A 57671-nucleotide genomic window follows, 5' to 3' on the forward strand; every position below is an offset into this window, starting at 1 on the left:
GCCACCCACCAAGCCAACAACAAGATCAAAACGACTCCCGAGACGGCGCTGGCGGCATAGGGGTTGACTCAGGAAACTCATGCGCCCACCTCGCTACGCTCGGCGAGCGCTTCGCGCAACGCGCACCTCTCGATGATGAGCTCGCTCCACTCGCTCATGCCTGGACCCCCGTGGCCTGGGCGACCTGCGCCAGTGACTCGCGCACCAGCGAGGTGAGCGGCGCGGGCAGTCGGCCCCAGTTGGCCTCCTCGTTGAGGTCCAGGACCCGGGAGAGCTTCCAGCCCAGGTACTGGCCGAGCGAGGCCAGCGGGGGCAGCTTCTCCACCGGGTGGACGGTCACCGTGTACTCCTCGAACAGCGGGGCGAGGCGCTGTTCCAGCACCTCGGACCAGGAGCCGTCCGGGGTGCCGTCGGTGGTGACCAGGCAGACGATGGTCTTGCCGCGCAGCACCAGCATGTAGTTGAACACCGAGGCGCCGGGCAGGGCCTCGGCCCACAGCGCCTCCTCCAGGTCGTCCTGGCGGATGTTGTTCTGGGCGAGCAGCAGGACGTCCTGGGCCCGGCCGAGGGTGCGCAGGACGGGTAGCCGGATGCCGCAGTCGCACGGGTCGGTCTCGATCCGGACCAGGTCGCCGGTGCGGTAGCGCAGCAGCGGGCGGGAGGGGATGTCCAGGGTGGTGACGATCAGTTCGCCCTGCACCGGCTCGCCGCCCGGGCCGAGCACGGTGGTGCGCTCGCCGTCGTCGATCTCCAGCAGGTAGCTCTGCAACTGGAGGTGCAGCCGGCGGTGTTCGCAGGTGACGGCGAGGGTGCCGGTCTCCGAGGAACCGTACGAGCCGACGTAGGCGGTGCCGCCGGTGAGGCGTTCGAGGTGGCGCAGGAAGCTGGGGCCGGTCTGCTCGGCCATCAGCAGCAGCCGGTCGAAGCGGGGCAGCGGCAGGCCGCTCAGCTGGGAGAACTGGGCCAGCTCCAGCAGCCGGGAGGGCGGTCCGACGTAGACGTTGGCGTTCAGTTCGGAGATCAGCCGCAGCACCCGGGTGTAGTCGCCGGTGATGTTGTCCACCCAGGGGCGGAAGGACATCACCCCGAGGTACTCCAGCACCTTCTCGAACTGGTAGGCGGCGGGCGCGAAGGGGGCGTTGATGAGGATCAGGGCGACGTCGGCGGGTTGCAGCAGCCGGCCCCACGTCTCGCCGATGTTGAGCGTGTTGACCAGCAGGTCGTCCACCGCCTTGGGGGCGGGGGCCGGGTCGCCGGTGGTGCCGGAGGACTCGTAGTAGTGCAGGAATTCCGACAGCGGGCGGGTGAACGCGCCGGCGCCGTGGCCTCCGAACTCCTTCTTGCCGAGGAACGGCAGCGCGGCGAAGGCGTCCAGGGCCTCGGCGGGGGGCAGCGGGGTGTCCGAGCGCAGCCGCTCGGCGAGTTCGCCGGTGAGGGTGCCGGCGTACATCGGGGAGCGCACGGCGGCGGCCAGCGTGGTGGCGAGCTTGGCGCCGTAGCGGTCGGCCGGGTCCTGGCCCTGCCAGGTGCGGTGGATCAGGGCGGTGTGGGAGTCCAGGCGCTCGGCGGCGTCCTGGCGCTGGGCGGGGTCGCGCAGTAGCAGCATCTCTGATTGCTCCTCGGGCTGGGGGAGTCACGGTCGGGACGTGCCGGTGCGGGGGAGCGGCGGGGGCCGCGGGCGGGCCGGTGGGCGGGACCGGCACACGGGCATCGGTGGAGCAGGGGACGGACGGTGCGTGGGGTCAGCGTGCGGCGAAGGGCTCAGGGAGCCCGGCGGCGCGGCGCAGCGAACCGTCCCGGACCAGGCCGGCCACGGCGGTGATGTCGCCGTCCATCCGCCGGTCGCGGTCGGTGAACGGGGCGTGCTCGCGGATCAGGCCGTGCACCTTCTGGAGGGTGGGCGAGGCCTTGCGCAGGCCGCGCAGCTCGACCGCCTGGGCGACGGCGAGCAGGTGGATCGCGGTGACGTCGCGGGCGAGCTCGACGACCGTACGGGCGTCGCGGGCGGCGATCGTGCCCATGCTCACCTTGTCCTGGTTGTGCGCCTCGGTGGACCGGGAGAAGAGCGAGGCGGGGGCGGCGGTCTTGAGCGCCTCGGCGGTGAGCGCGGAGGCGGCGATCTGCATGCCCTTGAAGCCGTGGTGCAGTCCGGCGTGGGCGTCGGTGCCGGTGGCAGGGGCGATCAGGTTGGGCGGCAGACCGCGGCTGTACTTGGGGTCGACCACCAGGGCGAGCTGGCGGTCGAGCAGGTCGGCGGTGTTGGCGACGGCGGTCTTGAGGCTGTCCATGGCCTGGCCGACGTGGCCGGCGTAGAAGTTGCCGCCGTGGTGGAGCACTCCCTCCTCGGTGTCGAACAGCGGATTGTCGGTGGAGGAGTTGACCTCGGTCTCCAGCCAGGGCCGTACCCAGTCCAGGGTGTCCCGCAGCACGCCGGTGACGTGCGGGGCGCAGCGCAGGGAGTAGGGGTCCTGGATGCGGTGTTCGTGGGTGAGGAAGCCGCGGTCGCCCAGGCGCTCCTGGCGGTCGAGGATGCCCTGGTAGTCGGTGGCGAGTTCGGAGCCGTCGAGCAGGGCGCGGACCGCGGCGGCGGAGGTGAGCTGGCCGCCGTGCGGCTTCTGGCGGTGCAGGAACGGGTGGAAGTGCGAGGCGTTGCCGCGCAGTGCCTCCACGGCGAGGGCGGTGGCGATGTCGGCGGCGGTGGCGAGTTCGGCCGCGTCGTGGGCGGCGAGGACGGCGAAGGCGGACGTGAAGGCGGTGCCGTTGATCAGCGCCAGGCCCTCCTTGGCGGAGAGCACGACCGGTTCGATGCCCTCCTCGGCGAGCGCCTCGGCGGCCGGGCGGACCCGGCCGCGGTGTAGCACCTCGCCCTCGCCGAGCAGGGCGTACGCCAGGTAGCAGAGCGGGACGAGGTCGCCGCTGGCGCCGAGCGAGCCCCGTTCGGGGATGAGCGGCAGGATGTCGGCGGCCAGGTGGCGCAGCAGGGTGTCGACCACGGCGGGGCGGATCGCGGAGGGGCCGCGGCCCAGGCAGTTGGCGCGGATCAGCTGGACGGCGCGGGCGACCTCGGGCGCGGCGGTCGGGCCGGTGCCGTTGAGGTGGTAGGTGACCAGGTTCCGCTGGAGCGCGGCGGCCCGGTCGGCGGAGATCTGGTGCGCGACGGAGTCGCCGAAGCCGGTGGTGATGCCGTACAGCGGGATGCCGCGGGCCAGCCAGTCCTCCTTGAGGGCGACGGAGGCGGCCATCTTCTCGGCGGCGGCGGGGGCGAGGACCGGTCTGGCGGCGCCGGGGCGGGCGCGGGCGACGGAGACGATGTCGGTGAGGGTCAGGTCGTGGCCGGTCAGGGCCGAAGGGGGCGTGGTGGGCATGGGTCCTCGTTCCTGGGCGGAGCGGGTGGTCCGGTCGATGTGGGACGGTGTACCGGCTGGCCCCAAGTCTCGGGACCGGCCGGGTGTTCCGTCTTCGGGCGTCGGTACGGACCGGATCCCGTCCCAACGGCCGGGCGGCGGGCGGGAACCCGGCCCAACGGACGGGCCGTCGGGCCGGGTCGCCGGGGCGTGGTGTCGGGCCGGGGGCCGTCACCACTCGACGGGCAGCGCCTTCGGACGCAGCGTCAGCAGGCCCCCGAGCCACTCGACCTGCTCGGCGGGCACCGCGAGCCGCAGCGAGGGCAGCCGGCGGGCCAGGGTGCCGAAGGCGACCTGGAGCTCCATCCGGGCGACGCCCGCGCCGGGGCAGTAGTGGGTGCCGTGGCCGAAGGCGACGTGCTTGGGGTCGGTGCGGGTGAGGTCGAGCCGCTCCGGGTCGTCCACCCGGCGGATGTCGCGGCCGGCCGCGTGCATCACCGGGATGACGCCCTCGCCCCTGGCGACCGGGGTGCCGGCCAGCTCCAGGTCCTCGGTGGCGATCCGCATGAAGCCGATCTCGGACGGCGGGGCGTAGCGCAGCAGTTCCTCGGTCGCGTTCTCCAGCAGGTCGGGGCGCTCGGTGAGCAGCCGCCACTGGTCGGGGTGGCGCAGCAGCTGGTAGAGCGCCCGGGAGACGGCGCTGACGGTGGTGTCGTGGCCGGCCACCAGCAGGTTGATGCCGAGCCAGACCAGTTCGCGCTCGTCGAGGCGGTCCTGGTCGTCGCGGGCCGCGATGAGGGTGGAGAGCAGGTCCTCGCCGGGGTTCGCGCGGCGTTCGGCGACCAGCCCGGCGACGTACGCGGCGGACTCCTGGCGGGCGGCGAGCCGCTCCTCGGGGGTGTGGGCGGTGATGGAGACCAGCCGGTCGGTCCACTGCTGGAGCAGTGGGCGGTCCTCGACCGGGGCGCCGACCATCTCGCAGATCACCCAGACCGGCAGCACGGCCGCGAAGTCGTGGTGCAGGTCGGCCGGACGGGGACCTTCGACCAGGCGGTCGATCAGCTCGTCGGCGATCTCGGCCACCCGGGAGCGCCAGCGCTCGGCCTTGCGCGGGGTGAAGGCGGGGGCGATCAGCCGGCGCAGCCGGGCGTGGTCGGGGCCCTCCTGGTTGAGCAGGTTGTACGGGTTGTCGGAGAAGTCCTCGCCGGAGACGGTGCGCACGGCGCCCGGCTCGCGCAGGGCGGCTCGGGACAGCCGCTGGTCGGAGAGCGCGGAGACGACCTCGTCGTAGCCGGTGACCAGCCAGGCCTGGTCGCCGCTGGGCAGCCGGACCCGGCTGACCGGGCACTTGGCGCGCAGTTCGGCGAACTCGGCGGGCGGCTCGCCGTAGGGGGAGAGCGGGAGGGGGTAGGCGGTGAGGTCCTGATCGGTCATCGGTCTGCCTCTCGGTCGGATCGCTGTGGTCGCGGTCAGGTGGTCGTGGCTTCGGTCAGGTGGCCGGCGGCCGGGTCGGACGCGGGCGCCGGGCCCGTCGGGGGGCCCGGGGGCACGGAGCCGGTGGGGCGCCGGCGGGGCGTGCCGAGCAGCCGTACCGCCGGGAGCTCGACGTAGCGGTGCAGGAGTCCGGCGAGCAGCCAGGCGGCGGTGAACGCGCCGAGCAGCAGCGCGGCGGCGACCGGGGTGGTGAAGGTCCGTCCGGCGCCGAGGGCGCGGTGGCCGTGGTCCAGGATCAGCCGGTGGACCAGGTAGAAGGCGAAGGTCCAGCTGCCGAGGGTGACCAGTGGGCGGGAGGTGAGGAAGGTGCGCCTGCCGGCCACGTCGCGGGCGGCGAGTGCGGGCAGCAGCAGGGCGATCGGGATGATCGCGGGGGTGGTCAGCCCCCACAGGAACGGCAGCTGCTTGGCCAGGAGCTGGGCCGGGACGAGGAGCAGCGCGGCGGGCAGCGCCCCGATCGGCAGCCGGCGGCCGGTGAGGACGATCCGGGCGAGCAGGATGCCCAGCACGAACTCCAGCAGCCGCACCGGCGGGAACACGTAGACGAACCAGAACTGCCACACCGAGCCGGAGCCGAACGGCAGCGGCGGACGGTCCGGCAGCAGGGCGGAGGCGGCCGGGACGAGCAGGACCGCGGCGATCACAGCGGCGGTCCAGGCCCAGAGCCGCTCGGGGCGGATCCTCCGGATCCAGCGCACCAGCAGCGGGAAGGCGGCGTAGAAGAAGACCTCGCAGGAGATCGACCAGCTGACGTCGTTGAGGCTGGAGAAGACCTCGCGGTCCGGGTTCCAGGTGTGCACCAGGAACAGGTTGGGAACGGCCTGACGGGCGGTGGCCGCCGTGCCGGCCACCGCGAGCAGCACCAGCGCGGCGGCCCAGGTGAGCACGTGCAGCGGGTAGATCTTGGCGGCCCGGCGACGCCAGAAGCCGCGGGCGCCGTGGCCGGGGCGGGAGCCCCAGGTGATCACGAAGCCGCTGAGGACGAAGAAGCAGCTGATCGCGGTCCAGGCGACGTTGCCGACGAACCAGGCGTAGGCGTCGGCGACCCCCGCGTCGCCGAACGGTTTCTCCATGTCCGCGTGGAAGGCGAAGACCGGGACCACGATCAGGAACCTGATGCCGGTGAGCGAGGGCAGGCGGGGACGTCTGACGGATTCGGGCATGGGTGGGCAACTCCCCCGTGGGTAGGGCCGATATTTCTAAGGTTCGGCAATTATCAAACAATAGGAAGTCAACTCCTCGTGATGCAAGGGGCGTTGGGGTTCGTGAGGCGTGGAGATTGTTTGACGCTAGATGATTTGGCTGCTACGTTCGCTCCACTTGATTGAGATGCAGACGATTGTCTGCCAGATGGATAGGGAGAGGGCCGATGCCGGACACGGCGCCCCGCACCCTCGGCGCACACAAGGGGTTGGCACTCCTGGTGCTCTGCGCCCAGCTCTTCCTCGACTCGATGGACGTCTCCCTGATGGGTGTCGCCCTGCCGGAGATCAAGCAGGACCTCGGCCTCGGGCCGGAGACGCTGCAATGGATCATCTCCGGCTACGCCGTCGCCTACGGCGGCTTCCTGCTGCTCGGCGGCCGCGCCGCCGACCTCTTCGGCCGGCGCCGGCTGTTCTTCTGGGCCACCGCCGTGTTCGCCCTGGTCAGCCTCGCCGGCGGGCTCGTCTCCGACGGCACCCTGCTGGTCGTCAGCCGCGTCATCAAGGGCGTCGCGGCCGCCTTCATCGCCCCCGCGGCGATGTCGATCATCACCACCACGTTCAAGGAGGGCCCCGAGCGCACCCGCGCGATGGGCATCTTCTCCCTCACCGGCGCCAGCGGCTACGCGGCCGGCCTGGTGTTCTCCGGCGTCCTGACCGAACTGCACTGGCGGCTCATCTTCTTCGTCCCCTTCGTCGTCGCCTCGCTGGTCCTCGCCATCACCAACTACGCCGTCGCCCCCGACCGGCCGCGCACCGGCGAGCGGCCCGGCTTCGACGCGGCCGGCGCGCTCACCGCCACCGCCGGCGTCCTGCTGCTCGTCCTCGGACTCGTCCGCGCCCCCGAGGTCGGCTGGGGCTCCACCGCCACCCTCGGCTCGCTGATCGCCGCCGTCGTGCTGCTGGTCGTCTTCGTGGTCATCCAGCAACGCCGCACCGACCCGCTGCTGCCGCTGCGGATCTTCCGCTCGCGCACCCTGTCCACCGCCAACACCGTCGGCCTGGTCTGGGCCTGCGCCACCATCGGCTGGCAGTTCATCGCCCTGCTCTACCTCCAGCAGGTGCTCGGCTACAGCGCCCTCCAGGCGGGCCTGGCGATCGTCCCGATGGCCGCCGCGATCCTGCTCGCCGTCAACCTCGCACCCAAGCTGATCAACCGCTCCGGGCTGCGCCCGGCGGCCGTCCTCGGGCTGCTCCTCCAGGGCGGCGGCATCCTGCTGTTCCTGCGCACCGGCACCGACAGCGATTACCCGAGCGTCCTGCTGCCCGCGCTGATCGTGCACGGGCTCGGCAACGGCACCAGCTTCCTCGCCTTCAACATCGCCGCCGTCAGCGGCGTGAAGAACGAGGACCAGGGCCTGGCCACCGCGCTGGTCACCGCCGCCCTCCAACTCGGCGGCGGCATCGGCGTCGCGGTCGGCGCGGCGGTGCTCACCGGCGTCGGCGGCGCCTCGCCCTCGCTCTCCGCGTACCACTGGGCCTTCCTGGTGGCCGCGGTGTTCTCGGCCGTCGGGCTGGTCGCCGCCGCCCTCGGGCTGGGCGCACCGAAGGGCGGGGCCGCTACGGAGGGCGGGGCCGCTACGGAGGCCCCGGCCGGCGAGGCCCCGGCCCGGGTCGTGGACCTCCAGGAGGACCGGGCGTGACCGCCACCCGGCCCGCCGCCACCGCCGTCGAACGGCTCGCCCCGGACGACCCCCGGCTCTCCTGGGACGGCATCAGCGGCCTGGCCCGCCACGAGGACCGCTGGATCCCGCTGCGCCTGCCGCTGGACCGGGTGGCGACCACGCTCTCCGCCGACTTCGCCCGCCTCGCGCAGCTCCCGGCCGGCGCCCGCTTCGGTCTGCGCACCGACGCCGTCGAACTGGTCCTGGAACTGGACGCCGAACCCGGCAGCGCACCGCTGGACGTGGTGGTGGACGGCGTCGTCGCCCACCGCTGGCACCCGGTGTCCGGCCGCCGCCGGCTGGCCCTGCCGCTGCCCGCCGGCGCGAACGGCCCGGCCGAGGTGGAGGTCTGGCTGCCGCACCTCAGCCGCACCCGGATCGGCCGGCTCTCGCTGCGCGGCCACCGGGTGCTGGAGCCCCTCGAACGCACCGGCCCGCGCTGGATCGCCTACGGCAGCTCGCTCACCCACGCGATGTTCCCGCACGGCCCGTCGGAGAGCTGGGTCTCCCTGGTGGCCGTCCGGCACGGCTGGCGGCTGCGCAACCTCGGCTTCGCCGGGGAGGCGTACCTGGACCCGCTGGTCGCCCGGGTCGTCCGGGACACCCCGGCCGAGCTGATCACCCTGGAGATCGGCACCAACGCCTACATCCGCAGCGTGTTCACCGCGCGCAGCTGGGGCTCGGCGGTGTGCGGCTTCGTCGAGACCATCCGCGACGGCCATCCCGACACTCCGGTCGCGGTGATCGCCGCGCTGCCCTCGGTGGAGCGGGAGAAGGCGGTGAACGCCGTCGGACTCACCCTGGAGGGCATCCGCGAGCTGACCGGCGAGGCGGTCCGGGTGCTCCAGCGGCTCGGCGACCCGCGGCTGCACCTGGTCGACGGCCGGGACGTGCTGCCCGTCGCCGATGCCGACCGGGTCTACGCGGACGGGCTGCACCCGACCCCGGACGGCGAGCACGACCTCGCCGACCGGGCCGCGCCGATCCTCCGGCGGCTCCTGCCGGGCTGACGGCCGGCCGAACGGCGGCCGGCAGGACGACGGCCAGGTCGAACGGCGGCCCGGCCGAACGGTGGCCGGACCCGAACGACGGTGCCCCGACGGGACGTTCCCGCCGGGGCACCGCCGTGTGCCGGATCCGTCAGGCCGCCGAGATCCGCGCGGGCAGCCGGGGCACCGCCGCGAGCAGCTGCCGGGTGTACGGGTGCTCGGGCGACCGGAACACCCGCTCGGCCGGGCCGTACTCGACCGCCCGGCCGTCCTTCATCACCAGCACCCGGTCGCTCACCTGCCGCACCACCGCGAGGTCGTGCGAGATGAACAGCATCGCCAGGCCCAGTTCGGCCCGCAGCCGGGCCAGCAGCTCCAACACCTGCGCCTGCACCGAGACGTCCAGCGCCGACACCGGCTCGTCGCAGACCAGCAGCCGCGGCCCGGTGGCCAGCGCCCGGGCGATCGCCACCCGCTGACGCTGCCCGCCGGACAGCCCGCGCGGCCGCCGCTCCAGGTGCTGCTCGCCGAGGCCCACCTGCGTGAGAAGTTCGAGCGCCCGCTCCCGCCGGGCCGGGCCGCGGGCCACCCCGGCGACCGCCAGCGCCTCGGCCAGGATCCGCCGGACCGTGAAGCGCGGATCGAAGGAGGCCAGCGGGTCCTGGTGGACCAGCTGCACCGCGGGCCGGGCCGGACGGCGCTCGCGCTCGGGCAGCGCGCTCCACGGCCGGCCGTCCAGCAGCACCTCCCCGGCGTCCGGGTCCAGCATGCCCATCACCAGCTGGGCGGTGGTGCTCTTGCCGGAGCCGGACTCGCCGACGATGCCCAGGGTCTCGCCGGGGGCGAGCCCGAACGAGACGTCGGCGACGGCCTCCCGCAGGCCGCCGTCCGGGGTGCGGTAGCGCTTCACCAGGCCCCGGGCGGTGAGGAGCCGGCCCTTCTCCTCGTCGTCCTCGTCGACCGCGGCGGGGGCGGGGGCGGGGACCGGGCGGTCCGGATCGGGGGCGGCGGCCAGCAGCATCCGGGTGTACGGGTGCTCGGGCGCGCCCAGCACCCGCTCGGCCGGGCCGCTCTCCACGATCCGGCCGTCCTTCATCACCGCGATCCGGTCCGCCAGCCGGGCCACCACCGCCAGGTCGTGGCTGATCAGCAGCAGGGCCGTCCCCTCGGCCTTCAACTCGCCCAGCAGATCCAGCACCTGGGCCTGCACGGTGACGTCCAGTGCGGTGGTCGGCTCGTCCGCGACCAGCACCCGCGGCCCGGCCGCCAGCGCGGAGGCGATCAGCGCCCGCTGGCGCAGCCCACCGGAGAGCTGGTGCGGGTACTGGCGGGCCCGCTCGGCCGGCTCCGGCACCCCGACGTCACGCAGCAACTCCTCGACCCGGCCCGGAACTTCGGCCTTCGGCAGAACCCGGTGGGCGAGCAGCGGCTCACCCACCTCGGCGCCCACCCGGCGCAGCGGGTCCAGCGCGGACAGTGCGTCCTGGAGCACCAGCCCGATCGTCCGGCCGCGCACCCGGCGCCACTCCCGCTCGCCGAAGGCGGCGGCGTCCCGGCCCTCGACCAGGAACCGCTCGGCCCGTACGGCGGCACCGGGCGCGGTCAGCCCGACCAGCGTCCGGGCCGTGACGCTCTTGCCCGAGCCGGACTCGCCGACCAGCGCCAGGCACTCGCCCGCCGACAGCGACAGCGACACCCCGGCCACCGCCGTGGTCCGCCGTCTTCCGTGACCGAACTCGACGCTCAGGCCCTCCAGTTCGATGAGCGGGCTCATGGTGTCCGTCCTTCCAGGTGGCGGTGCAACTGTCGGCCGAGCACGGTGATCGCGACCACCACCGCGGTGACGGCGGCCCCCGGGAACACCGCGATCCACCAGGCGGTGGACAGGAAGTCGCGGCCCTGCGAGAGCATTGCCCCCCACTCCGGGGCGGGCGCCTTGGGCCCGAGGCCGAGGAAGCTGAGCGCCGAGCCCGAGACCACGGCGGTCCCGACGGCCAGCGTGGCGGGCACCGTCAGCGGCCCCAGCGTGTTCGGCAGCACGTGCCGCAGCACCACGGCCGTCCGCGGCACCCCGAGCGCCGTCGCGGCGCGCACGTACTCCGAGCCGCGCACCACCATCGCCTGCCCGCGCACCAGCCGGGCGAAGCCGGGGGTGGCCGCGATCGCGATGGCCAGCAGCGCGTTGCCGGTGCCCGGGCCCACCACCGCGATCACCAGCAGGGCGAGCAGCAGTTCGGGCAGCGCCAGCAGGACGTCCACCGCGCGCATCGCCACCTGGTCGCCGATCCGGCCGGACAGCGCGGCCGGCAGGCCGACCAGCAGGCCCGCCAGGACCGACAGGGCCGTCGCGCCGAGCCCGATCAGCAGCGAGTACCGGGCGCCGTGCACCACCCGGGCGTACACGTCCCGGCCCAACTGGTCGGTGCCCAGCCAGTGTTCGGACCCGGGCGGGGTGAGCGCGGCGACCGGGTCGGCCGCCGTCGGGTCGGCGTGCGCGAGCAGCCCGGGCCAGGCACAGGCGAGTACCGCCGCCGCCAGGACCAGCGCGGCGAGCAGCGTCCCGGGCCGCACCCGGGCGGCCCGCCCACTGCCCGAACGGACCGACCGGGCGGCCGGTTCGGGAACGGGTGCCCGCACCACGGAGCCGGTCATGCCGCCACCTCCCGCAGCCGGCCGGCGCCGCGCAGCCGGGGGTCGATCAGCAGGTAGAGCGCGTCCACCGCGGTGTTCACCACCAGGTAGACCGCGGCGGACAGCAGGATCAGCCCGATCACCACCGGCAGGTCGTGCCCGGTGACCGCGCCCAGCGCCACCCGGCCGAGCCCCGGGCGGGCGAACACCGTCTCCACCAGGACCGTCCCGCCCAGCAGCCCGCCGACCAGCCAGCCGCCCAGCGTGACCGCCGGCACCAGCGCGTGCCGCAGCGCGTGCCGGCCGCGCAGCGCCAGCGGACCGATCCCGCGCGAGCGGGCGGTCAGCGCGAACGGCTCGTGCAGCGCCGACTCCAGGCCCTCGCGCAGCACCTGCGAGAGCAGCGAGCCGAACGGCACCGCCAGGGTCACCGCCGGCAGCACCAGCGACTCCCAGCCCTCCGCCCCTGCGACCGGGAACAGCCGCAGGTGGAACGAGAACAGCGTGAGCAGCAGGACGCCCAGCCAGAACGGCGGGGTGGAGATCGCCAGCAGCTCCGCCCCGGACGCCGCGCCGCGCACCGCCCGTCGCCGCCCGGCGGTGGTCACCGCGGACACCAGGGCGAACAGCAGGATCAGCCCGAAGGCCGTCAGCGCGAGCGCGGCGGTCGGGCCCAGCTGCTCGCCGATGATCCGGCTCACCGGCTGCTGCTGCTGGTACGAGCGGCCGAGGTCGCCGCGCAGCAGCCGGCCGAGGTAGGTCAGGTACTGCGCGAACAGCGGGCGGTCCAGCCCGAACTCCCGGGTGATCTCGGCCCGGACGGCCTCCGAGCCGGTGGTCACCGAGCCTCCGAGCAGGGTCGACACCGGGTCACCGGGCACCAGGTGCAGCGCCAGGAACCCCAGGGTGGCCGCGCCCCAGAGCACCAGGACCGCGCCGCCCAGCCGGTGCAGCACCGCGCGGGCCACGCGCGTCACTTGGTCTTCCAGACGCCGGCGAACTGCGGCCAGGCGTTCGCGTCGAACGCCAGGCCCCGGACGAGCTGCGAGTGCCCGATCAGGTTGGTGGTCACGTACAGCGGCAGCACCGTGCCGTGCTCCACCGCCCACCGCTCGGCCTTGGTGTAGTTCGCCTTGCGGGTCGCCGGATCGGTGGTCGCCGCGCCCGCCGTCAGCCAGCCGTCGAGCTCCGGGTCCTTGCTGAGCGACACGTTCTGGCCGCCCGCCGCCGGGGTGTCGGCGCTGAGGTAGAAGCCCGCCAGGATCGCCGGGTCGGCCCGCACCCAGGAGTTGTCCCACAGGTCGTAGTCGCCGCTCGCGTAGATCTTGAAGTAGGTGCCGTTGTCGATCGAGTCGCGCACCAGCTCGATCCCGGCCTTCTTCAGATCGGCCTGGATGCCCGCCGCCAGGGTGTCGCGCTGGTCGCGCACCAGCGAGGCGATGTACGGCCAGTGCAGGGTCAGCCGCCTGCCGTCCTTCACCCGGTAGCCGTCCGCGTCCTTGGTGCTCCAGCCGGCCTCGTCGAGCAGCCGGCCGGCCGCCGCCGCGTCGTGCGGCAGGGCGTCCTTCAGCCCGGCCTCGTACGCTGCCGGGGTCGTCGGGCTGAGCGGGCTCCAGGCGCGCTCGTACTCACCGAAGTAGATGCTCCTGACCAGCGCGTCCACGTCCACCGACCGCTGGACGGCCCGGCGCACCCGCTCGTCCTGCAGCGGCCCCCGGGCGGTGTTCAGGAACAGTGAGTAGACCACGCCGGGGTTCTGCGTGCGGTTCACCTCGATGCCGGCTGCCGCCCGCACCGTGCGCACCGCGGTGACCGGCAGCGTGGCCGCGTCCACCTGGCGGCTGGTCAGCGCACCGGAGCGGACCGAGTCCTCGGGCAGGAAGCGGATCGTCAGCCCGTCCAGGTACGGCGCGCCCTGGTTCGCGGCGCCCTCCGGGGCCCACGCGTAGGCGTCGTTGGGCTTGAACTCGACGTGGTCGTTCTTGACGTACTCGGTCTCCCTGAACGGCCCGGTGCCCACCGAGGCCGCGCCGCCCGCGCACAGCTGGTCCGCCTTCTCCACCAGCGACTTCGGGGAGGCGATGCCCAGGTACGGGGTGGCCGCCGCCTGGAGGAACGGCACGTACGGCTCGGCGAAGGACACCCGGACGGTGTGCGGGTCGACCACCTCCGCACCGGTGTACGGGCCGAGCAGGCTGGCCGCGTACAGCGACTTGGTCCTCGGGTCCTTGACGTGGTCGAGATTGGCCTTCACCGCGGCCGCGTCGAACGCCGTGCCGTCGTGGAAGGTGACGCCCTCGCGCAGTTGGAAGGTGTACGTCCTGGCGTCCGGTGAGATCTGCCAGGACTTCGCCAGCCACGGGTGGAAGGCGCCCTTGTCGTCCAGGTACACCAGCGAGTCGAAGACGTTGCGCTGGATCACCGCCGTCACGTCGCCGGGGCTGACGTGCGGGTCCAGGCAGGACGTGCCGACCGCCACCGCGTACGTCAGGGTGCCGCCGCGCACCGGAGCCCCTGCGGCACCCGCGCCCGGCCCGGCCGGGCCGGCCGAGGAGCAGCCCGCGAGCAGCACGGCGGCCAGGCCGGCGGCGGGCACGGCCGAGGGGACGGCGAACGGACGGAGGGTGCGACGGGCCGCGGGCACGGGTCTGCTGGGCATGGGTGACTCCTTGGTGTTGCCGGTGGAGGGCGTACGGGACCGCCGCCGGGCGCGGGCGCGCACGACGGGGCGGGGGAGAGAGGGGAGAGACGGGTCGGGCGGAGTGTCGCCCGGGTCAGGCCGTCGGGCGGCCCGGGAGCGGCCCGGGCGCCGGATCGGCCGTCGGACCTGGCTTTGGATCAGGTAGCGGATCCGCCGTCGGGCCCTGTGCCGGGCCCTGATCCGGCCTCAGGCCCAGGTACGGAACAGGGCGCCGGGCACACCGGTGCCACGGGCGCGGTCGAGAGTGCGACATCGGTCGCGGCGGGCCGGACCGTCCGCCGACGGGGCGACGACCCGCACGGCCGGGATCCTGCCACCGCTGCTGTGCACTGCGGCCTCCGATGCCTGCGCGTCCGCCCGTTTCGCGCACCAGGGTGCCCGCTGCCGGCAGTACCCGGCCACCGCGGCGTTTCACCCAGTGGAACGCGTCACCTGATGGCGCGTGCCTCCTCCGCCGCCACCGAGCGCGCGACCTCGTCCGCCATCAGCCGCCCCGCCTCGCGCAACCGCCCCTCGTACCGGGCCGGATCCGCCGGCGACGCCACCACCAGCCCCAGCGCGGCCAGCAGCGAACCGTCCGGATGGAACACCGGCACCGCCGCCGCCCCGTACGCCGGCTGCATCTCCCGCCGCGCGTACCCGACGCCCCCGCGCCGCACCGCCGCCAGCTCCCGGGCCAGCCGACCCGGCGCCACCACCGTGTACCGGGTGTGCCGCGCGCCCGCCGCGGACAGACCCGCCGTCACCTCCCGGACCAGCGCCTGCGGCGCGTACGCCAGCAGCACCCGGCCCACCGCCGTGGCGTGCAGGTCCATCCGCCCGCCCACCCGCACCTGGAACGGCGAGGACTGCACCGCCGCACCCGGCAGCCGGTCCAGCAGCAGCGCCGAACGGCCGTCCAGCGCCGCCACCAGCGCGGTCTGCCCGGTCCGCTCGTGCAGTTCCTGCAGGGCCGGCTGCGCCAGCTCCCGGATCCGGCGCAGGCACGGCGCCAGCGCCCCCAACGCCCACAGCCGCCGCCCCAGCCGGTACCCGCCGTCCCGCTGCCGCTCCAGCGCACCCCAGGCGACGAGCTCCCGCACCATCCGCAGCGCCGTCGGCGCCGGCAGCCCGGCCTGCCGCGCGATCTCGGCCAGCCGCAGCGACTCCCGCTCCCCGTCGAACGCCTCCAGCACCGCGAACACCCGCCCGGCCACCGACCGCCCCCCGGCCTCCCCCGAATTCCCCGCCACCCGCCCCACCCTCCTCCGCTGCCGTCCGCACCCCGTCCCCCGCCCCAACACCCGCACCGGGCAGCCCGATTCCGCCGCGCGGCCCCGGCGGACCAGCGCCCTGCCGGGGCCGCGCGGCACCCACCTCCGCCGGCGGGTCGGGTCAGCTCAGGCAGTCGGCGGTGGTGAGGACGGCGCGGGTCTGGTGGGCGAGTTGCTCCTGGACGGGGACCCAGCGGGCGCCGAAGCGGTGGCGCAGCCGGTCCAGGCAGTCGGTGACGACGGCGCGGGCGCGGTCGCGGGCGGCCTCCGCAGCGGGGCCGCGGGCGTCGGCGAGCAGCCGCAGCAGGATCGACGCGACCCGCAGCGGCACGCGGGCCGCGACCAGCCCGGCGGTGGTCACCCGGGAGGCGGTGAGCGGCTCGGCGCCCCAGCGGTCCAGCCACTCCTCGGCCACCCGCGGGGCGACCGCCAGGCTGAACTCGGCGGTGTGCAGCAGCGGGCCGTACGCCTCGTGCCGGTGCGCGGGGACGCTCGGGAGCAGGGCGGCGAGCTCCTCGGTGCGCGCGGTGAGGTCCCGGGCCGCCGCCGCGAGGGCCTGGGCGCCGGCCGGGTGGGGGCGGGCGTCGCCGACCGCGTCGACGGCCCACATCGGGACCTCCAGCACGGCGGTGACCGCGCCGTACCGGGCCGCGTACGACCAGGTGGACAGCTCCGGCTCGTCCGGCAGGGCCCGGGAGCCCCCGGCGCCCGGAGCCGGCATCAGGTAGGTGCCGGGGTCCGGGCTGGCCCAGCCGATCGCGTCGTAGGAGTCCACGTCGAGCGGGACACCGGCCCGCTCCGCGGAGCGGGCGAACCGCCCGGCCAGGCCCCGGACCGGGCGGGTGAGCTGGACGAACGCGCCGCCGAAGTCCACCCCGTGCAGCGAGCACTGGAGGAAGGGACGCAGCTCGTCGATCAGGCCGGTCAGCGCCAGGCTCTCCGGCATCGGCGGCCGGCCGGAGCCGGGGGCGGGCAGCAGCTCGGGCTGCTCCTCGAAGGAGGGGCGGAAGAAGTGCTCGTAGTGGCGCCGCATGGTGAGCGGACCGTCCAGCCAGCCGGCGTTGAGCGAGGCGCCGTCCGGGTCGAGGCAGAGCAGCAGGTGCCAGGAGAGGCCGGGGCAGGCGGGGCGGTCCAGCAGCACCTCGGCGAGCCGGACGGTCCCGGCGGTGCCGATCGGTTCGTTGGGGTGCGGGCCGCCGACCACCAGCGCCGCACGCGGCCCGCGGTCCACGGAGAGCAGCATCAGCGGCCGTCCGGCCCGGGAACGGCCCACCTCGCGCAGCCGGCAGCGGTCCGGGTGCCGCAGTGCGAGCCGCCGCGCGGCGGATTCGGCCTGGGCCGGCGTGGGGTAGCGGGCCGGCCGGGTGTCGAGGGTCCGGAGGGGGCGGATCCGCCGACCGGTGTCGGTCATGGTTCTCCTTGCGCCGGTCGTACGGCCGCCGGGGCGCAGGCGTGCGGGTGCGCCGCCGGGCACGGCGTGCGGGCGGGGGACGGGGGCGAGGGCGGGGCACCGCGGGCCGGGGACGGCGGCCGCGCGGGGGACGGGACAGGGCCTGGCGGGGGCGGACGGGGCCGTACTGGGGCGGCCCGTGGAGGAGAGAAGGGCACGCCGGCCGGAAAACCGACGAGGGCCGAGCCTACGACTCAACTTCCTTGTCCGGAAGGGGTGCAGATGTCTTTGGCGGAGCCCTGTCAGTACCGCACGGGCCGTCCGGGCGTGTCAACGGCGGACGGCACCGGCCGGCGGGCGCGCACCGCGCGTGCCGGGGCGGGCACCCGCGGGCGCGGGCGGAGACCGGCGGACGGCGGCGGGTGCGGGCGGAGACGGGCGGACACCGGCCGGCCGGGTCACGCCGGAGCGCGGAGGGCCCGTGATCCGGGGCAGACGGCCCGTTCCCCGGATTGGGCTACCCTTGAGGGTCACCCCTCCCGTGCCGACTCGCGGCACCGAATCACGTCGTAAGGGTTCCTAGTACATGACTGTCGAATCGGTCTTCCCACGCCTGGAGGCACTCCTCCCGCACGTCCAGAAGCCGATCCAGTACGTCGGCGGCGAGCTGAACTCGACCGTCAAGGACTGGGACGCCTGCGACGTCCGCTGGGCACTGATGTACCCCGACGCCTACGAGGTCGGCCTGCCCAACCAGGGCGTCATGATCCTCTACGAGGTGCTGAACGAGCGCGAGGGTGTGCTCGCCGAGCGCACCTACAGCGTCTGGCCGGACCTCGAGGCGCTGATGCGCGAGCACGACGTCCCGCAGTTCACCGTGGACGCCCACCGCCCGGTGAAGGCCTTCGACGTGTTCGGCCTCTCGTTCTCCACCGAGCTCGGCTACACCAACATGCTGACCGCGCTCGACCTCGCCGGCATCCCGCTGGAGGCCAAGGACCGCACCGACGAGGACCCGATCGTCCTGGCCGGCGGCCACGCGGCCTTCAACCCGGAGCCGATCGCGGACTTCCTGGACGCGGCGGTGGTCGGCGACGGCGAGCAGGCCGTGCTCGACATCACCGACATCATCCGCGCCTGGAAGGCCGAGGGCCGCCCGGGCGGCCGGGACGAGCTGCTGCTGCGCCTGGCCCGCACCGGCGGGGTGTACGTCCCGAAGTTCTACGACGTGGAGTACCTGGCCGACGGCCGGATCGGCCGCGTGGTGCCGAACGCCCCGGGCGTGCCGTGGCGGGTGTCCAAGCACACCGTGATGGACCTGGACGAGTGGCCGTACCCGAAGCAGCCGCTGGTCCCGCTCGCGGAGACGGTGCACGAGCGGATGTCCGTGGAGATCTTCCGCGGCTGCACCCGCGGCTGCCGCTTCTGCCAGGCCGGCATGATCACGCGCCCCGTGCGGGAGCGAAGCATCACCGGCATCGGCGAGATGGTGGAGCGCGGGCTGAAGGCGACCGGCTTCGAGGAGGTCGGCCTGCTGTCGCTGTCCAGCGCCGACCACACCGAGATCGGCGAGATCGCCAAGGGCCTGGCGGACCGGTACACCGAGGACAAGATCGGCCTGTCGCTGCCGTCCACCCGCGTCGACGCCTTCAACATCGACCTCGCCAACGAGCTGTCCCGCAACGGGCGCCGCTCGGGCCTCACCTTCGCTCCCGAGGGCGGCAGCGAGCGCATGCGCAAGGTGATCAACAAGATGGTGTCGGAGGAGGACCTGATCCGCACCGTCGCCACCGCGTACGGCAACGGCTGGCGCCAGGTGAAGCTGTACTTCATGTGCGGCCTGCCCACCGAGACCGACGAGGACGTGCTCCAGATCGGCGAGATGGCGAAGAACGTCATCCAGAAGGGCCGGGAGGTCACCGGCCAGAACGACATCCGCTGCACCGTCTCCATCGGCGGGTTCGTGCCCAAGCCGCACACCCCGTTCCAGTGGGCCCCGCAGCTGTCCGCCGAGGCCACCGACGCCCGCCTGGCCAAGCTGCGCGACTCGATCCGCGGCGACCGCAAGTACGGCAAGAACATCGGCTACCGCTACCACGACGGCAAGCCGGGCATCGTCGAGGGCCTGCTCTCCCGCGGCGACCGCCGGGTCGGTGCGATCATCCGCGAGGTCTACGAGGACGGCGGCCGCTTCGACGGCTGGCGCGAGTACTTCTCGTACGACCGCTGGATGGCCTGCGCCGACAAGGCCCTGGCCGGCACCGGCGTCGACGTCGACTGGTACACCACCCGCGAGCGCTCCTACGAGGAGGTGCTGCCCTGGGACCACCTGGACAGCGGCCTCGACAAGGACTGGCTCTGGGAGGACTGGCAGGACGCCCTGGAGGAGGTCGAGGTCGACGACTGCCGCTGGACCCCGTGCTTCGACTGCGGCGTGTGCCCCCAGATGGACACCCACATCCAGATCGGCCCCACCGGCAAGAAGATGCTCCCGCTGACGGTCGTCAACAAGTAGCAAGCATGGCTTTGACCCCTGTCGAATATATTCGACAGGGGTCTTGCCATCTCATAAACAACTTGCAATCCGGAGGTTGTTTATGGCACTTTGATATATCCAGTGGAGGTGGTCTAGCATATGTCCAAGACGTTGATCGATATTGATGACGAGGCGCTGGCACTGGCTGCTGAGGTGCTCGGGACCACGACGAAGAAGGAGACCGTCAACGCTGCGCTCGCCGAGATAGGGGCGCGGCGGCGCAGGGAGCTCGCGTTGCAGGAACTGATGCGGCTCGCTGAGGACGGCGCGTTCGACAAGGTGCTGGAGCCCGGATTCAAGGACGAGGTCCGGCGCGGAAGGCAGGGTGGGGCTGAATGGGAGGTCGGGAAGGCTTCCTGATCGACACCTCGGCGGCGGCGCGGCTGATCACCAAACCGGCGGCGTTGTCGCTCTGGGGTGAGACTCTGGCGGCCGGGAAGATCGGCATGTGCGTTCCGACCGAGAGTGAGCTGCTGTACTCGGCTCGGTCGGTCTCCGAAATGCGGGCCATGCGGGCGCAGTTCGAGCGGTTGTACGCGTGGTGGGTCGTGCCCGATGACGTCTGGCATCGGGTTCCGGAGCTGCAGCTTCGGCTCGCCGAAACGGGCAGCCACCGTTCTGCGGGCGTGGTCGATCTCATGATTGCCGTCACCGCGATGCATCACGGGCTGACCGTGCTGCACTACGACCGGGACTTTGAGACCATCGCCAAGCACACCGACCTGAAGGCCAGGTGGCTGGCTGAGCCGGGGGCACTGGACTGAGGACCGGCTCTGACCAGGGGCGGAGCGAGGGGGGTGGCGGGGCGCGTACCCTTTGAGGTGACAGAGTCCGGACAGTGGCGGGAAGACGCCACGCCGGACGGGGACAACTGACTAAGGACTGAGCGACCCTGGCACGCCGTACGCCCGACGGTCCGCCGCCCGCGCCGACGGTGCAGCGGATTCGTCTCCGCTACACCAAGCGCGGCCGGCTCCGCTTCACCAGCCACCGCGACTTCCAGCGCGCCTTCGAGCGCGCCCTGCGCCGGTCCGCCGTTCCGATGGCCTACTCGGCCGGCTTCACCCCGCACCCGAAGGTCTCCTACGCCAACGCGGCCCCGACCGGGGTGGCGAGCGAGGCGGAGTACCTGGAGATCGGCCTGGCCGCTTTCCGCGACCCCGAGCAGCTGCGGGCGCAGCTGGACGAGTCGCTGCCGACGGGCCTGGACGTGATCGACGCGGTCGAGGTGCGGACGCCGAACTTCGTGGAGCGCCTGGAGGCCTCCGAGTGGCTGGTCCGGCTGGACGGCGTCGAGCCGGACACGGCCGCCGACGCGGTCAAGCGTTTCCTCGCCGCCGAGCGGGTCGAGGTCGAGCGCCGCACCAAGAACGGCCTGCGGGTCTTTGACGCGCGGGGCGCGGTGGCGGCGCTGGAAGCCGTCCCGACCCAGGTCGACGCCGGTGCGGAGACCGCGGCCGGAACCGACCGCGATGTTCGGACCGGCCGTGCCTGTGCGATACTGCGCCTGGTAGTACGACACGCCACACCCGCCGTACGACCCGACGACGTATTGTCCGGTCTCCGTGCGACGGCCGACCTGGCGCCGCCGGTCCCCGCAGAGGTGACCAGGCTGGCGCAGGGGCCGCTCGACGAGGAGGCCGGCACGGTGACCGACCCGCTGGCGCTCGACCGCGCCGCGGCCCCGGTCGGCTCGGAGCCGACCGCAGGCCCGCACGCTACCGCGTCCGCCTAGCGGGGGGAGGCCGGGCCCAGTGCCTCACTGGGCCCGACGGTCCTCCAGGGTTCCCGCGGCTCCCCAGGGGAGCGAGCGTCGTCGCAGCACAGGCCTGCCACCCGGGCCCGGCCGACCAGGAAGGTCGGCCGGTCCGGGACCCCGTCCGGGAGCCACCCGGGGTTGGGGGACGGCGCAGCTTGGGAAAACCTCAGAAGACTGGTCAGACCAGAAGACTTTCGACACCCCGCCGAGCGCGGGGCGCCGAGCGAGACTACGAGCCCCTGTGCGGCCTCGCGTCCGCGCGGCGGCACCGTCAAAGGGTCCGGTCCGGGCATCGTCGCGATGCCGGCCACCCAGCGGTGCCGCGCCGTGCCCGGATGCGGAGCCCGGGGGCCTGACGGGAGATCCACCCGCATGCTCGATAACACCGATCCGCAGCAGACTGCGGCCACGGAACAGAACGAAACCGCCGCGACCGGCGGCGAGGGCGCCTCCGCGGCGCCGCCGCGCCGCCGTCGCCGTGCGGTGTCCCGCCCGGCGGGCACCCCGCAGGGTGCCGCGGCCGAGGCGGCCGAGACGGTTCTGCCGGCCGAGGCGCCGACGGCCGCGCCCACCCCGGCTCCGGCCGTGGAGCCGGCGGCCGAGCCGGTCGCCGAGAAGCCGGTCCGGGCCCGCCGGATCCGCAAGCGCGCCGAGGCCCCGGCCGGGGCGCCGGAGGCCACCCCGATCGTGGTGACCGCGCCGGACGCCGCCGAGCAGGCCGAGGCGGCCACCACCGCGAAGGCCGAGAAGGCCAAGAAGGCGGACAAGACCGAGACGGCGGAGAAGGCCGAGAAGCCCGCCCGGGCCCGCCGGACCCGCAAGCGCGCCGAGGCGCCCGCCGGTGCTCCCGCGGCCGAGGCCGAGGTTCCCGCCGTCGAGACCCCCGCCGCCGAGCCGGTGGCCGAGGTGGCCGAGGAGGCCCCCGCCGCTCCGGCCCGCCGCACCCGCCGCCGTCGTGTGGTCGAGGCCGCGCCGGTCGTCGAGGCCCCGGTGGAGGAGCCTGCCGCCGAGGAGCCCGCTGTCGCGGAGGAGCCCGAGGAGGAGGCCGCCGAGGCCGTCACCGAGGCCCCCGCCGAGCCGGTGGCCCAGCCCGCCCCGGCCGCCGAGGCCGAGCCGCACCACCGGGTGCGCCGCCGCGCCGTCCGCCCGGCCACCGCGGTCTTCCAGGCGCCGGTGTTCCAGGAGCCGGCCCCCTTCGTCGCGCCGTCCGCGCCGCAGCAGCCCGCCGCCGCCCCGGCGCAGGTCGAGGCCCCGGCCGCGGCCGAGCGCGAGGAGGACGACGAGTACGAGTACAGCGGTGTCGGCCGTCGCCGCCGGGTCCGCACCCGGGTCGAGCCGACCCGTCGCAAGCCGGCCGCCCAGGCGCCGGTGAAGGCGCCGGTCGAGGCGCCCGTCGCCGAGGCTCCGGCCGTCGAGGCGCCCGCCGTGGAGGCCCCCGCCGCCGGTCCGGAGACCGAGGGCGAGTGGGAGGAGGACGGCCGTCCGTCGCGCCGTCGTCGTCGTGGCGGCCGTCGCCGTCGCCGTGGCGAGGCCGAGGACTTCGAGGCCGCCGAGACCGAGCAGCCCGCTGCCGAGGAGCCGGCCGAGGCCGTCTCCGAGGAGGAGGGCGAGGAGGACGACGAGCTGGCCGCCGGCCTGTCCTCGTCGCGCCGTCGCCGTCGCCGTCGCCGCCGCAGCGGTGAGGCCGGTGCCGTCGAGACCGCCGAGACCACCGAGGACGGCGTCCGCACGGTGGTGAAGGTGCGCGAGCCGCGCCGCCGTTCCACCGAGCCGTCCTTCGACCCGGACGAGGTGCAGTCCATCAAGGGCTCGACCCGTCTGGAGGCCAAGAAGCAGCGCCGCCGCGAGGGCCGCGAGCTGGGCCGCCGCCGGGTGCCGATCATCACCGAGGCCGAGTTCCTGGCCCGCCGGGAGTCGGTCGAGCGCGTCATGGTGGTGCGCCAGAGCGGCCAGCGCACCCAGATCGGCGTGCTCGAGGACGGCGTGCTGGTCGAGCACTACGTCAACAAGGAGCAGGCCACCTCGTACGTCGGCAACGTCTACCTGGGCAAGGTCCAGAACGTGCTGCCGTCGATGGAGGCCGCCTTCGTCGACATCGGCAAGGGCCGCAACGCGGTGCTGTACGCCGGTGAGGTCAACTTCGGTGCGCTGGGCGGCCACGGCGGCCCGCGCCGGATCGAGTCGGTGCTGAAGTCCGGCCAGTCCGTGCTGGTGCAGGTCTCCAAGGACCCGATCGGCCACAAGGGCGCCCGCCTGACCAGCCAGATCTCGCTGCCCGGCCGCTACCTGGTGTACGTGCCCGAGGGCTCGATGACCGGCATCTCGCGCAAGCTCCCGGAGAACGAGCGCGCCCGGCTGAAGCAGATCCTCAAGAAGATCGTCCCGGACGACGCGGGCGTCATCGTGCGCACCGCCGCCGAGGGCGCCTCCGAGGAGGAGCTGACCCGCGACGTCCAGCGCCTCCAGCAGCAGTGGGAGGACATCCAGAAGAAGGCCGCGACCGGCAACGCCCCGGCGCTGCTGTACGGCGAGCCGGACATGACCGTCCGGGTCGTCCGCGACATCTTCAACGAGGACTTCAGCAAGGTCATCGTCTCCGGCGACGAGGCGTGGAAGACCATCCACGAGTACGTCTCCAACGTGGCCCCGGACCTCGCCGAGCGGCTCCAGCGGTGGACCTCCGAGGTGGACGTGTTCGCCACCTACCGGATCGACGAGCAGCTGATGAAGGCGCTGGACCGCAAGGTTTGGCTGCCCAGCGGCGGTTCGCTGGTGATCGACCGCACCGAGGCGATGGTCGTCGTCGACGTCAACACCGGGAAGTTCGTCGGCCAGGGCGGCAACCTGGAGGAGACGGTCACCCGGAACAACATCGAGGCGGCCGAGGAGATCGTGCGCCAGCTGCGGCTGCGCGACCTCGGCGGCATCATCGTGATCGACTTCATCGACATGGTGCTGGAGTCCAACCGCGACCTGGTGCTGCGCCGCCTGCTGGAGTGCCTGGGCCGGGACCGGACCAAGCACCAGGTGGCCGAGGTCACCTCGCTGGGCCTGGTCCAGATGACCCGCAAGCGGGTCGGCCAGGGCCTGCTGGAGTCCTTCTCCGAGCCGTGCGTGCACTGCAACGGCCGCGGCGTGATCGTCCACATGGAGCAGCCGAGCGCCCACGTCCACGCCCCCGTGGCGGCGGGCGAGGCCGCCTCGGGCGGCGGCAAGCGCCGTCGCCGGGGCAAGGGCGGTGCGGGCCACGAGGAGCCGCAGGCCGTCGAGGCCGCGGTGGCCGTCGTGGCCGAGCCGGTGGCGGTGGAGGCCGTCGTGGAGCCGGCCGAGCCGGTGCGCGAGGAGATCGAGGGTCAGCTGGCCCTGGAGGTCCCGGGCGTCGAGGCCCCGGCCGAGGCGGCCGTGGAGGCCCCGGTCGCCGCTCCGGCCGGCCGTCCGCGCCGCCGGGCGGTGCGCAAGGCGACCGCTCCGGCCGGTTCGCCGAACACCGCCGAGATCGTGGTGCTCCAGGCCAAGGCCGAGGCGGCGCTGGAGGCGGCCCTGGAGGCCGCCGCCCCGGCTGCCGTGGAGGCCGTGGAAGCCGTTGCCGAGGCTGCCGCCGAGGCGCCGGCCGAGCCGGTCGTGGTCGCCGAGGCCCCGGTCGCGGCGGAGCCCGTCGCCGAGGCCACCGAGGCCCCGGTCGAGGAGGCTCCTGCCGAGGAGGCGCCGGCGCCGAAGAAGCGGGCTGCCCGGAAGACCGCCGCCAAGAAGACCGCCGCGAAGAAGACCACCACGGCGGCCAAGAAGACCACCGCCCGCAAGACCGCGACCAAGCGGACGAGCGCGGCGGCCAAGAAGGCCGCGGCCGCCGAGGGTGATACGGCGGCCGAGTAGTGCCCACGCCCGGGGCGGGAGCGATTCCGCCCCGGGCCGTACGGGCCGGTTTGCCCCCCGGGCGGCCGGTCCGTATTCTTGACCATCGGCGTGTCTACGCCATTGCTCCCGAGCACATCACCTTCCCGAGGTCGCCGCGTCCGCGCGGAGGGCCGGGGAGAGGCTCCTGTGTCCGTACCCAGGTGGCTGGCGTCGGGGGTTCCGACCGAGCAAGGAAAGCAGGTACCGCATGTACGCGATCGTTCGCGCAGGCGGCCGCCAGCACAAGGTCGCCGTGGGCGACGTGCTGGAGATCGACCGTATCGAGGCCAAGCCGGGTGACTCGGTCGAGCTCTCGACCATCCTCGTCGTCGACGGTGACGCCGTCACCTCCGACCCGTGGGTCCTGGCCGGCGTGAAGGCTCACGCCGAGGTGGTCGACCAGACCAAGGGTGACAAGATCGTCATCCTGCGCTACAAGAACAAGACCGGCTACCGCCGCCGTCAGGGTCACCGTCAGCAGCACACCGCGGTGCGCATCACCAGCATCGACTCGGTCAGCAAGTAAGGGGATAGCGAGATATGGCACACAAGAAGGGCGCAAGCTCTACCCGCAACGGCCGTGACTCGAACGCCCAGCGCCTCGGCGTGAAGCGCTTCGGCGGCCAGGTCGTCTCCGCCGGCGAGATCCTCGTCCGCCAGCGCGGCACCCACTTCCACCCGGGTGCCGGTGTCGGCCGCGGTGGCGACGACACCCTGTTCGCGCTGACCGCCGGTGCGGTGCAGTTCGGCAACCGTCGCGGCCGCAAGGTCGTCAACATCGTGGCCGTCGAGGCCTGAGTCCCCGCGGACTCCCGAGTCTGAGAAGACTCACAGTGAAGGGTGGGCCGGAATTCTCCGGTCCACCCTTCACGCTTTACGCAGCAGCAAGCAGACTCTCGCGCACTGGAGGCACACCCCATGACCACCTTCGTGGACCGCGTCGAACTTCACGTCGCCGCGGGTAACGGGGGCCACGGCTGCGCCTCCGTGCACCGCGAGAAGTTCAAGCCGCTCGGCGGGCCGGACGGCGGCAACGGCGGTGAGGGCGGCAGCGTCATCCTCACCGTGGACTCGCAGGTCACCACCCTGCTCGAATACCACCACTCGCCCAAGCGCAAGGCCACCAACGGCAAGCCGGGCGCGGGCGGCCACCGCACCGGCGCGGACGGCGAGAACCTCGTCCTGCTGGTGCCGGACGGCACCGTGGTGCTGGACCGCAAGGGCAACGTGCTGGCCGACCTGGTCGGGCACGGCACCAGCTTCGTCGCCGCCCAGGGCGGCCGCGGCGGCCTCGGCAACGCCGCGCTGGCCTCGGCCCGCCGCAAGGCGCCCGGCTTCGCGCTGCTCGGCGAGCCCGGCGAGGCCCGCGACATCGTGATGGAGCTCAAGTCCGTCGCCGACGTGGCCCTGGTGGGGTACCCGAGCGCCGGCAAGTCCTCGCTGATCTCGGTGCTCTCCGCCGCCAAGCCGAAGATCGCGGACTACCCGTTCACCACCCTGATCCCCAACCTCGGCGTGGTCACCGCGGGTGACGTCGTCTACACCGTCGCCGACGTGCCCGGCCTGATCCCGGGTGCCAGCCAGGGCCGCGGCCTGGGCCTGGAGTTCCTGCGGCACGTGGAGCGCTGCTCGGTGCTGGTGCACGTGCTGGACTGCGCCACCCTGGAGCCCGGCCGTGACCCGCTGACCGACCTGGAGACCATCGAGGCCGAACTCGCCGAGTACGGCGGCCTGGACGACCGCCCGCGCCTGGTCGCGCTCAACAAGGTGGATGTCCCGGACGGCCAGGACATCGCCGACCTGACCCGCGCCTCCCTGGAGGAGCGCGGCTACCGGGTGTTCGAGGTCTCCGCCGCCTCCCGCAAGGGCCTGCGCGAGCTGAGCTTCGCGATGGCCGGGATCGTCGCCGAGGCACGCGCCGCCAAGCCGGCCGAGGAGTCCACCCGGATCGTGCTGCGGCCCAAGGCCGTCGACGACGCGGGCTTCACCATCACCGAGGAGGACGGCGCCTACCGCATCCGCGGCGCCAAGCCGGAGCGCTGGGTCCGCCAGACCGACTTCGCCAATGACGAGGCCGTCGGCTACCTCGCCGACCGGCTGGCCCGCCTCGGCGTCGAGGAGCAGCTGTGGAAGGTCGGGGCGCACGAGGGTGACACCGTCATCATCGGCCCCGAGGAGAACGCCGTCGTCTTCGACTGGGAGCCGACCATGGCCGCCGGCGCCGAGATGCTCGGCCGCCGCGGTGAGGACCACCGCATGGAGACCCAGCGCCCGGCGGTCGACCGCCGCCGCGAGAAGCAGAAGGGCCGGGACGCGGCCGAGGCCGAGTTCCTCGCCTTCGAGGCGCTGTCCAGCGGCCGCCAGGCCGCCATCGAGGGCGACGACGAGGACCACTGAGCGGCGCTCTGATGCGAACGGCCCCCGCCACCTCGACAGGTGGCGGGGGCCGTTCGCGTGCTCGGCGGCGACGGGGGTGTCACTTGGTCCAGGAGGCCTGGAGCTTGCTCCGGTCGACCATGTCGGCGTAGCCGACGACGGCCGGGGTTTTGCCGGGGGTGGTGATGATGGTGCAGCCCTTGACCTCGGTGCCCTTGGCCATGCCCTGGAACTTCGCGCCGGTGCACTTGGGCAGCGGGGCGGCGGCGCTGAAGACGTTGCGGCCCTTCTTGCCCGTGGTGTCGAAGAGCACGAAGTGAAGGTCCGGGACGGTGGAGGAGATGCTGGCGTCCCCGAGGTTCTTGATGGTGTAGCTGACGTACATCGGGGTGTGGCCTCCCAGGTCGCCGACGCTGAGCTTGGCGGCGGTGAAGTCCTGCACCGAACCGGCCTCGACGCCGGTGACGGTGATCTCCAGCTTGATGGTGGCCTTGGCGGTCTTGTCGGCGAAGTCCACGGTGGCGGGCTGACCGATCCTCACGCTGGTGGCGGCCGTCGGGACGGGCTCGGCCCCGGTGTCGCCGCCCGAGGCGTCGGCCGTACCGGCACCGCCCGCCGCACCGCCGGTCGCCGCGTCCGACGGGGCCGCGGTCGAACCGTCGGCCGAGCCGCCGGCGGCCGCACCCCCGGCGGTGGCCCCCGGGGCCGCACCGGTCTGGGCCGGAGCCGCGCCGGTGGTGCCGCCGGTACCGGCCGGGGTGCCCGCGTTGTCCGACCCGCAGGCCGTGAGCGACAGGGCGGTGGCCGCCGCGAGCACGGCGACGGCCAGCTTGGTGGTGTACGAACTCATGGTGCGCTTTTCTCCTGGGCGCACGGCCGCGACCGTTGCCGGCCTCTGCCCAGTGCGGCGCCGCCCGTCGTGACAGGAGGGGTCGACATGGGTCCAGCGGGCAGGAAGCCGTCCCCCGAGCTGGCTTGCAGTCAGGCAGCATACCAACCATTCGAATGGGCGGACGGTCTGTGCGAGCCCGTGACCGGCCCGGGTCCAGCCGGTGAAACAGCCCGCGGGTGACCTGCGCCGATCGCGTAGATTTCGGGGGTGACGGCCGGGCCCGGGCCCCGTCGCACCCGCACCACACCGGAAGGGCGTACAGCGAGATGAGCGAGGACTCTCTGCGGGAGGAGGTGCTGACCGCGCGGCGGATCGTCGTCAAGGTCGGCTCCTCCTCCCTGACCACGGCGGCCGGCGGCCTGGACGCCGACCGCGTCGACGCCCTGGTGGACGCGCTCGCCAAGGTACGCAACCGCCCCGACGCCCCGGAGGTCGTGCTCGTCTCCTCCGGCGCCATCGCCGCCGGGCTCGCCCCGCTTGGCCTGGACGGGCGGCCCAAGGACCTGGCCCGTCAGCAGGCCGCCGCCAGCGTCGGCCAGGGCCTGCTGGTCGCCCGCTACACCGCCTCCTTCGCCCGGTACGGCATCCGGGTCGGCCAGGTGCTGCTCACCGCCGAGGACGCCAGCCGGCGTGCCCACTACCGCAACGCCTACCGCACCCTGGACCAGCTGCTGGCGATGGGCGCGATGCCGATCGTCAACGAGAACGACACCGTCGCCACCGCCGAAATCAAGTTCGGTGACAACGACCGGCTCGCCGCCCTGGTCGCCCACCTGGTCCGGGCCGACCTGCTGGTGCTGCTCTCCGACGTGGACGGCCTGTACGACGGCGACCCGTCCCGCCCCGGCACCAGCCGGATCGCCGAGGTGCGCGGCCCGCAGGACCTCGACGGCATCGAGATCGGCAGCGCCGGCAGGGCCGGGGTCGGCACCGGCGGCATGGTCACCAAGGTCGAGGCGGCCCGGATCGCCACCGGCGCGGGCATCCCGGTGGTGCTCACCGCCGCCAGCCAGGCCGCCGACGCGCTGGCCGGCCGGCCCACCGGCACGCTCTTCCTGCGCACCGGCAGCCGGACCTCGGACCGGATGCTCTGGCTGGCCCACGCGAGCAGCCCGCGCGGGGCGCTGCACCTGGACGCGGGCGCCGTCCAGGCGGTCGTCTCCGGCGGCGCCTCGCTGCTGCCGGCCGGGGTCACCAGGGTCGACGGGGAGTTCGCCGCGGGTGATCCGGTGGACCTTCTTGCCGAAAACGGCCACATCGTGGCTCGCGGACTGGTCAACTTTGATGCGAGGGAGTTGCCCCGCCTGCTCGGCCGGTCCACCCGCGACCTGGCCCAGGAGTTCGGCGCCGCGTACGAGCGCGAGGTCGTCCACCGCGACGACCTGGTCGTTCTGCGCGGCTGACCGGCCCGGGGCCTGTCGCATGGGTTTTGGCGGGCCTGGCAAGGACCCATGAGACAGGCCCCAGGGGCCGGCACCGGCCGATCGGCGCAGCGCGGACGGCGGGCCGCTCCGTACCGGGAGCGGCCCGGCCACGGGCGAGGAGGGGCGCAGCCGTACCGGTCGGCCGAGGGCCGACGGGGCCGGTGGGGACGACACGACATCGCCGAACAGGAGGCCGCCGGTGGAACGCAGGCGCGAGGCAGCGCTGACCGCAGGGACGGCGGGCCGGCGGCTGACCAGCATCGACGGCGGACGCGGGGACGGCCCCGCCGAGCCGGCCGGTCCGCCGCCGCAGAGGCCCGGCGGGGTGCGCAGGCTGCGGCCCGAACGCGACCGGGCGGCCCAGCCGCCCACCGTGCCCGAGCAGGCGAGGCTGTGGCACGTGGTGCTGAGCGTGGCCGGGCAGGTCACCCCGCTGTCCTCGTTGCGCGCCTCACTGGAGCAGCTGGCACACGACCACGCGTTCTTCCTGACCGCCCGCTACGCGGCCGACCACGCCGAGATCCGCTACTGGGAACAGGCCCGGGACCTGCACGACGCGGCGGCCATCGCGCTGAGGCTGTGGGGCGAGCACAAGGTCACCGCGAACCTGCCGCCCTGGGAGATCGTCGGGCTGGAGGTGGTCGACCGGACGACGTACCACAAACGGGTGGCGGAGGGCTTCGGCGATCCGCCGCCGCACCTGGGCGGCGTGCACCCGTACTGAGCCGTCCTGACGGGCCGGGGTCGTCGGGGCGGCGTCTCACCGGGCGAAATGCCGTCCGGGCGGGACGGGGGCAGTCGCTACCCTTGGCGGCATGACCAGCGACCTCGCCACCGCCGACAGCCCCGTCCTCGCCGTAGCGCGCCGAGCCAGGCAGGCCGCCGCCGTGCTCGCCCCGCTGCCGCGCGGCGCGAAGGACGCCGCGCTGCTGGCGGTCGCGGACGCCCTGGTGGCCCGCAGTGCCGAGATCGTCGCGGCCAACGCCGAGGACGTGGAGCGGGCCCGGGCGGCCGGCACCGCCGAGTCGGTGATCGACCGGCTGACCCTGACCGACGAGCGGATCGCCGCGATCGCCTCCGACGTGCGCGACGTGGCCGGCCTGCCCGACCCGGTCGGCGAGGTGGTGCGCGGCTACACCCTGCCCAACGGCCTGGACGTGCGGCAGGTCCGGGTGCCGCTCGGCGTGGTCGGCATCATCTACGAGGCCCGTCCGAACGTCACCGCGGACGCCGCCGCGCTCTGCCTCAAGTCCGGCAACGCGGTGCTGCTGCGCGGCTCCGCCTCGGCCTACCGCTCCAACACCGCGCTGGTCGCCGTGGTGCGCGACGCCGTTGCCGCGGCCGGGCTGCCTGCCGACGCGGTCCAGCTGGTGCCGGGGGAGAGCCGGGACTCGGTGCAGGAGCTGATGCGCGCGCGCGGCTACGTGGACGTGCTGATCCCGCGCGGCGGCGCCTCGCTGATCCGCACCGTGGTCGAGGGCTCGACCGTCCCGGTGATCGAGACCGGCACCGGCAACTGCCACGTCTACGTGGACGCCGAGACCGACCTGGCGATGGCCGTCGGCATCCTGCTGAACTCCAAGGCGCAGCGGGTCAGCGTCTGCAACGCGGCCGAGACGCTGCTGGTCCACCAGGACGTCGCGGACGCCTTCCTGCCGCTCGCGCTGGCGGCGCTCGCCGAGGCCGGGGTGACCGTGCACGGCGACGAGGCGGTGCGGAAGGCCGCAGAGGGCGGTCCGGCCACCGTGGTGCCGGCCACCGACGAGGACTGGGGCGCCGAGTACCTCTCGCTGGACCTGGCCGCCGCCGTGGTGCCCTCGCTGGACGCCGCCGTCGAGCACATCCGCCGCTGGTCCTCCGGCCACACCGAGGCGATCGTCACCACCTCGCAGGCCGCCGCCCGCCGCTTCACCCGGCTGGTGGACTCCACCACGGTGGCCGTCAACGCCTCCACCCGCTTCACCGACGGCGGCGAGTTCGGCTTCGGCGCGGAGATCGGCATCTCCACCCAGAAGCTGCACGCCCGCGGCCCGATGGGCCTGCCCGAGCTGACCAGCACCAAGTACATCGTCACCGGTGACGGGCACGTCCGGGGCGAGTCCACGCAGACCGTCGGCGGGGGTGCGGACGCCCGCTGAACGCGGTGCGCGGGGCGGCCGTCACACGTGCGACGGACCAACTGCCAGGAGCCACAGACAAATCGCCCGGCCGGTAATACGCTGAATCCGTGGCTGAGGATGTGGGGGGCTTCCCGTACCCCGACGGCGCCGACCACGGTGGTGCGGACGACGAGTTCGCCACCGTGGTCTTCGATGAGGCCTTCGTCCGGTCCGCCGCCGTGCACGAGCCGACCGCCAAGGAGCGGCAACTCGCCGCCGCCGAGGCCCGGTTCGAGCCGGACACCGCGGGCCCGGGCTGGGGTCGTGACGTCCCGGCCGGGGAGGGGCTGCCGCTGGAGCTGCGCCCGTACCCGAGCGGACTCGACGCGGACCACCTCTACCCCGATCCCTGGTCGGGGCCGGGCCGGTCGGCCGACCGCCGGGTCCGGCGGCGGTGGCGGCGCGGCTACGACCCGGTGCGCGCCCGCGGGCGGTACGTGGCCCAGCAGCGCTGGCACCGGCCGGTGGCCTGGGTGCTCGCCGTGATCATGGGTGTGAGCCTGGTGGCGGTTGCGGTCGCGGCGGTCTACCAGGGCGTGGGCGGCTCCTCGGGCTCGCCCCGGCCCCCCGGGTCCGGCAGCAGCAGCGCCGGGGTCGACCCGGGGCAGACACCGGCCGAGCCCCCGATGGTGGCCACTGCGCCCGCCGGTTAGCGCGGGCGCACGCCCCGGGGCAGTGGTCACGGAGCGTTCCCGGGAATGTGCGCCCTGACCCTCGTGGCGGCGCCGGTGTCCGCCTACCCTGGTGGTGTGGGTGACCCGCGAGAGCCTCCGGAGGGTACGCCCGAGGGCGGTTCCGGCAACGAGGACGAATTCCGGTCCGTCGTGTTCGACGAATCGTTCGTGAGGGCTGCCCGCATCCAGGAACTGTCCGCCCGGGAGCGGCTGGCGGGCTCCTTCGGCAAGGCCACCCGGCCGCGGGGGCGGTTCGGTCTGCTGGGCACCGTCCCGCGCCAGGCGTTCGCTCTGCTGCTGCTCATCCTGCTCGCCTTCGGGGCTGCGGTGTACTTCGGGGTGAGCTCGCCGAGGGGGACTGCGGTACGGCCCGAGGGAAGCCAACTGACCGTCAGCCTGGTCGCGTTGAGCCCGGCTTCGGCCGTCCACCCGGTCGCCGACCCGGCGAACCCGTTCGCCGTGCTGCCGCCCGGGTACGGGGAGGGCACGATCGGGCTGAACACCCCGACCGGGGCCGCCACCGGGCACTTCAGCCGGGTCGAGGTGGCCAAGGCGCTCGACACCGTCCAGCGCTACCTGGTCGCCTCCTCGCTGTCCCCGGCCACGCTGGTCCAGGGCGCCACCGCGGACGTACGGGCCTTCGTCACGCCCGGTGAGCAGGCGGAGTTCGACGCGAGCGTGGCGCAGCCGGTGGACGACCGGCACCACGCGGTCACCGGCTGGATGGTCCGCTTCGACCCGGCGCAGGTCGCGCTGGCCTCGAACACCGTGAAGGTGGCCGGCGCGATGCGGATCGACGAGGCGGACAGCGGGACCCTGCAGATCACCACCGACCACACCTTCGTCTACGCGCTGAAGCCGGCCGGCGCCGCGGCCGGAGCGCCGGTCAGCCTGGAGACCGTGCGGCGGCAGCTGACCTTCGAGTTCGACCGGGTCGACCTGGCCTCGGCGCAGCTGCGGCTGGTGGACTCGGTGGTGCAGGCCGGGCCGGAGCCCTGCGGCACCTCGATGGCGGGCTTCCTGCAGCCGGTGCTGGCCACCGCGCAGGGCACGGTGGTCGCGCCGCCGACGCCGGTCGACCCCGGCAACCACGCCCGGCCGGGCTGGCAGGTGTGCGGGGTGCTGGCGGGCGGCTGAGGCGCCCGGGCCGTGGAACGGTGCGGCGGCCGGTGCCCCGGGCGGGACACCGGCCGCCGTCGCGGACCGGGCGGGTCAGTTGCCGCCGCTGCCCGAGGAACTGCTGTCCGAGGAGCCGCTGCCCGAGGAGCCGTTGCGGTTCCCGTTGCCGGTGAAGGTGTCGCGGAGCTTGCCGCCGACGGTCGCGGCGCCGCCGGCGACGTCCCGGAGCAGGCCCATCAGCGGGTCCTTGCTCTCCTTGACCGAGGTGGTGTAGTGCTCGGCGGCGGCCTTCCACTGCTCGGTGACCGAGGTGTCCGGGTCGTCGGAGCGGCGCGGGTAGGCGCCGGCCAGGATCGAGCGGTAGTCGTCGCTCTCCGCCCACTTCTTCAGCTGGGCGACCCGGACCACCGCGAAGGGGTGGGTCTGCGGCAGCAGCTGGAGCACCTTGAGCACGCCGTCGCGCAGGTCGCCGGCCTTCTCGTACTCCTCGGCCTGCTCCAGGAAGGCGTCGACGTTCATCTCGGCCAGGTTGTGGCCGCCGGCCAGCTTCATCAGGGCCCGCATGGACGCCTGGAGGTCCTGCCCGGCGAGCAGGCCGGCCCGGTCGCTGGACAGCTCCGCCTTGCGGAACCACTCCTTGAGCGCGGTGATGATCGCGGTGATCGCCAGGTTGCCGAGCGGCACCCAGGCGATCCGGGTGGCGATGTTGGTGAGGATCATCAGCATCGTCCGGTAGACGGCGTGGCCGGACATCGCGTGGCCGACCTCGTGGCCGATGACCGAGCGCAGCTCCTCCTCGTCGAGCAGCTCGACCAGACCGCTGGTGATCACGATGACCGGGGTGTCGATGCCGATGCAGTACGCGTTGACCGTCGGGTCCTGGGTGACGTACAGGTCGGGGACCTGCTCCAGGTCGAGCACGTAGGCGGCGTCGCGCACCATGTCGTGCAGCTCGGGGAACTGGCGCTCGGAGGTCTTCACGGCGGTGGCCAGGAACATCAGCCGGATCGCCCGCTCGGAGACCAGGCCGGCGAGCTTCTTCAGGATGTCGTCGAAGCCGGTCAGCTTGCGCAGAGCGACCAGGGCGGAGCGGTCCGCCGGGTGTTCCCAGGCCCGGGTGGAGATCCCGGGGAAGCGCTCGCGGCGGCGGCTCGGGGTCTTCGCGGTCGTGTCGGTCATGGTCTGGATCCCTCCTGGTCGACGGCGGTTGCGGCCCACTGGCCCGCCCCCCGCTGGTCTTCGCCTGCAACGACTGCCTGTGCAACGTGCGTGGTTGCGTACTCGTCCCCGGACCCGGCGTACGGGTGGGTCGCCGCGCGGGCGGCGGGCACCTCGCCGGGGTCGGTGGGCGGCGCCGGTGTGAGGCCGGTTTACCCTGAGGCCTGGATGACCGAGACCGGACCCGGCCGCGGTACCGAGCAGTTCGAGGAGCCCCGCAGATGTCCACCGACACGCTTGTCAGCCTGGCCGCGCCCATCTCCGACGAGTCCGGCCCCGGCCTGTTCCTCCGGATCATCGTGGTCGCGTCCTTCGTGGGCATCGGCCTGCTGGTCTGGATCATGGCGCGCGCCTTCAAGAACAACTAGGCCAGGGCCTTCCCCGGCCCTCTTCCGGCCCCTTCCCCGGGCTCGCGCTCACGCCCGGTCAGCGGCGGTGGGCCGCCGAGCGGTTGCCGTGTAACCCCCCGTACGATGACGGGTGGGCCCTCACCGGCCCGGAACAACCCCCAGGTCCGTTCATCGAGCCGAGAAGGTCCCGCCGACCATGAGCACTGCTGCCGCACTCCCCGTTCTGAACCTCCTCGCCGAGGGCGAGGGGGGCAACCACGACAGTCTGAACCCGGCCCTGACCGGTGGCGCCGCGCTGGTCATCCTGCTGCTCCTGCTCTTCATCACCACCCGTTTCAACCGGGACCGCTGAGCCGGATTCCGGGACCGCTCGGGGAGCGTCCGGCCACCGGCCGGCCGCTCCCTCACGCATCTGCGGACAACCCTCACGCGGTCTGCGGGGGACCGCCACCCGGCCGTTCCCGCACCGTAACGGGTGTCGCGTAAGGTGTGGCGGCATGGGAGAGCAGGCCGGGAGTCCCGGCGGACCGGAACCGGTGAAGAAGCGCCTCGGCGTGATGGGCGGCACCTTCGACCCGATCCACCACGGCCACCTCGTCGCCGCCAGTGAGGTCGCGAGCGCGTTCCACCTGGACGAAGTGATCTTCGTGCCGACCGGGCAGCCGTGGCAGAAGAGCGACCGTCACGTCACCCCGGCCGAGGACCGCTACCTGATGACGGTCATCGCGACCGCCGAGAACCCGCAGTTCTCGGTCAGCCGGATCGACATCGACCGCGAGGGCCCGACCTACACCGTCGACACCCTGCGGGACCTGCACGCCCTGCACCCGGACGCCGACCTCTTCTTCATCACCGGCGCCGACGCGCTCGCCCAGATCCTCTCCTGGCGCGACTCCGACGAACTCTTCTCGCTGGCCCACTTCATCGGATGCACTCGCCCGGGGCACACTCTGTCGGACGCCGGGCTTCCGGTGGGCGGGGTCTCCCTGGTGGAGGTCCCGGCGCTGGCCATCTCCTCCACGGACTGCCGCAACCGGGTCGCCAAGGGCGAGCCGGTCTGGTACCTCGTCCCGGACGGCGTGGTCCGCTACATCGACAAGCGGGCGCTGTACGCGCCGCGCGGGGACTGATCCAGGAGCGGTGCATGACTGATCGCAGCGACGGCCGGCGGCCGGAGGACTGGTCCACCGGGCAGTACCAGCAGCCGTACCAGGGCTACCAGCACCCGCAGCAGGAGCCGCAGTCGTACGAGCAGCAGCAGTACGACCAGTACGGGCAGCCGGTGTACGGGCAGGACCCGTACGGCTACCAGCAGCAGGGCTACCAGGGGTACGACGGGTACCAGCAGGGCGGCCAGAGCGGGCAGTTCCCGCAGCAGCAGTCGCAGTCGTACGAGCAGCAGCAGTACGACCAGTACGGGCAGCCGGTGTACGGGCAGGACCCGTACGGCTACCAGCAGCAGGGCTACCAGGGCTACCAGCAGCAGCCGTACCAGGCCGTCGAGCCGCAGACGCCGTCGTCGGCGACGGCCGAGGCTGCTGCGCCTTCCGCCGCCGCTGCCGCAGCGGCCCCCGTCGTCGCGCCGCCGCGTCCGCGGGTGCCCCGGCCCGCCACGGAGCCGGTGCCGGCCAAGGCCGAGCCGCCGTCCGAGCAGGTCGCCGGGGCGCGGACCGGGAAGGCCGGGAGCAAGGCGCCCAAGGACAGCTACACCACCGGCGAGTTCACCTTCGTCGACGAGGAGGCGGAGGAGACCGAGGACGTCATCGACTGGCTGAAGTTCGCCGAGTCCCGCAGCGAGGTGCGCGCCGAGCGCCGGCGCAAGCTGCGCAACCGGCTGATCGGCCTCGGTGTGGTGGTGGCGCTCGCGGCCGGCGGCGTCGGCGGGTACCTCCTCCTCACCGGCGGCAAGCCGACCGCGGCCACCGCCGCCGGCGGGCGCCAGGTCAACGTCGTCCACCTGCGCGACCTCCAGGGCAAGGTGTCCAGCGCGCTGCTGGTCAACGACGCCTCCGGGAAGAAGGGCACGGTGCTGCTGCTGCCCGACAACCTGCGGCTGCCCGGTCCGGGCGACCCGCCGGTCACCACGATCGGCCAGTCCATGGACGGCATCGGCGCCTCGGCGACCCGCGAAGGCCTGTCCACCGTGCTCGGCGCCCCGGTGGCCGGCACCTGGCGGCTGGACACCCCGTACCTGGAACTGCTGGTCTCCCAGCTCGGCGGCGTCCGGGTGGACACCAACGCCGAGACCCACGAGGGCAACAAGCCGGACGGCAAGCTGCTGTCCGCGGCTGCGAAGAACACCCTGCTCAGCGGCAAGGCCGCGGTCGCGTACGCCACACTGCAGAACCCCGGCGAGAACCGGGACGCCCAGCTGGCCCGGTTCGGGCAGGTCATGGACGCGGTGGTGCGCACCATGCCCACCGAGTTCAAGGACGCCAAGGACGACGTGCACCGGATGAACGCGGTGCTCGACCCCTCGCTGCCCGAGGACGCCCTCGCCGGGGTGCTCGCCCAGCTCGCCCAGCAGGCGAAGGACGGCCACTTCGGCACCACCGCGCTGACCGTCAAGCCGGACGGCAGCCTGGACGAGGCGACCGCGGGCAAGCAGGTCAAGGACGTGCTGGGCGGCACCGTGAAGTCCGCGGCGGCCGGAGACGCCCCGGCCCGGGTCGCGCTCCAGGACTCCAGTGGCAGCGACGCGGCGGCCGCCGCCGCGCAGGTCCAGATCGTCAACTCCGGTCTGACGTTCATCCCGGGCGGCGCCAAGGCCGCCCCGCAGGCCGCCAGTGAGATCCGCTACACCGACGACGCCCGGCAGGGCGCGGCGAAGTCGCTGGCGACCAGCCTCGGCCTGCCGGACACGGCGGTGAAGAAGGTGACCGGCGACACCCAGAACGCGGACCTGCTGGTCGTGCTCGGCAAGGACTATCAGCCGCCGAAGAGCCAGTAGGGCGGTGGCCCGGGCCCGGTGGCGGCCCGGGTCGGGTGGCGGGCCGGGGCCGGGGCAGGTGACGGCCGGGGCCGGGGCGGGAGACGCCCGGTGCCCGGCGGCGGCCCGGGGCCCGGAAAACGGTTCCGGGCCCGCCCGGGCGGCGTGAGATCCTGGAAGGCGACCCCGGCCGCGCGCCGGGGCGCCCCAAGCCGCCGAGCCGGAAGAACACCGTGACCGTCACCGACCACAGCCAGCAGCTCATCACCGTCGCCGCGCAGGCGGCGGCCGACAAGCTCGCGCACAACATCATCGCCTTCGACGTCAGCGAGGTGCTGTCGATCACCGACGCCTTCCTGATCGCCTCCGCGAACAACGACCGCCAGGTCCGCTCGATCGCCGAGGAGATCGAGGACCAGCTGCGCGAGCAGCTGGACATCAAGCCGGTGCGCCGCGAGGGCGAGCGCGAGGGCCGCTGGATCCTGCTCGACTACCTGGACATCGTCGTGCACGTCCAGCACTCCGAGGAGCGCTCCTTCTACTCGCTGGACCGGCTCTGGAAGGACTGCCCCGAGCTGCCGCTGCCCGAGGACGCCCTGGCCTCGCGCAACCGCCCGGACGCCCACACCGACGAGGCCGGCAACGCCGTCGCCCCCGCCGACGACTTCGGCAAGCCCGAGGACCTGCACTGAGCCGGGGTGCGCGGGGCCGGCGCATCGTCTTCTGGCGGCACGGCCAGACGTCCTGGAACCTCGAATCCCGCTTCCAGGGCACCACGGACATCGAGCTGACCGGGCAGGGCGTCCTGCAGGCCCAGCGGGCGGCCCGGCTGCTCTCCGGGCTCCGTCCCGACCTGCTGATCTCCTCGGACCTCAAGCGCGCCCGGCGCACCGCCGCGGAGCTGGCCGAGGTCACCGGGCTCGACGTGCAGCACCACGAGGGCCTGCGGGAGACCTTCGCGGGCTCCTGGCAGGGCCTGACCAACGCCGAGATCCGCGAGCGCTTCCCGGAGGAGTACGAGGCCTGGGCGGCCGGCGATCCGGTGCGGCGCGGCGGTGGCGGCGAGCTGGCCACCGAGGTCGCCGACCGCTCGGTGCCGGTGGTCCTGGAGGCCGTCGGCAAGCTCCCCGAGAACGGCACGCTGGTGGTGGTCAGCCACGGCGGGACGATCCGCACCATGCTCGGGCGGCTGCTCGGCCTGGAGCCGGCCCAGTGGGAGCGCTTCGGCGGGCTGTCCAACTGCTGCTGGTCGGTGCTCGGCCACGGCACGCGCGGCTGGCGCCTGCTGGAGCACAACGCGGGCACGCTGCCGCAGCCGGTCATCGGCGACGACACCTGAGCGGTCCCGGCGCGGGCGGCACCGGGCGCCGGGGGCCTCTCGGGGCCCTCGGCGGGAGGCCGGCGGGAGCGGATTTCGCAGTTCCGGCCCTGACCAGCTAGAGTCTTCCTCGTTCGCAGGGAAGGAACGCGGCCCGGAAGGGAAGCGGGAGATCCGGTGAGTGCGGGGCTATAGCTCAGTTGGTAGAGCGCTTGCATGGCATGCAAGAGGTCTGGGGTTCAATTCCCCATAGCTCCACTCCGCATCGGCGGTCGTGGTCAGCCAGGGTCGCCCGTGTCGCGGGGCTATAGCTCAGTTGGTAGAGCGCTTGCATGGCATGCAAGAGGTCTGGGGTTCAATTCCCCATAGCTCCACAGCAGTTCGGAAGGCCGTCGCCCAAGGGGCGGCGGCCTTCCGGCATTTCGGATGCCCGCCGTTCCGTCGAGCGGGCTCCGGCCTCAGGCCTCGCAGGTGTGGGTCCAGCCGCCCGGCGGCAGCGAGCCGAGCCGCTCGACCCGCTCCCGGTCCGCCGGGCCGGCCGGCACGTACACCACGATGTAGCACTCCGGTACGCCCGGCATCGTCAGGTAGGTGGCGTTCAGCCGCAGCACCCCGACCTCCGGGTGGCGGAACACCCGCAGCCAGGCCTCCGGCGGCGCGACCTCCTGGCGGTCCCACAGCTGCCGGAACAGCTCGCTGCGCGCCGACATCCGCTGCACGTGCTCCTCCCAGGCAGGCTCGCCCACGTGCTTGCCGTATGCCGAGCGCAGCACCGCCACCATCCGCGGCAGGGTCTCCTCCCGGTTCTCGCAGGGGTTGCAGCACGGCGGGGCGGTCAGCATGCACCAGAGACTGTTGAACACCACCCCGCGCGACGGGCGCATCCGGTCGGCGCCGAACAGCGAGCGGTACGGGCCGTTGAAGCTCAGCACGTCGAACCGGGTGTTGGAGACCGCTGCCGGCAGCGGCGCCAGCGAGTCCAGGATCACCTGGATCGACGGCGACAGCTCCGGCACGGCAGGCAGCGCCCGCGCCGAGGCGGACACCCCGGCCAGCCGGAACAGGTGCTCGTGCTCGGTGCCGTCCAGCCGCAGCGCCCGGGCCACCGCCAGCAGCACCTGCTCACTGGCGTTGATCGGCCTGCCCTGCTCCAGCCACGTGTACCAGGTGACCCCGACCCCGGCGAGCTGCGCGACCTCCTCGCGGCGCAGCCCCGGCGTACGGCGGCGCAGCCCCGGCGGCAGCCCGACGTCCTCGGGGGTGACCCGCGCCCGGCAGGCCTTCAGGAAACGGGCCAGCTCGGTGCGGCGGCGGTCGCGCCCGCCGGCCGCGGTGGGCAGTTCCTCCAGGACGGTCATGGCCTCATGGTGCCGCAGCCCGGGCCGCCGATACAGGTGCTGCCAGTACCAGGATCGGCAGGCTCTAACCACCAGTACCGGTACGGGGCCAGGCTGGCGGCCATGGCGGACCTTCAGATTCGGCCCCGCGTGGCCGCAGGCACCACCGAGACCCCGGCGGTACGGCCCGGACTGCTCCTTGCGCTCGTCCTGTGCGGGCAGTTCATGGCCGTGCTCGACGGCTCCATCGTCAACGTCGCGGTCCCCAGCATCCGAACCGACCTGGGCGCCTCCGGCGCCGCCCTCCAGCTGGTCATCGCCGGCTACACCATCGCCTACGCCGTGCTGCTCATCACCGGCGCCCGGCTCGGCGCCCGCTACGGCTACAGCCGGCTCTTCCAGCTCGGCCTGGCCGTCTTCACCGCCGCCTCGCTGGCCTGCGGCCTCGCCCCGGCCACGGGCTGGCTGATCGCCTTCCGGTTGATCCAGGGCGCCGGCTCGGCCCTGATGGTGCCCCAGGTGATGAGCCTGGTCCAGCGCACCTTCACCGGCTCCGCCCGCACCCGGGCGCTCGGCCTCTACTCCGCGGTGCTGGCCGGCGGCGTGGCGCTCGGCCAGGTGCTCGGCGGCCTCCTGGTCAGCGCCGACCTGTTCGGCAGCGGCTGGCGGCCGGTGTTCCTGGTCAACGTGCCGATCGGCGTGCTGCTGCTCGCGGCCGGCGCCCGGTTGCTGCCCCGTCTGCCCGGCGACGCCACCCGCGGCTTCGACCTCCCCGGCCTGGTGGTGCTCGGCGCGGCCCTCGGCCTGCTGGTGATCCCGCTCGTCCTCGGCCACGAGCTGGGCCGGCCCGCCTGGGGCTGGGCGATGATCGCGGCCGGCGTGCTGCTGTTCGGCCTGTTCGTGGCCGTCGAACGCCGGATCGCCCGGCGCGGCGGACAGCCGCTGATCTCCGGGCGGGTGCTGCGCGCCCCCGGGCTGCGCCCCGCGGCCGCCGGACTGTTCTCGATCATGGCGGCCTTCGCGGGTTTCATGTTCGCCTTAGCCCTGCACCAGCAGGCCGCGCTCGGCCACAGCGCGCTGAAGGCCGGGCTCTGCTCGGCGCCCTTCGCGGTCGGCTTCGGCCTGTCCAGCATGCACTGGCACCGGCTGCCCGGACGGCTGCACCGGGCCCTGCCGGCGCTCGCCGGGGCGCTGCTCTCCGGCGCCTACCTGCTGCTCGGACTGATGCTCGGCGGCGGGGCGGAGGTCGGCGCCGGTCCGCTGGTGGAGATGGCCGCGCTCGGCCTGGCCGCCGGCTGCGCGTACGCGCCGCTGTTCGCCCGGGCGCTCGCGGGGGTGGAGCCCGAGGACGCGGCCGACGCCAGTGGCGTGATGGTGACGGTCATCCAGCTCGGCCAGGTGATCGGTGTCGCGGTGCTGGGCTCGGTGTTCCTCGGCCAGGTCGACCTGCCGGCGCCGGCCGCCGAGTCGGGGGGCGCGCTGCGGACCACCCTGCTGGCCGCGGCCGCCGCGGTGCTGGCCGCCGCGGGCTTCGCGGCGCGCAGCCGGCGGGCGGCGCGGTAGCGGGGCCGGAGCGGAGGGCCGGAGCGGGGCGGTGGCGGCGCGGTGGTGGGGCTGTGGTGGGGCGCCCGCCTGATCGCCGCGCGCCCCCGGGCGGGAGGCGTACGCCCGGGGCGCCGGAGGCGGGCCCCCGGAGCTCGGGACGTGGGGCTCCCGGGGCGTGTGGTGCGGACCTCGGGAAACGGATTTCTGGAGCACGCCCCGGACCGTGTAAAGTAGTCGATGTCGCCGAGGGAAACGGCCGGAAACAACCGGGAACCACGGTGACATCGCAGGTCAAGGGGCTATAGCTCAGTTGGTAGAGCGCTTGCATGGCATGCAAGAGGTCTGGGGTTCAATTCCCCATAGCTCCACAGAAGTCGAGAGCCGCCTCCCGGAAACGGGAAGCGGCTCTTCGCCGTTCTGCCCGTGCCACCGGTCGGAGAGCCCGGAATCCCGCTACCGTCGTGCCATGGCCGATCTGGAGCGAAGGCGGAACGAGGAACTGGCCCGGATACTCCACCAGCTCGGCTGGAGTCCGGAACGGCTCGCCCGCGAGGTGAGCCTCGCCCTGCCGCCGGGCCTCGCCATCAGCTCCACCGCCCCGTACAAGTGGCGTGACCGCGGCATGGTGCCGCGCAGCCCGCACGACCAGGCGGTCTGCGAGGTGCTCAGCCGCACCCTCGGCATCGCCGTCACCTACGAACAGCTCTGGGGCCGGATGGGCGGCCACCGCGGCGCCAAGATCCTCTCACCCCGGCTGCTCACCGACCCGTGGACCGCCGACACCGCCCAGACCGCACTGCGCGAGGCGGCCACCGACGCCGGCCCGGTCCGCCTCACCGACCTGTTCCGCAGCGCCGACCTCGACCAGGCCGCCGCCCGCCTCGACTCCCCGCCACCGCCCGTCGGCGGCGGGGAGGGCGCGCTGCGCGTCGAACCCGGGCTGGTCGGCGAACTCGGCCTGTCCTACCGCAGCAAGCAGAAGCTCGAACGGGCCTGCGGCGGCGGCCTCGTCCTCGGCCCCGTCCGGGCCGAACTCGCCATGCTGGCCAAGCTGCTGGAGCTCGGCGCGTACGACGAACGGCTCGGCCGCGAGCTGTACGGCACGGCCAGCAGACTCGCCCGGCTGGCCGGCTGGGCCGCGTACGACCTCGGCCACGACGCGGCCGCCCAGCGCGCCTTCGTCGCCGCACTGCGCGCCGCCCACGTCAGCGGCGACCCCCGGCTCGGGGTCGCGGTGCTCGGCGCGCTGGTCGTGCTCGCCACCCAGGGCACCGGCGGGCGCGGGCTGGACGCCGTCTCCGCGCTCGCCAGGGCCCTGGACACCCACGGCACCGCACTCAGCCCCACCGCCCGGGCCCGCCAGTACGGCCGGCTCGCCCGCGCGTACGGCCGCCGGGGCGAGGCCGAACGGGCCGAGACCGCCGCCGCCCGGGCCTTCGCCGAGCTGGACGGCCTGCCCGGCGCCGAGGAGGCCCGGGCCGGCCTCGCCGGGATGGTGGGGGAGGGGCGGCTGGCGCTCGGCCAGCACCGGCTGGCGAAGGTGCTCCTCGCCGAGGCCGTGGCCGGGCTCGGGCCGGGGCGGGCCCGCTCCAAGGCACTGCTGATGGTGCGCCTCGCCGAGGCCCACCGCAGGCTCGGCGACCAGCGGGAGGCGGCCCGCACCGCGGCGCTGGCACGCTCGCTCGCGGCGGGGATGCAGTCCGAGCGGCTGGCGAAGGCGCTGCGGGAGTTCGACGCGGCGGGGAGGGCGGCGGCGCGCTGAGGGGGTCTCGGGATCCCACCGCCCGGGGAGGCCGCCTTGTCGCCGCCGGTGCGGGCGCGCTCCCGGGCGGTACACCCGGGAGCGCGCCGACCCGCTTGCGGTACCCTGAGCCCATGCGAACCGTGCGCCTGCTCCTTAGCCGGCCGCGCTGACCAGGACCGGCTGCGCCCCCGGGCGGTGCCGGAGTCGGCGTGGCGTCCCCTCCTGCGAGGGGATTTTTTGTTTTCCGCCCCCGACCCCGTCCCGGGCCGGGTCCACGGGCCGGGCGCCTGCGCGGTTCGCCAACTGACATCGATGGAGCTTGAAGGACCATGAGCGAGACGACCCCTGCGTCCGGCGCGGCCGAGACCGCGACCGAGCCGTTCCGGTACAGCGCCGCGCTGGCGGCCGAGATCGAGTCCCGCTGGCAGGACATCTGGGAGAAGGAGGGCACCTTCCACGCCCCCAACCCCACCGGTGCGCTGGCCGACCCGGCGGCCGGCGACGTCGCCGCGAAGCCGCACAGCTTCATCATGGACATGTTCCCGTACCCCTCGGGCGCGGGCCTGCACGTCGGCCACCCGCTGGGCTACATCGCCACCGACGTCTTCGCCCGCTACCAGCGGATGACCGGCCACAACGTGCTGCACACGCTGGGCTACGACGCCTTCGGCCTGCCCGCCGAGCAGTACGCGGTGCAGACCGGCACCCACCCGCGGGTCTCCACCGAGGCCAACATCGCCAACATGCGCCAGCAGCTGCGCCGGCTGGGCCTGGGCCACGACCCGCGCCGCTCGATCTCCACGATCGACCCGGACTACTACCGCTGGACCCAGTGGATCTTCCTGCAGATCTTCAACTCCTGGTACGACGGGGACGCCCGCAAGGCCCGCCCGATCGCCGAGCTGGTCGCCGAGTTCGAGTCCGGCGCGCGTGAGGTCCCGGGCGGGCGCGACTGGGCCGGGCTGTCCGTCGCCGAGCGCGACGAGGTCCTGGGCGAGTACCGCCTGGCCTACGCCAAGGAGGTGCCGGTCAACTGGTGCCCGGGCCTGGGCACCGTGCTGGCCAACGAGGAGGTCACCGCGGACGGCCGCTCCGAGCGCGGCAACTTCCCGGTCTTCAAGTCCAACCTGCGCCAGTGGATGATGCGCATCACCGCGTACTCGGACCGGCTGATCGAGGACCTGGACCTGCTGGACTGGCCCGAGGCCATCAAGCTGCAGCAGCGCAACTGGATCGGCCGCTCCGAGGGCGCCCGGGTCGACTTCGCGGCCCCCGGTGACGAGAAGATCACCGTCTTCACCACCCGCCCCGACACCCTGTTCGGCGCCACCTACATGGTGCTGGCCCCCGAGCACGGCCTGGTCGACTCGATCGTCCCCGCCGCCTGGCCCGAGGGCGTGCCCGCCGAGTGGACCGGCGGCGCCGCCACCCCCGCCGAGGCCGTCGCCGCCTACCGGGCCGCGGCCGCCGCCAAGTCGGACGTCGAGCGGCAGGTCGAGGCCAAGGTCAAGACCGGCGTCTTCACCGGCGCCCACGCCGTCAACCCGGTCAGCGGCGAGTCCGTCCCGGTGTTCATCGCCGACTACGTGCTGATGGGCTACGGCACCGGCGCCATCATGGCCGTCCCCGCCCACGACCACCGCGACTTCGCCTTCGCCCGCGCCTTCGCGCTGCCGATGCGCTGCGTCGTCGAGCCCACCGACGGGCGCGGCTTCGACCCGGCCGAGTGGGACGACGCGTTCGACACCTACGACTCCGTCATCGTCAACTCCGCCCGCTCCGAAGGCGACCTGTCGCTGAACGGGCTGAGCGTCGTCGACGCCAAGGCCGCCGTCACCGCCTGGCTGACCGAGCGCGGCATCGGCGAGGGCACCGTCAACTACCGCCTGCGCGACTGGCTGTTCAGCCGCCAGCGGTACTGGGGCGAGCCCTTCCCGATCGTCTACGACGAGGACGGCGTCATGCACGCGCTGCCCGAGTCGATGCTGCCGGTCGAGGTCCCCGAGGTCGACGACTACTCGCCGCGCACCTACGACGCGTACGACGCCGGCTCCTCGCCGGAGACCCCGCTGTCGCGCAACGAGGCCTGGGTCAACGTCGAACTGGACCTGGGCGACGGCGTCAAGAAGTACCGCCGCGAGACCAACACCATGCCCAACTGGGCCGGCTCCTGCTGGTACGAGCTGCGCTACGTCGACCCGTCGAACTCCGCGGCGGTCGTCGACCCGGCCAACGAGAAGTACTGGCTGGGCCCGACGGAGAACAAGCCGGCCGGCGGCGCCGACCTGTACGTCGGTGGCGCCGAGCACGCTGTGCTGCACCTGCTGTACGCGCGCTTCTGGCACAAGGTGCTGCACGACCTGGGCCACGTCTCGTCCGTCGAGCCGTTCCACAAGCTGTTCAACCAGGGCATGATCACCGCCGACGTCTACCGCGACGAGCGCGGCTTCCCGGTGCCCGCCGCCGAGGTCGAGGAGCGCGACGGCCAGTACTTCTGGCAGGGCGAGCCGGTCAAGCGCGAGGCCGGGAAGATGGGCAAGTCCCTGAAGAACGCCGTCGCGCCGGACGACATCGCCGACGAGTACGGCGCCGACACGCTGCGCCTGTACGAGATGTCGATGGGCCCGCTGGACGTCTCCCGTCCGTGGGACACCCGCGCCGTCGTCGGCTCGTACCGCTTCCTGCAGCGCCTGTGGCGCAACGTCGTCTCGGAGGCCACCGGCGAGCTGGTCGTCACCGAGGAGGAGCCGGACGAGGCGACGCTGCGCGCCCTGCACAAGGCGATCGACGGCATCCGCGGCGACATGGCCGGGCTGCGCTTCAACACGGCCGTCGCCAAGGCCATCGAGCTGAACAACTACCTGGTCAAGCGCGGCTCCACGCCGCGGACGGTGGCCGAGCAGCTGGTGCTGATGGTCGCGCCGCTGGCCCCGCACATCGCCGAGGAGCTGTGGCGCCGACTGGGCCACGGCGAGTCGCTGGCGCACACCGACTACCCGGTCGCCGACCCGGCGTACGTGGTGGACGAGACGGTGACCTGCGTGGTCCAGATCAAGGGCAAGGTCAAGGCGCGGCTGGAGGTCGCGCCGGGCATCTCGGACGCCGAGCTGGAGGCGCTGGCGCTGGCGGAGCCGGTGGTCGTCGCGGCGATCGGCGGGGCCGAGGTGCGGAAGGTGATCGCGCGGGCGCCGAAGCTGGTGAACATCGTCACCGGCTGAGTGCGGCCGCTGCTGCGGGAGTGATCGGGCGGGCGTCCTTCGGGGCGCCCGCCCGGCGTTTGCGGGGGTGGCAGCAGGCGTGGCAGCGGGGGTGGGGGCGTGGCAGCGAGGGTGAGGGTGCGGCGGCGGGGGCGAGGCCGGGGGTACGTGGGGGGTTGGGGTTCGAGGGACCTCGGGGAGATCCCGGATCTGACCCTGATCTCCGTCCGTCAGGGCTGCTCGGGCTGCCCTCGGGCGGACTCCGGCGGCTACCGTGGAACCCACGGCGATGCGGCCCGCGTTGGGCCCGGTGGCGGTCGGAACGACGGCGGAAGGTGGCGCGCGATGGACGTGTTCGGCGTGGTGATCGGATTGGTCCTGCTCTTCGGGGTCGCGGTGATGGTCCTGGCCGTGGTCGGTACGGTCAAGGCCGCCAAGGCCGTCGGCAAGAAGATCGAGAAGCACGAGGCCAACGCCCGGCGCGCCGTGGAGACCGCCACCCTCAAGGCGAAGACGTACACCAGGATCGGCCCGCCCGCGCAGATCGCCTCCGTCCGGCTGGGCCTGCGGACCTCGCTCGACGGCACCCGGCAGGTGCTGGAGGGCGGCCTCGCCCAGGACGGCCAGCTCGGCGAGTCGCTCGCCCTGCTCCGCCGGCTCGACGCGCACGCCGCCGAGCTCGACGGCGAACTGCGGATGCTGGAGCGCGAGCCGGACACCGCGCGGATCGCCGCCAAGCTGCCGGAGCTGCGCGAGCGGGCGGAGCGGATCACGCACTCGGCGGAGACCATGCGCTGGGCGGCGCAGGACCGGATGCACCGGTTCGCGGACGACGAGCTGAGCCGGCTGAGCCAGGAGTGCGAGAGCGAGGCGGGGGCGCTGCGGCACTGGGACGCTGCGGGGAGTGCTTCCTCCGGTTCGGCGGGTTCGTCGGGTTCGTCGGGGGGCTCCTCGGGCGGGGCGACGGGTCGCGGGGGCGCTTCGGCCGGGGGTGTTTCGGGTGCTTCGGGTTCTGCCGGTTCGGCGGGGGCGGCCGGGGGTGCGGCTCGGGCCGGGCTGACCGACGGGAAGGGGCGTCCGGGTGCGGAGGAGCTGCTCGGGCTGGCCGATCCGCTGACCAAGCTGGCGCAGCGGCTGCGCAAGCCCTCGGCGGGGCCCTCGGCGGGCTGAGCCGGTAAGGCGCGGCACGAGGCCTTCGGCCGGTGCCCGGACCGGGCGCTGTCCTCCCGGACCGACGGGGAGTAACCTCCGGCTCATGCCCTCCGACCTCGCACTTGTCACCGATTCCACGGCCTATCTGCCGCAGGAGGCCCTCGACCGTTACGGGATCACGATGGTCCCGCTGAGCGTCGCGGTCGGTGACTCGGTCCGGAGCGAGGGCGTCGAGATCTCCCCGAAGGACGTGGCCGAGGCGCTGCGCGGCAAGCAGCGGGTGACCACCTCCCGGCCGAACCCGGAAACCTTCGCCGCCACCTACCGGGCGGCCGCCGAGGCCGGGGCGAAGGGGATCGTCTCGGTGCACATCTCCGGCGAACTGTCCGGCACCGTCGAGGCCGCCCGGCTGGCCGCAGCCGAGGCGCCCGTACCGGTGCGAGTGGTGGACAGCCGGATGGTCGGGATGGCGCTCGGGTACGGGGTGCTGGCGGCGGCCGAGGCGATCGCGGCCGGACAGGGCCTGGCCGAGGCAGCCGAGGCGGCCGGCCGGCGGGCGGCCGGGACCAGCGGGTTCTTCTACGTCGACACCCTGGAGCACCTGCGCCGGGGCGGCCGGATCGGGGCGGCGCGGGCGCTGCTCGGCTCGGCACTCGCGGTCAAGCCGCTGCTGCACCTGGCCGGGGGGCGGATCGAGCCGCTGGAGAAGGTGCGGACGGCGTCGCGGGCGATCGCGCGGCTGGAGGAGATCGCGGTCGAGCGCTCGGGGGAGCAGGAGGTCGACATCACCGTGCACCACCTGGCCGCCGAGGACCGGGCCGAACCGCTCGCGGAGCGGCTGCGGGCACGGGTGCCGGGGCTACGGGAGCTGTACGTGGGCGAGGTGGGGGCGGTGATCGGCGCGCACGTCGGGCCGGGGCTGCTCGCGGTGGTGGTCGCGCCTCGCTGAGGGCGGGGGTGGCCGTCGGCGGGTGGGTGGTCAACTTCGGGTGGCCCTGCTCGCTCTTGTGAGTGATGCGTTTTATCCACAACCCCCGGGTTATCCACAGGGTTTCGTTGATTTCCGCGCGTTCGCCGGAAGGCTCCTACCGTCCTCGGCATGACGACCATGGGCCTGGGCGCGGCAAAGCGCGATGCGATCAACGAGACGGTGCGGCTGCGGATGGCCGCGCTGCTGCCGACGGATGACGAGGCGTTGGGCGGCGCGGGCGGGGGTCCCCCGGGGGCGGCCTCGCCGTCGACGGGGGAGCGGGCGGCGTCTGCCACCGGGCCGCCGTCGCCGGCCGCGATGCCGGCGCCGCCGGATGCGGGTGATGCGACGGACCCGGGTGAAGCCGGGGATCCATCGGGGGCCGGGGTGCGCCCGCGGTTCTCCTTGTTCCCCTCGCTGGCCTCGGCGCTGGCGCTCGACCGGCGCGCGGTGGCCGGGCTGGCCATCCTGCTGCTGTTCGCGGTCGGCTACGCCGTGCAGCACTTCTGGCTGGCCCGGCCGGAGACGGTCGCCGTGCCCGCGCTGGCGGCGGTCGCGGCACCGTCGGGATCCGAGCCGTCCGTCCCCGCCGACACCTCCGCCGCTGCTGCGTCCGGAGCCGGAGCCGGAGCCGGAGCCGGTGGTGGTGCCGGTGGTGGTGGCGCCGGAGCCGGTGGTGGTGCCGGGTCGGCCGTTGTGGTGGACATCGGCGGGCGGGTCCACCTCCCCGGCCTGCAAACCCTGCCCGGCGGCTCCCGGGTGGCCGACGCCCTGCGGGCGGCGGGCGGTCCGCTGCCGGAGACGGACACCAGGAACCTCAACCTGGCCCGCGTCCTGACGGACGGTGAACAGATCCTGGTCGGCGAACAGGCGCCCGCCCCCGCCCCGGCCGGCGCTCCGGCCGGCGCAAGCGGGAGCGGGCCTCCGGGCCCCGCCGCGTACCGACCATCCGTCAGCCTCAACCGCGCCACTCTCGAACAGCTCGACACCCTCCCCGGTGTCGGCCCCACCCTCGCCCAGCGCATCCTCGCCTACCGCACCTCGCACGGCTCCTTCCGCTCCCTCGACCAGCTCCGGCAGGTCAGTGGGATCGGGGCCCGTACGTATGCCGAACTCCGCCCGCTGCTCACCCTCTGACGCCTGCTCTGCGCTTGCCCTTGCCCTTGCCCGTTTCCCACACGCTCGCGCCCCCGGTCCGCGAAGGGAGATACCGCCATGTCCGTCGCCACCGCTCCGGCCGCTCCGGCCGCGGCGTCCCGCTCTCCGGGTGCCGACTTCCGGTTGCTGCTGCCCGCCGTCTCGGCCTGGGCGGTCACGGCAGCGCTCCTGCGGATGGAGCCGGGGTACGAGGCCCTCGTCCTCACCGCGGCAGGCCTCGCTGTGCTCGTTGCCGTCCTGCTGCTCGCCCGGCGGGGGGTCCTGCGCCGGCGCGGGTCCGCGGCGACGCTGGCCGCTGTCCTGCTCACCGGCGCGGCGGCCGCGATCGCCACCCCGCTGCACACCGCCGACCTCCACCGGGGGCCGCTGCCGGAGCTCGCCCGTGCGGCCGTGTCCGCTGAGCCGCGAGCGCCGGGCGTGTCGTCCCCGGTGGTGGAGGTGGAGCTGACCGTCGCGGCGGACCCGAAGATCCATACCCCCCGGGGCGGTACCGTCGGCGGGCAGACGCTCCTCACGGTGGACGCGGTGGCCGACCGCGTCTCCCTGCTCCCGGACGGGCGGACCACCCGCACGCGTACGCCGGTGACCGTCATGGCCCGAGGGGCGAAGGGCGAGCCCTGGCAGCGGCTGCTCCCGTCCCAGCGACTGGCCGTGGAGGCCGAGGTGCGCCCGGTGGGGGAGGGCCGTGACACCGAATCCGCCGCGCTGCTGGTCGTCCACGGGCCGCCCCGGCAGCTGGCGCCGCCGAGCCTGCCGCAGCGGATCGCCGGCCGGCTGCGCGAAGGCCTGCGCTCGGCCACCGACGGACTTCCGGCGGACGCGCGCGGGCTGCTCCCGGGGCTGGTCGTCGGCGACACCTCGCGCCTGCCCGACGACCTCGACGACGCCTTCCGGGCCACCGACCTGGTCCACCTGGTGGCGGTCAGCGGGGCCAACCTGGCGATCGTCCTCGGCGCGCTGCTGGGTGCGCCCGGGCAGGCCGGCACCCCGGAGCGGCGCGGGCTGGCCGCGGTGCTGGGTCTGTCGCTGCGCACCGGTGCACTGCTCGGCACCGCGCTGACGCTGGCCTTCGTCACCGTCTGCCGGCCCGAGCCCAGCGTGCTGCGGGCGGCCGGGACGGGGCTGATCGGCATGCTGGCCCTGGCCACCGGCCGTCCCCGCCGAGCGGTGCCCGCGCTCGCCGGAGCGGTCCTGGTGCTGGTCCTGCTGGACCCGTTCCTGGCGCGCTCGTTCGGCTTCCTGCTCTCGGTGCTCGCCACTGCCGGGCTGCTCGTCCTCGGGCCGCACTGGGCCGAGGCCCTGCGGGCCCGGCGATGGCCACGCCACCTGGCGGGCGCGCTCGCGGCGACGGCGGCCGCCCAGGCGCTGTGCGCTCCGGTGACGGTGGTGCTGTCCGGGCACATCAGCCTGGTCGGCATCCCGTGCAACCTGCTGGCCGAGCCGGCGGTGGCCCCGGCGACACTGCTCGGCTTCGGGGTGCTCGTCCTGCACCCGTTCCTCCCGGCCGTGGCCCACCTGCTCGTGGCGCCGGCCGCGGTGCCGGTCGGCTGGCTCGCCCTGGTGGCACGACGCGGCGCCGAAGTCCCGGGCGGCCAACTGGTCTGGCCAGGAGGGTGGTTCGGGACGGCGACGGTCGCGCTGGCCGTCCTGGCGACCTGCTGGGCGGCGCCGCTCCTCCTGCCCCGACGGGCGGGGCCGGGCAGGCCGACGCCCACCCGGCGGCGCTGGGCGCGGGCCCTGGTGACGGGGGCGCTGACGGCGGTCCTGCTGGCCGTGCTGCTGCGCCCGCCGCAGCTCACCCGGATCGCCACCGGCTGGCCACCGCCTGGGTGGCGACTGGTGATGTGCGACGTCGGGCAGGGAGACATGCTGGCCCTCGCAACAGGGTCGCCGGACAGTGCGGTGGTGATCGATGCCGGGCCGGATCCGAAAGCCGCGGACAGATGCCTGCGCGACCTCGGCATCACGACGGTTCCCTTACTGCTGCTGACGCACTTCCACGCCGACCACGTCGAGGGCGTGCCGGGCGTGTTGCGCGGCCGCAGGGTCGGCGCGATCGAGGGCACCACGCTGGACGACCCACCGGAAGAGGCGGCCCGGGTGGCGGGCTGGGCCGCAGGTGCCGGCCTCCGGTTGCTGAGAGCCGGTCGGGGTGAACGGCGCTCGGCCGGTGCGGAGTTGGCCTGGGACGTGCTGTGGCCCGTCCCCGGTGCGGCTGTCGAGGCACCGGGCCCGAACAACGCAAGCGTCGCATTGATGGTGTCACTGACAGGAGGGCTACGGATGGCACTGCTCGGAGATCTCGAACCCCAGGCCCAGTCGGCCTTGTCGGGCCGGGTGGGGAAGGCCGATGTCGTGAAGGTGGCACATCACGGATCGGCCCACCAGGACTGGGACCTGGCCGACGGACTGAGGCCCCGGTTGGCCCTGATCTCCTGCGGAGAGGGCAATCCGTATGGCCATCCGTCCCCGAGGACGGTCGACCACCTGCGCGCACTCGGTGCCACCGTGCTGCGCACCGACCGGGAGGGCGACATCGCGGTGACGGGTGACTCCCCGGCCACCCTCGGCGTGGCCGTCCACCCCCAGCCCTCCCACGCAGCCCGCCACCCGCGCAGCCACGGCGGGAGCGGCGGGAACCGCGGGGGCGACGGGCAGGGCTCCGCAGCCCACGCCCACCCCGAGCAGACCCCGGCCTCCCCCCGAGCCCCGCCCGTGTGACCCCCGCGCTCTCCTCCTCCCACCAATCACGTGGGGCAGGGAAAGGGGTAGGGGGTTGTGGGAGGAGTGGAGAGGCGCGGGCGCGGGGCCAGAAGAAACGTTCCGGCGCGCTCCGGGCAAGCCCGGAGCGCGCCGGCGAAATGCCACCAGCTCGCGGGTGAGGGCGGCGGCGCCCAGGCGGTGGCCGGTACCGGGTACGGAGGTGCCGGGTGCAGCCTCAGGCCCTCAGGCCTCCTCGCGCCAGCCCTCGTAGCCGGCCGCGAGGGTGTCGAGGGCGTGCAGCAGCGCAGGGGTCCAGCCGCTCTCCGGGGCCTCGGCCACGATCAGCCACTGGGCGTCCTCGGCGTCGTCCTCGCCCGCGAGCGCGTCGCGGACGACTTCGAGCTCGCCGAGGTCGGGCTGGGTGGCGCCGAGCTCCTCGGCGGCCTCCTCGGCGGCGTCACGGTCGGGCAGGACGAGTAGCAGCCGGGCGTACGGGTCGTCGACGGCCGGGAGGTCGGTGGTGTGGTTCTCGGTCACCGGGCCATTGTCCAGGTCGGGCCGCCCGCTCCGTCGGGCGGGAGTGTCCGCGCCCCGTGGGATGCTGGTACGCGATGGCCAGGAAGAGTGCACCCGACGACCTGCTCGCCCCGCTGACCCTCGCGGTCGGCCAGGAGGAGCTGCTGCTGGACCGCGCGGTCGCCCAGGTGGTGGCGGCGGCGAAGGCCGCGGACCCGGACACCGACGTGCGGGACCTGCCGCCCGGCGGCCTCCAGCCCGGCGGCCTGGCCGAGCTGACCACGCCGTCGCTGTTCGCCGAGCGCAAGGTGATCGTGGTCCGGGCCGCGCAGGACCTCTCCGCCGACTCGGTGAAGGAGGTCAAGGCGTACATCGAGGCGCCGGCCGAGGAAGTGATCATGGTGCTGGTGCACGCCGGCGGAGCCAAGGGCAAGGGCCTGCTGGACGCCGGGCGCAAGGCCGGCGGGCGCGAGGTGGCCTGCGCCAAGCTGGCCAAGGCGAGCGAACGGCTGGCCTTCGTCAAGGGCGAGTTCCGCACCCTGGGCCGCTCGGCGACCCCGGAAGCCTGCCAGGCGCTGCTGGACGCGCTCGGCAGCGACCTGCGCGAGCTGGCGGCCGCCTGCCACCAGCTGACCTCGGACGTCGAGGGCGCGATCGACGAGACGGTGGTGGCCCGCTACTACAGCGGCCGGGCCGAGGCGACCGGCTTCGAGGTGGCCGATCTGGCCGTCACCGGCCGGGCCGCGGAGGCGCTGGAACGGCTGCGCTGGGCGCTGGCCGTCGGCCAGCCGCCGACCGGCATCACCTACGCGCTGGCCTCCGGCGTGCGCAGCATCGGCCGGCTGGCGAGCGCGGGGCGGAACATGCGCCCGGCCGACCTGGCCCGCGAGCTGGGCATGCCGCCGTGGAAGGTCGACCGGGTCCGCCAGCAGATGCGCGGCTGGACGGGCGACGGGGTGGCCACCGCGCTGACCGCGATCGCCCAGGCCGACGCCGCCGTCAAGGGCGGCTCGGACGACCCGGCCTTCGCCCTGGAGCGCGCGGTGGTCGCCGTCGCCCGGGCCGCCCGTGCCGGCTCCAGGCCCGCCTACTGACAGCCGTCTGCCGACGGCGGCACGGTACGGCGGCACGGCACGGCACAGCGGCACGGCACGGCGGGCAGCGGAGCCGGACCTACTTCTTCATGGCCCGGACGGCGTCCTGCCCGTCCGACTGGAGGGCACTGCGCAATTCCTCCTTGGACGGCGGCTTGCCCTTGCCCTCGGTGTAGCTGGCCGTGTAGTTGATGTAGTAGGTCATCCCGCCGTCGCGGATGTCCAGTTCGGCGTAGACGCTGTGGTACTTGTCCGAGCCGTCGTCCTTGTACAGGAAGTACGCCTCCTCGCCGAGCCCCGTGATGTCGGTGACCTGGTAGCCGCGGGCCCGGTAGAGCTCCTTGTTGGCCTCCAGCTCGGGTGCCGGGTTGACCGCCTTGTGCAGATCGGCACGCAGGTAGAGGTTGGCGTACTCGCTGTCGTTGTTGCCGCCGGTGCGCTTGAGCGACATCGAGCAGTTCATGCTGTCCAGCGCCGGATGCCGGTCGGTGTGGTGGGTCGGCGCGGAGGTGTCCGAGACGGAGTACGTCTGGAGGATCCTGCTGGGCTTCCCGGTGGTGCAGAAGTCGTCGGAGAGGTGGTAGCCGTGCAGGCCGCGGGGCGAGGAGTCGCTGCTGACCAGGCCGGGGACGGCCATGACGGCGGCGGTCCAGCCGACCGACACGATCACCGCGCCGACGAACGCCCAGACGGCGTTGCGCCGCAGGTTCCCGCTCCTCCCGGTCCCCGGCGCGGCGGGCAGGCCGGGTGCCGGGGCCATGCCGGGCGCGGCGGGCAGCCCGGGAGGCGGTCCGAAGCCGGCGGGACCCGCGGTAGCCGGAGCGCCGGGTACGGGCTGCGCGCCCCTGCCCGGCTGCTGCGGGTAGCCGTACCCCGGTCCGTTCGGTGCCGGTGGCGGCGGTGGCGTTGTCATGGAAGTTCCCCCCTGGGCCTGGCGTCGGGGTGCTCCCCCGCACCTCGATCGGACCTGACCGACCATAGCGGCCGGGCCGTGGAACGCGACAGGCGCCGCAGTGGCCTCCGGGGAAGAGGCCGACTGCGACGCCTGCCGCACTGCTTCGTTGCACCGCACCCGCGTGGCGAACGCAGGCCGCGTGCGGTGCGAGTCTTGCGCGCCTCGGGGGGCCGGGTAGAGGGCCGGGCCGTCCCGAAGCGGTGGGGGTCACAGCCCCCGGGGCGTCAGGCCTGGGCGGCCGTGTTGACGCGCTTGGTGATGGCCGACTTCTTGTTGGCGGCCTGGTTGGCGTGGATGATGCCCTTGCTCACGGCCTTGTCCAGCGCCTTGGAGGCGGCGCGGGCCAGCTCGGTGGCCTTCTCGGTCTCGCCGGCGGCAGCGGCCTCACGGGCCTTGCGCAGAGCGGTCTTCAGCGAGGACTTGACGGCCTTGTTGCGCAGGCGCGCCTTCTCGTTGGTCTTGTTGCGCTTGATCTGGGACTTGATGTTCGCCACGAAGGAGCCTCAGTCTGTCTAAAAGGTCTGAACGGGGTCGCACCCGGCGGCCTTCGGTCCAGCTGAGAGGGCATGCCGAGGCCAGGTGCAGCAGCCCACGCTACCAGGGGCCCGCTTCCCGCCCCAAACCGGGCTCCCGCCGCGGACCCCGCTCCTGGGCCGCGCGGGGGCGGCGGACGGAATCGGACGGTGCCCGAACGGCAGCCCGCCCCGCGCTCGTGGGAAGATGGGAGGAACTATTTCGATCGGACGAGACTGTCCGGTCCCCGGGAAACCGGTCAGCGATGACCAGGACACCCCCGGCCCCGGACCAACGGAGAATCGGACCAAGGTGCCCGCGACCCCCAGCAATGTGCCAGAGCCCAGCCGTACCGACCCGGCGCTGATCCGCAACTTCTGCATCATCGCCCACATCGACCACGGCAAGTCGACGCTCGCAGACCGGATGCTGCAGATCACCGGCGTCGTCGACCCCAGGCAGATGCGTGCCCAGTACCTCGACCGCATGGACATCGAGCGTGAGCGCGGCATCACCATCAAGTCGCAGGCGGTCCGCCTCCCGTGGGCGCCGAAGACCGGGCCGAACGCCGGGGCGACGCACATCCTCAACATGATCGACACCCCCGGCCACGTGGACTTCACGTACGAGGTGTCCCGCTCCCTCGCCGCGTGCGAGGGCACCATCCTGGTGGTCGACGCGGCCCAGGGCATCGAGGCGCAGACCCTCGCCAACCTGTACCTGGCGCTGGAGAACGACCTCACGATCATCCCGGTCCTCAACAAGATCGACCTGCCGGCCGCCCAGCCGGAGAAGTACGCGGCCGAGATCGCCCACATCATCGGCTGCGACCCGGGCGACGTGCTCAAGGTCAGCGCCAAGACCGGCCTGGGCGTCGAGGACCTGCTGGACCACATCGTCAACACCATCCCGGCCCCGGTCGGCGAAGCCGAGGCCCCGGCCCGCGCGATGATCTTCGACTCGGTGTACGACTCCTACCGCGGCGTGGTCACCTACGTCCGGGTCGTGGACGGGCAGCTCACCAAGCGTGAGCGGATCTCGATGATGTCCACCGGCGCCACGCACGAGCTGCTGGAGATCGGCGTCATCTCGCCCGAGCCGAAGGTCGCCGACGGCCTCGGCGTCGGCGAGGTGGGCTACATCATCACCGGTGTGAAGGACGTCCGGCAGTCCAAGGTCGGTGACACCATCACCTCGATGCACAAGGGCGCCACCGAGCCGCTCGGCGGCTACAAGGACCCGCGCCCGATGGTGTTCTCCGGTCTGTACCCGCTGGACGGCTCGGACTACCCGCTGCTGCGCGACGCCCTCGACAAGCTGCGGCTCAACGACGCCGCGCTGGTGTACGAGCCGGAGACCTCGGTCGCGCTCGGCTTCGGCTACCGCTGCGGCTTCCTCGGCCTGCTGCACCTGGAGATCATCCGGGAGCGCCTGGAGCGCGAGTTCAACCTCGACCTGATCTCCACCGCCC

At 73.8% G+C, this 57671-nt stretch carries 46 protein-coding genes and 3 tRNA genes (1 of these 49 running past the window's edge); 33 read left to right on the plus strand and 16 right to left on the minus strand.

All coding sequences use genetic code 11. The features are described from left to right. Positions 1 to 154: 154 nt before the first annotated feature. The 4 genes from AB0O11_RS27265 to AB0O11_RS27280 all read right to left on the minus strand — a co-directional run bounded on the left by AB0O11_RS27265 (position 155) and on the right by AB0O11_RS27280 (position 6001). Complete coding sequence (locus tag AB0O11_RS27265; protein WP_363392060.1) at positions 155 to 1606, minus strand: hypothetical protein; 1452 nt, start codon at positions 1604 to 1606, stop codon at positions 155 to 157. Between the two features lie 136 nt (positions 1607 to 1742). After that, on the minus strand, positions 1743 to 3365 hold the full coding sequence (locus tag AB0O11_RS27270; RefSeq protein WP_363392062.1) for an aromatic amino acid ammonia-lyase: 1623 nt from the start codon (positions 3363 to 3365) through the stop codon (positions 1743 to 1745). Positions 3366 to 3575: 210 nt separating this feature from the next. Then, a complete protein-coding gene (locus tag AB0O11_RS27275; protein ID WP_363392064.1) occupies positions 3576 to 4778 on the minus strand; it encodes a cytochrome P450 in 1203 nt (400 codons plus the stop codon). 35 nt (positions 4779 to 4813) lie between these two features. Further along, positions 4814 to 6001 (minus strand): acyltransferase, encoded by a 1188-nt coding sequence (locus AB0O11_RS27280; protein WP_363392066.1) that lies wholly within the window; start codon positions 5999 to 6001, stop codon positions 4814 to 4816. Positions 6002 to 6207: 206 nt separating this feature from the next. Between AB0O11_RS27280 and AB0O11_RS27285 the strand changes: the two genes are divergently transcribed. Next, on the plus strand, positions 6208 to 7683 hold the full coding sequence (locus AB0O11_RS27285; RefSeq protein WP_363392068.1) for an MFS transporter: 1476 nt from the start codon (positions 6208 to 6210) through the stop codon (positions 7681 to 7683). Then, positions 7680 to 8714, plus strand: coding sequence for a GDSL-type esterase/lipase family protein (locus AB0O11_RS27290; protein ID WP_363392070.1), 1035 nt, complete (start codon positions 7680 to 7682; stop codon positions 8712 to 8714). The genes AB0O11_RS27285 and AB0O11_RS27290 overlap by 4 nt, the downstream gene beginning before the upstream one ends. A 130-nt stretch (positions 8715 to 8844) precedes the next feature. On the opposite strand, the gene AB0O11_RS27295 is transcribed toward AB0O11_RS27290, so the two are convergent. From AB0O11_RS27295 to AB0O11_RS27320, 6 genes are all read right to left on the minus strand, one after another. After that, a complete protein-coding gene (locus tag AB0O11_RS27295; protein WP_363392072.1) occupies positions 8845 to 10467 on the minus strand; it encodes an ABC transporter ATP-binding protein in 1623 nt (540 codons plus the stop codon). Beyond that, on the minus strand, positions 10464 to 11345 hold the full coding sequence (locus tag AB0O11_RS27300) for an ABC transporter permease (RefSeq protein ID WP_363392074.1): 882 nt from the start codon (positions 11343 to 11345) through the stop codon (positions 10464 to 10466). The genes AB0O11_RS27295 and AB0O11_RS27300 overlap by 4 nt, the downstream gene beginning before the upstream one ends. Then, positions 11342 to 12301, minus strand: a complete 960-nt coding sequence (locus AB0O11_RS27305; RefSeq protein WP_363392076.1) for an ABC transporter permease — start codon at positions 12299 to 12301, stop codon at positions 11342 to 11344. Before AB0O11_RS27305 ends, AB0O11_RS27300 begins: the two co-directional genes overlap by 4 nt. Beyond that, entirely contained in the window at positions 12298 to 13983 is a 1686-nt protein-coding gene (locus AB0O11_RS27310) for an ABC transporter substrate-binding protein (RefSeq protein ID WP_363392077.1), read from the minus strand. Before AB0O11_RS27310 ends, AB0O11_RS27305 begins: the two co-directional genes overlap by 4 nt. 470 nt (positions 13984 to 14453) lie before the next feature. Then, entirely contained in the window at positions 14454 to 15257 is an 804-nt protein-coding gene (locus AB0O11_RS27315; RefSeq protein ID WP_363392079.1) for an IclR family transcriptional regulator, read from the minus strand. 142 nt (positions 15258 to 15399) lie between these two features. Beyond that, entirely contained in the window at positions 15400 to 16689 is a 1290-nt protein-coding gene (locus tag AB0O11_RS27320; RefSeq protein ID WP_363392081.1) for a M14 family zinc carboxypeptidase, read from the minus strand. A gap of 565 nt (positions 16690 to 17254) precedes the next feature. On the opposite strand from AB0O11_RS27320, the gene AB0O11_RS27325 reads away from it, so the two are divergent. The 8 genes from AB0O11_RS27325 (at position 17255) to obgE (ending at position 27254) form a co-directional block, all read left to right on the plus strand. Continuing rightward, positions 17255 to 19183, plus strand: coding sequence for a TIGR03960 family B12-binding radical SAM protein (locus AB0O11_RS27325; protein WP_363392083.1), 1929 nt, complete (start codon positions 17255 to 17257; stop codon positions 19181 to 19183). Between the two features lie 120 nt (positions 19184 to 19303). Next, entirely contained in the window at positions 19304 to 19564 is a 261-nt protein-coding gene (locus tag AB0O11_RS27330; RefSeq protein ID WP_363392085.1) for a type II toxin-antitoxin system VapB family antitoxin, read from the plus strand. Beyond that, positions 19540 to 19968, plus strand: a complete 429-nt coding sequence (locus AB0O11_RS27335) for a PIN domain nuclease (protein WP_363392086.1) — start codon at positions 19540 to 19542, stop codon at positions 19966 to 19968. The genes AB0O11_RS27330 and AB0O11_RS27335 overlap by 25 nt, the downstream gene beginning before the upstream one ends. Positions 19969 to 20138: 170 nt before the next feature. Beyond that, positions 20139 to 20939 (plus strand): TIGR03936 family radical SAM-associated protein, encoded by an 801-nt coding sequence (locus AB0O11_RS27340; protein WP_363392088.1) that lies wholly within the window; start codon positions 20139 to 20141, stop codon positions 20937 to 20939. Between the two features lie 396 nt (positions 20940 to 21335). After that, complete coding sequence (locus tag AB0O11_RS27345; RefSeq protein WP_363392090.1) at positions 21336 to 24836, plus strand: Rne/Rng family ribonuclease; 3501 nt, start codon at positions 21336 to 21338, stop codon at positions 24834 to 24836. 229 nt (positions 24837 to 25065) lie between these two features. Then, complete coding sequence (gene rplU / locus AB0O11_RS27350; RefSeq protein ID WP_045696828.1) at positions 25066 to 25383, plus strand: 50S ribosomal protein L21; 318 nt, start codon at positions 25066 to 25068, stop codon at positions 25381 to 25383. Between the two features lie 14 nt (positions 25384 to 25397). Further along, positions 25398 to 25655 (plus strand): 50S ribosomal protein L27, encoded by a 258-nt coding sequence (gene rpmA / locus AB0O11_RS27355; protein ID WP_030058248.1) that lies wholly within the window; start codon positions 25398 to 25400, stop codon positions 25653 to 25655. Positions 25656 to 25775: 120 nt separating this feature from the next. Next, positions 25776 to 27254 carry a GTPase ObgE gene (gene obgE / locus AB0O11_RS27360; RefSeq protein WP_363392093.1) on the plus strand — a complete coding sequence of 493 codons (1479 nt, stop codon included), beginning with the start codon at positions 25776 to 25778 and terminating at the stop codon, positions 27252 to 27254. Positions 27255 to 27333: 79 nt separating this feature from the next. Here the strand turns inward: obgE and AB0O11_RS27365 are convergent, their stop codons facing one another. Continuing rightward, complete coding sequence (locus tag AB0O11_RS27365; protein WP_363392095.1) at positions 27334 to 28083, minus strand: hypothetical protein; 750 nt, start codon at positions 28081 to 28083, stop codon at positions 27334 to 27336. Between the two features lie 308 nt (positions 28084 to 28391). On the opposite strand from AB0O11_RS27365, the gene proB reads away from it, so the two are divergent. The 5 genes from proB (at position 28392) to AB0O11_RS27390 (ending at position 33519) form a co-directional block, all read left to right on the plus strand. Further along, positions 28392 to 29528, plus strand: a complete 1137-nt coding sequence (proB, locus tag AB0O11_RS27370) for a glutamate 5-kinase (protein WP_363392096.1) — start codon at positions 28392 to 28394, stop codon at positions 29526 to 29528. Positions 29529 to 29748: 220 nt separating this feature from the next. Next, positions 29749 to 30273: a hypothetical protein gene (locus tag AB0O11_RS27375; protein WP_363392098.1), complete on the plus strand. Its 525-nt coding sequence runs from the start codon at positions 29749 to 29751 to the stop codon at positions 30271 to 30273. A gap of 91 nt (positions 30274 to 30364) precedes the next feature. Further along, entirely contained in the window at positions 30365 to 31687 is a 1323-nt protein-coding gene (locus AB0O11_RS27380; RefSeq protein WP_363392100.1) for a glutamate-5-semialdehyde dehydrogenase, read from the plus strand. 89 nt (positions 31688 to 31776) lie between these two features. After that, positions 31777 to 32361: a hypothetical protein gene (locus AB0O11_RS27385; protein WP_363392102.1), complete on the plus strand. Its 585-nt coding sequence runs from the start codon at positions 31777 to 31779 to the stop codon at positions 32359 to 32361. 96 nt (positions 32362 to 32457) lie between these two features. Beyond that, entirely contained in the window at positions 32458 to 33519 is a 1062-nt protein-coding gene (locus tag AB0O11_RS27390) for a hypothetical protein (protein WP_363392103.1), read from the plus strand. A gap of 75 nt (positions 33520 to 33594) precedes the next feature. On the opposite strand, the gene AB0O11_RS27395 is transcribed toward AB0O11_RS27390, so the two are convergent. Continuing rightward, positions 33595 to 34680, minus strand: coding sequence for a M48 family metallopeptidase (locus AB0O11_RS27395; protein WP_363392105.1), 1086 nt, complete (start codon positions 34678 to 34680; stop codon positions 33595 to 33597). Between the two features lie 260 nt (positions 34681 to 34940). On the opposite strand from AB0O11_RS27395, the gene AB0O11_RS27400 reads away from it, so the two are divergent. From AB0O11_RS27400 to AB0O11_RS27435, 8 genes are all read left to right on the plus strand, one after another. Next, entirely contained in the window at positions 34941 to 35087 is a 147-nt protein-coding gene (locus AB0O11_RS27400; RefSeq protein ID WP_188295498.1) for a hypothetical protein, read from the plus strand. A 178-nt stretch (positions 35088 to 35265) separates the two neighbouring features. Next, positions 35266 to 35421 carry a hypothetical protein gene (locus tag AB0O11_RS27405; RefSeq protein ID WP_224284513.1) on the plus strand — a complete coding sequence of 52 codons (156 nt, stop codon included), beginning with the start codon at positions 35266 to 35268 and terminating at the stop codon, positions 35419 to 35421. Positions 35422 to 35566: 145 nt separating this feature from the next. After that, positions 35567 to 36199: a nicotinate-nucleotide adenylyltransferase gene (gene nadD, locus AB0O11_RS27410; RefSeq protein WP_363392108.1), complete on the plus strand. Its 633-nt coding sequence runs from the start codon at positions 35567 to 35569 to the stop codon at positions 36197 to 36199. A gap of 14 nt (positions 36200 to 36213) precedes the next feature. Continuing rightward, positions 36214 to 38019 (plus strand): LytR C-terminal domain-containing protein, encoded by a 1806-nt coding sequence (locus AB0O11_RS27415; protein WP_363392110.1) that lies wholly within the window; start codon positions 36214 to 36216, stop codon positions 38017 to 38019. 212 nt (positions 38020 to 38231) lie between these two features. Next, positions 38232 to 38690, plus strand: coding sequence for a ribosome silencing factor (rsfS, locus tag AB0O11_RS27420; protein WP_224284631.1), 459 nt, complete (start codon positions 38232 to 38234; stop codon positions 38688 to 38690). Next, on the plus strand, positions 38687 to 39337 hold the full coding sequence (locus AB0O11_RS27425; protein WP_363392182.1) for a histidine phosphatase family protein: 651 nt from the start codon (positions 38687 to 38689) through the stop codon (positions 39335 to 39337). The genes rsfS and AB0O11_RS27425 overlap by 4 nt, the downstream gene beginning before the upstream one ends. Positions 39338 to 39501: 164 nt before the next feature. Beyond that, positions 39502 to 39574: transfer RNA gene (locus AB0O11_RS27430), tRNA-Ala, on the plus strand. Positions 39575 to 39617: 43 nt separating this feature from the next. Next, a tRNA-Ala gene (locus tag AB0O11_RS27435) sits at positions 39618 to 39690 on the plus strand. 84 nt (positions 39691 to 39774) lie between these two features. On the opposite strand, the gene AB0O11_RS27440 is transcribed toward AB0O11_RS27435, so the two are convergent. Continuing rightward, the gene (locus AB0O11_RS27440) at positions 39775 to 40674 is read right to left on the minus strand and encodes a helix-turn-helix transcriptional regulator (protein ID WP_363392112.1); all 900 of its coding nucleotides are present in this window, start codon (positions 40672 to 40674) and stop codon (positions 39775 to 39777) included. A gap of 102 nt (positions 40675 to 40776) precedes the next feature. Between AB0O11_RS27440 and AB0O11_RS27445 the strand changes: the two genes are divergently transcribed. The 8 genes from AB0O11_RS27445 (at position 40777) to AB0O11_RS27480 (ending at position 53140) form a co-directional block, all read left to right on the plus strand. After that, positions 40777 to 42216, plus strand: a complete 1440-nt coding sequence (locus AB0O11_RS27445; protein WP_363392114.1) for an MFS transporter — start codon at positions 40777 to 40779, stop codon at positions 42214 to 42216. Between the two features lie 277 nt (positions 42217 to 42493). Beyond that, positions 42494 to 42566, plus strand: a tRNA-Ala gene (locus AB0O11_RS27450). Between the two features lie 98 nt (positions 42567 to 42664). Beyond that, a complete protein-coding gene (locus tag AB0O11_RS27455; RefSeq protein ID WP_363392115.1) occupies positions 42665 to 43960 on the plus strand; it encodes a hypothetical protein in 1296 nt (431 codons plus the stop codon). A 311-nt stretch (positions 43961 to 44271) separates the two neighbouring features. Further along, positions 44272 to 47160, plus strand: coding sequence for a leucine--tRNA ligase (leuS, locus tag AB0O11_RS27460; protein ID WP_363392117.1), 2889 nt, complete (start codon positions 44272 to 44274; stop codon positions 47158 to 47160). A 324-nt stretch (positions 47161 to 47484) separates the two neighbouring features. After that, positions 47485 to 48309: a hypothetical protein gene (locus tag AB0O11_RS27465; protein ID WP_363392119.1), complete on the plus strand. Its 825-nt coding sequence runs from the start codon at positions 47485 to 47487 to the stop codon at positions 48307 to 48309. 85 nt (positions 48310 to 48394) lie between these two features. After that, positions 48395 to 49240, plus strand: a complete 846-nt coding sequence (locus tag AB0O11_RS27470; protein WP_363392121.1) for a DegV family protein — start codon at positions 48395 to 48397, stop codon at positions 49238 to 49240. Positions 49241 to 49390: 150 nt separating this feature from the next. Next, a complete protein-coding gene (locus AB0O11_RS27475) occupies positions 49391 to 50398 on the plus strand; it encodes a helix-hairpin-helix domain-containing protein (RefSeq protein WP_363392123.1) in 1008 nt (335 codons plus the stop codon). A gap of 78 nt (positions 50399 to 50476) precedes the next feature. Continuing rightward, a complete protein-coding gene (locus AB0O11_RS27480) occupies positions 50477 to 53140 on the plus strand; it encodes a ComEC/Rec2 family competence protein (RefSeq protein ID WP_363392125.1) in 2664 nt (887 codons plus the stop codon). A 225-nt stretch (positions 53141 to 53365) separates the two neighbouring features. Here the strand turns inward: AB0O11_RS27480 and AB0O11_RS27485 are convergent, their stop codons facing one another. After that, a complete protein-coding gene (locus tag AB0O11_RS27485) occupies positions 53366 to 53659 on the minus strand; it encodes a hypothetical protein (RefSeq protein ID WP_363392127.1) in 294 nt (97 codons plus the stop codon). A gap of 74 nt (positions 53660 to 53733) precedes the next feature. On the opposite strand from AB0O11_RS27485, the gene holA reads away from it, so the two are divergent. Continuing rightward, positions 53734 to 54732 (plus strand): DNA polymerase III subunit delta, encoded by a 999-nt coding sequence (gene holA / locus AB0O11_RS27490; RefSeq protein ID WP_363392128.1) that lies wholly within the window; start codon positions 53734 to 53736, stop codon positions 54730 to 54732. Between the two features lie 79 nt (positions 54733 to 54811). Here the strand turns inward: holA and AB0O11_RS27495 are convergent, their stop codons facing one another. Both AB0O11_RS27495 and rpsT read right to left on the minus strand, forming a co-directional pair. Continuing rightward, a complete protein-coding gene (locus AB0O11_RS27495; RefSeq protein ID WP_363392130.1) occupies positions 54812 to 55492 on the minus strand; it encodes a hypothetical protein in 681 nt (226 codons plus the stop codon). Between the two features lie 419 nt (positions 55493 to 55911). Beyond that, positions 55912 to 56181 carry a 30S ribosomal protein S20 gene (rpsT, locus tag AB0O11_RS27500; protein ID WP_224284197.1) on the minus strand — a complete coding sequence of 90 codons (270 nt, stop codon included), beginning with the start codon at positions 56179 to 56181 and terminating at the stop codon, positions 55912 to 55914. Positions 56182 to 56512: 331 nt separating this feature from the next. Between rpsT and lepA the strand changes: the two genes are divergently transcribed. Next, a protein-coding gene (gene lepA, locus AB0O11_RS27505; protein WP_363392131.1) for a translation elongation factor 4 crosses the window boundary here: on the plus strand, positions 56513 to 57671 show its 5' portion. It continues 710 nt past the right edge of the window; the window shows 1159 of its 1869 coding nt (coding positions 1-1159); its start codon is at positions 56513 to 56515; the stop codon falls past the right edge of the window.

Source organism: Kitasatospora sp. NPDC093102, from assembly GCF_040683915.1.
Classification (GTDB): domain Bacteria; phylum Actinomycetota; class Actinomycetes; order Streptomycetales; family Streptomycetaceae; genus Kitasatospora.

Coding starts and splice junctions, on each gene's coding strand:
- leuS (WP_363392117.1), top strand. CDS start 44,272: ATGAGCGAGACGACCCCTGCGTCCGGCGCGGCCGAGACCGCGACCGAG.
- AB0O11_RS27275 (WP_363392064.1), bottom strand. CDS start 4,778: ATGACCGATCAGGACCTCACCGCCTACCCCCTCCCGCTCTCCCCCTAC.
- AB0O11_RS27465 (WP_363392119.1), top strand. CDS start 47,485: ATGGACGTGTTCGGCGTGGTGATCGGATTGGTCCTGCTCTTCGGGGTC.
- AB0O11_RS27380 (WP_363392100.1), top strand. CDS start 30,365: ATGACCAGCGACCTCGCCACCGCCGACAGCCCCGTCCTCGCCGTAGCG.
- AB0O11_RS27365 (WP_363392095.1), bottom strand. CDS start 28,083: ATGAGTTCGTACACCACCAAGCTGGCCGTCGCCGTGCTCGCGGCGGCC.
- AB0O11_RS27310 (WP_363392077.1), bottom strand. CDS start 13,983: ATGCCCAGCAGACCCGTGCCCGCGGCCCGTCGCACCCTCCGTCCGTTC.
- AB0O11_RS27280 (WP_363392066.1), bottom strand. CDS start 6,001: ATGCCCGAATCCGTCAGACGTCCCCGCCTGCCCTCGCTCACCGGCATC.
- AB0O11_RS27325 (WP_363392083.1), top strand. CDS start 17,255: ATGACTGTCGAATCGGTCTTCCCACGCCTGGAGGCACTCCTCCCGCAC.
- nadD (WP_363392108.1), top strand. CDS start 35,567: ATGGGAGAGCAGGCCGGGAGTCCCGGCGGACCGGAACCGGTGAAGAAG.
- AB0O11_RS27480 (WP_363392125.1), top strand. CDS start 50,477: ATGTCCGTCGCCACCGCTCCGGCCGCTCCGGCCGCGGCGTCCCGCTCT.
- AB0O11_RS27395 (WP_363392105.1), bottom strand. CDS start 34,680: ATGACCGACACGACCGCGAAGACCCCGAGCCGCCGCCGCGAGCGCTTC.
- AB0O11_RS27445 (WP_363392114.1), top strand. CDS start 40,777: ATGGCGGACCTTCAGATTCGGCCCCGCGTGGCCGCAGGCACCACCGAG.
- AB0O11_RS27295 (WP_363392072.1), bottom strand. CDS start 10,467: ATGAGCCCGCTCATCGAACTGGAGGGCCTGAGCGTCGAGTTCGGTCAC.
- rpmA (WP_030058248.1), top strand. CDS start 25,398: ATGGCACACAAGAAGGGCGCAAGCTCTACCCGCAACGGCCGTGACTCG.
- AB0O11_RS27495 (WP_363392130.1), bottom strand. CDS start 55,492: ATGGCCCCGGCACCCGGCCTGCCCGCCGCGCCGGGGACCGGGAGGAGC.
- AB0O11_RS27345 (WP_363392090.1), top strand. CDS start 21,336: ATGCTCGATAACACCGATCCGCAGCAGACTGCGGCCACGGAACAGAAC.
- AB0O11_RS27455 (WP_363392115.1), top strand. CDS start 42,665: ATGGCCGATCTGGAGCGAAGGCGGAACGAGGAACTGGCCCGGATACTC.
- holA (WP_363392128.1), top strand. CDS start 53,734: ATGGCCAGGAAGAGTGCACCCGACGACCTGCTCGCCCCGCTGACCCTC.
- AB0O11_RS27440 (WP_363392112.1), bottom strand. CDS start 40,674: ATGACCGTCCTGGAGGAACTGCCCACCGCGGCCGGCGGGCGCGACCGC.
- rplU (WP_045696828.1), top strand. CDS start 25,066: ATGTACGCGATCGTTCGCGCAGGCGGCCGCCAGCACAAGGTCGCCGTG.
- AB0O11_RS27285 (WP_363392068.1), top strand. CDS start 6,208: ATGCCGGACACGGCGCCCCGCACCCTCGGCGCACACAAGGGGTTGGCA.
- AB0O11_RS27330 (WP_363392085.1), top strand. CDS start 19,304: ATGTCCAAGACGTTGATCGATATTGATGACGAGGCGCTGGCACTGGCT.
- AB0O11_RS27405 (WP_224284513.1), top strand. CDS start 35,266: ATGAGCACTGCTGCCGCACTCCCCGTTCTGAACCTCCTCGCCGAGGGC.
- AB0O11_RS27320 (WP_363392081.1), bottom strand. CDS start 16,689: ATGACCGACACCGGTCGGCGGATCCGCCCCCTCCGGACCCTCGACACC.
- AB0O11_RS27300 (WP_363392074.1), bottom strand. CDS start 11,345: ATGACCGGCTCCGTGGTGCGGGCACCCGTTCCCGAACCGGCCGCCCGG.
- AB0O11_RS27475 (WP_363392123.1), top strand. CDS start 49,391: ATGACGACCATGGGCCTGGGCGCGGCAAAGCGCGATGCGATCAACGAG.
- proB (WP_363392096.1), top strand. CDS start 28,392: ATGAGCGAGGACTCTCTGCGGGAGGAGGTGCTGACCGCGCGGCGGATC.
- AB0O11_RS27335 (WP_363392086.1), top strand. CDS start 19,540: ATGGGAGGTCGGGAAGGCTTCCTGATCGACACCTCGGCGGCGGCGCGG.
- AB0O11_RS27400 (WP_188295498.1), top strand. CDS start 34,941: ATGTCCACCGACACGCTTGTCAGCCTGGCCGCGCCCATCTCCGACGAG.
- AB0O11_RS27415 (WP_363392110.1), top strand. CDS start 36,214: ATGACTGATCGCAGCGACGGCCGGCGGCCGGAGGACTGGTCCACCGGG.
- AB0O11_RS27265 (WP_363392060.1), bottom strand. CDS start 1,606: ATGCTGCTACTGCGCGACCCCGCCCAGCGCCAGGACGCCGCCGAGCGC.
- AB0O11_RS27270 (WP_363392062.1), bottom strand. CDS start 3,365: ATGCCCACCACGCCCCCTTCGGCCCTGACCGGCCACGACCTGACCCTC.
- obgE (WP_363392093.1), top strand. CDS start 25,776: ATGACCACCTTCGTGGACCGCGTCGAACTTCACGTCGCCGCGGGTAAC.
- AB0O11_RS27470 (WP_363392121.1), top strand. CDS start 48,395: ATGCCCTCCGACCTCGCACTTGTCACCGATTCCACGGCCTATCTGCCG.